General features: G+C 44.5%; 55 protein-coding genes and 2 tRNA genes (1 of these 57 only partly in view). 23 read left to right on the top strand and 34 right to left on the bottom strand.

Annotated features, from left to right (window positions below; translation table 11 throughout):
- Together QT998_RS12880 and QT998_RS12875 are read left to right on the top strand one after the other, a co-directional pair.
- Positions 1–372, top strand: the 3' end of a protein-coding gene (locus tag QT998_RS12880; RefSeq protein WP_333115407.1) for a hypothetical protein. The gene continues 687 nt to the left of window position 1, outside the view; 372 of the gene's 1,059 nt are visible here — the last part of the coding sequence; the start codon falls outside the window, past its left edge; it ends in the stop codon at positions 370–372.
- 57 nt (positions 373–429) lie between these two features.
- Complete coding sequence (locus tag QT998_RS12875; RefSeq protein WP_333115409.1) at positions 430–564, top strand: hypothetical protein; 135 nt, start codon at positions 430–432, stop codon at positions 562–564.
- 134 nt (positions 565–698) lie between these two features.
- Here QT998_RS12875 and QT998_RS12870 read toward each other — a convergent pair whose 3' ends face one another.
- Together QT998_RS12870 and QT998_RS12865 are read right to left on the bottom strand one after the other, a co-directional pair.
- The gene (locus tag QT998_RS12870; RefSeq protein ID WP_333115411.1) at positions 699–2,177 is read right to left on the bottom strand and encodes a DUF5009 domain-containing protein; all 1,479 of its coding nucleotides are present in this window, start codon (positions 2,175–2,177) and stop codon (positions 699–701) included.
- 43 nt (positions 2,178–2,220) lie between these two features.
- On the bottom strand, positions 2,221–3,147 hold the full coding sequence (locus tag QT998_RS12865; protein WP_333115413.1) for a polysaccharide deacetylase family protein: 927 nt from the start codon (positions 3,145–3,147) through the stop codon (positions 2,221–2,223).
- A gap of 968 nt (positions 3,148–4,115) precedes the next feature.
- Between QT998_RS12865 and QT998_RS12860 the strand changes: the two genes are divergently transcribed.
- The 4 genes from QT998_RS12860 to QT998_RS12845 all read left to right on the top strand — a co-directional run bounded on the left by QT998_RS12860 (position 4,116) and on the right by QT998_RS12845 (position 9,021).
- Complete coding sequence (locus QT998_RS12860) at positions 4,116–4,784, top strand: DUF3318 domain-containing protein (protein WP_333087327.1); 669 nt, start codon at positions 4,116–4,118, stop codon at positions 4,782–4,784.
- Positions 4,785–5,302: 518 nt separating this feature from the next.
- Entirely contained in the window at positions 5,303–6,304 is a 1,002-nt protein-coding gene (locus QT998_RS12855) for an anti-sigma factor antagonist (RefSeq protein WP_333087328.1), read from the top strand.
- An 848-nt stretch (positions 6,305–7,152) separates the two neighbouring features.
- The gene (locus QT998_RS12850; protein ID WP_194065949.1) at positions 7,153–7,590 is read left to right on the top strand and encodes an ATP-binding protein; all 438 of its coding nucleotides are present in this window, start codon (positions 7,153–7,155) and stop codon (positions 7,588–7,590) included.
- A gap of 162 nt (positions 7,591–7,752) precedes the next feature.
- Positions 7,753–9,021 (top strand): WcaI family glycosyltransferase, encoded by a 1,269-nt coding sequence (locus QT998_RS12845; RefSeq protein ID WP_333087329.1) that lies wholly within the window; start codon positions 7,753–7,755, stop codon positions 9,019–9,021.
- Between the two features lie 138 nt (positions 9,022–9,159).
- On the opposite strand, the gene QT998_RS12840 is transcribed toward QT998_RS12845, so the two are convergent.
- Genes QT998_RS12840 through QT998_RS12825 form a run of 4 tightly spaced genes read right to left on the bottom strand, consistent with a single transcriptional unit; the run spans position 9,160 to position 11,928 of the window.
- A complete protein-coding gene (locus QT998_RS12840; protein WP_333087330.1) occupies positions 9,160–10,083 on the bottom strand; it encodes a DMT family transporter in 924 nt (307 codons plus the stop codon).
- A gap of 3 nt (positions 10,084–10,086) precedes the next feature.
- Complete coding sequence (locus QT998_RS12835) at positions 10,087–11,415, bottom strand: Na+/H+ antiporter NhaC family protein (RefSeq protein ID WP_333087331.1); 1,329 nt, start codon at positions 11,413–11,415, stop codon at positions 10,087–10,089.
- The gene (locus tag QT998_RS12830; protein WP_333087333.1) at positions 11,415–11,633 is read right to left on the bottom strand and encodes a BrnA antitoxin family protein; all 219 of its coding nucleotides are present in this window, start codon (positions 11,631–11,633) and stop codon (positions 11,415–11,417) included. Before QT998_RS12830 ends, QT998_RS12835 begins: the two co-directional genes overlap by 1 nt.
- A 19-nt stretch (positions 11,634–11,652) precedes the next feature.
- A complete protein-coding gene (locus QT998_RS12825) occupies positions 11,653–11,928 on the bottom strand; it encodes a BrnT family toxin (protein ID WP_265239648.1) in 276 nt (91 codons plus the stop codon).
- Positions 11,929–12,119: 191 nt separating this feature from the next.
- Here QT998_RS12825 and yqeK point away from each other — a divergent pair, with 191 nt between their 5' ends.
- From yqeK to QT998_RS12795, 6 genes are all read left to right on the top strand, one after another.
- Positions 12,120–12,755 (top strand): bis(5'-nucleosyl)-tetraphosphatase (symmetrical) YqeK, encoded by a 636-nt coding sequence (gene yqeK, locus QT998_RS12820; protein WP_333087334.1) that lies wholly within the window; start codon positions 12,120–12,122, stop codon positions 12,753–12,755.
- A gap of 120 nt (positions 12,756–12,875) precedes the next feature.
- The gene (gene rsfS, locus QT998_RS12815; protein WP_194009379.1) at positions 12,876–13,301 is read left to right on the top strand and encodes a ribosome silencing factor; all 426 of its coding nucleotides are present in this window, start codon (positions 12,876–12,878) and stop codon (positions 13,299–13,301) included.
- A gap of 1 nt (position 13,302) precedes the next feature.
- Positions 13,303–13,803 carry a CGLD27 family protein gene (locus QT998_RS12810; protein WP_333087336.1) on the top strand — a complete coding sequence of 167 codons (501 nt, stop codon included), beginning with the start codon at positions 13,303–13,305 and terminating at the stop codon, positions 13,801–13,803.
- 114 nt (positions 13,804–13,917) lie between these two features.
- The gene (locus tag QT998_RS12805; protein ID WP_194009381.1) at positions 13,918–14,871 is read left to right on the top strand and encodes an asparaginase; all 954 of its coding nucleotides are present in this window, start codon (positions 13,918–13,920) and stop codon (positions 14,869–14,871) included.
- A gap of 192 nt (positions 14,872–15,063) precedes the next feature.
- A tRNA-Met gene (locus QT998_RS12800) sits at positions 15,064–15,140 on the top strand.
- Positions 15,141–15,211: 71 nt separating this feature from the next.
- Positions 15,212–15,288, top strand: a tRNA-Met gene (locus tag QT998_RS12795).
- A 238-nt stretch (positions 15,289–15,526) separates the two neighbouring features.
- Here the strand turns inward: QT998_RS12795 and QT998_RS12790 are convergent.
- Both QT998_RS12790 and QT998_RS12785 read right to left on the bottom strand, forming a co-directional pair.
- The gene (locus tag QT998_RS12790; RefSeq protein WP_194011192.1) at positions 15,527–15,715 is read right to left on the bottom strand and encodes a DUF2949 domain-containing protein; all 189 of its coding nucleotides are present in this window, start codon (positions 15,713–15,715) and stop codon (positions 15,527–15,529) included.
- A gap of 231 nt (positions 15,716–15,946) precedes the next feature.
- Complete coding sequence (locus QT998_RS12785; protein WP_333218028.1) at positions 15,947–16,330, bottom strand: hypothetical protein; 384 nt, start codon at positions 16,328–16,330, stop codon at positions 15,947–15,949.
- A gap of 355 nt (positions 16,331–16,685) precedes the next feature.
- Between QT998_RS12785 and QT998_RS12780 the strand changes: the two genes are divergently transcribed.
- On the top strand, positions 16,686–16,871 hold the full coding sequence (locus QT998_RS12780; protein ID WP_333115422.1) for a hypothetical protein: 186 nt from the start codon (positions 16,686–16,688) through the stop codon (positions 16,869–16,871).
- Positions 16,872–17,028: 157 nt separating this feature from the next.
- Positions 17,029–19,917, top strand: coding sequence for a PAS domain S-box protein (locus QT998_RS12775; RefSeq protein ID WP_333115424.1), 2,889 nt, complete (start codon positions 17,029–17,031; stop codon positions 19,915–19,917).
- 271 nt (positions 19,918–20,188) lie between these two features.
- Here the strand turns inward: QT998_RS12775 and QT998_RS12770 are convergent, their stop codons facing one another.
- Positions 20,189–20,779 carry a rhomboid family intramembrane serine protease gene (locus QT998_RS12770; RefSeq protein WP_333115426.1) on the bottom strand — a complete coding sequence of 197 codons (591 nt, stop codon included), beginning with the start codon at positions 20,777–20,779 and terminating at the stop codon, positions 20,189–20,191.
- Between the two features lie 469 nt (positions 20,780–21,248).
- Here QT998_RS12770 and QT998_RS12765 point away from each other — a divergent pair, with 469 nt between their 5' ends.
- Both QT998_RS12765 and QT998_RS12760 read left to right on the top strand, forming a co-directional pair.
- Positions 21,249–21,626 carry a Mo-dependent nitrogenase C-terminal domain-containing protein gene (locus tag QT998_RS12765; RefSeq protein WP_333087342.1) on the top strand — a complete coding sequence of 126 codons (378 nt, stop codon included), beginning with the start codon at positions 21,249–21,251 and terminating at the stop codon, positions 21,624–21,626.
- A 407-nt stretch (positions 21,627–22,033) separates the two neighbouring features.
- A complete protein-coding gene (locus QT998_RS12760; protein WP_333115557.1) occupies positions 22,034–23,347 on the top strand; it encodes an RNA-guided endonuclease InsQ/TnpB family protein in 1,314 nt (437 codons plus the stop codon).
- Between the two features lie 201 nt (positions 23,348–23,548).
- Here QT998_RS12760 and QT998_RS12755 read toward each other — a convergent pair whose 3' ends face one another.
- The 18 genes from QT998_RS12755 to QT998_RS12670 form a co-directional block, all read right to left on the bottom strand.
- The gene (locus QT998_RS12755) at positions 23,549–24,055 is read right to left on the bottom strand and encodes a hypothetical protein (protein ID WP_333115429.1); all 507 of its coding nucleotides are present in this window, start codon (positions 24,053–24,055) and stop codon (positions 23,549–23,551) included.
- Between the two features lie 3 nt (positions 24,056–24,058).
- A complete protein-coding gene (locus QT998_RS12750; RefSeq protein WP_333115431.1) occupies positions 24,059–25,129 on the bottom strand; it encodes an HAD-IC family P-type ATPase in 1,071 nt (356 codons plus the stop codon).
- Between the two features lie 30 nt (positions 25,130–25,159).
- A complete protein-coding gene (locus QT998_RS12745; protein WP_333115434.1) occupies positions 25,160–25,792 on the bottom strand; it encodes a ZIP family metal transporter in 633 nt (210 codons plus the stop codon).
- A 26-nt stretch (positions 25,793–25,818) separates the two neighbouring features.
- Entirely contained in the window at positions 25,819–28,926 is a 3,108-nt protein-coding gene (locus QT998_RS12740; protein WP_333115437.1) for a type ISP restriction/modification enzyme, read from the bottom strand.
- A gap of 207 nt (positions 28,927–29,133) precedes the next feature.
- Positions 29,134–29,928 (bottom strand): SDR family NAD(P)-dependent oxidoreductase, encoded by a 795-nt coding sequence (locus QT998_RS12735; RefSeq protein ID WP_333087349.1) that lies wholly within the window; start codon positions 29,926–29,928, stop codon positions 29,134–29,136.
- A gap of 304 nt (positions 29,929–30,232) precedes the next feature.
- Positions 30,233–31,336 (bottom strand): NADP-dependent oxidoreductase, encoded by a 1,104-nt coding sequence (locus tag QT998_RS12730; protein WP_333218026.1) that lies wholly within the window; start codon positions 31,334–31,336, stop codon positions 30,233–30,235.
- A gap of 148 nt (positions 31,337–31,484) precedes the next feature.
- The gene (locus tag QT998_RS12725) at positions 31,485–32,117 is read right to left on the bottom strand and encodes a glutathione S-transferase family protein (RefSeq protein WP_333115441.1); all 633 of its coding nucleotides are present in this window, start codon (positions 32,115–32,117) and stop codon (positions 31,485–31,487) included.
- A gap of 61 nt (positions 32,118–32,178) precedes the next feature.
- Positions 32,179–33,162 carry an aldo/keto reductase gene (locus tag QT998_RS12720; protein ID WP_333115443.1) on the bottom strand — a complete coding sequence of 328 codons (984 nt, stop codon included), beginning with the start codon at positions 33,160–33,162 and terminating at the stop codon, positions 32,179–32,181.
- Positions 33,163–33,176: 14 nt separating this feature from the next.
- Positions 33,177–33,914 carry an SDR family oxidoreductase gene (locus QT998_RS12715; RefSeq protein WP_333115445.1) on the bottom strand — a complete coding sequence of 246 codons (738 nt, stop codon included), beginning with the start codon at positions 33,912–33,914 and terminating at the stop codon, positions 33,177–33,179.
- A gap of 80 nt (positions 33,915–33,994) precedes the next feature.
- Entirely contained in the window at positions 33,995–34,348 is a 354-nt protein-coding gene (locus tag QT998_RS12710) for a DUF5335 family protein (protein ID WP_333218024.1), read from the bottom strand.
- A gap of 1,261 nt (positions 34,349–35,609) precedes the next feature.
- Positions 35,610–35,990, bottom strand: coding sequence for a hypothetical protein (locus QT998_RS12705; RefSeq protein WP_333115448.1), 381 nt, complete (start codon positions 35,988–35,990; stop codon positions 35,610–35,612).
- A 78-nt stretch (positions 35,991–36,068) separates the two neighbouring features.
- A complete protein-coding gene (locus QT998_RS12700) occupies positions 36,069–36,380 on the bottom strand; it encodes a chaperone modulator CbpM (protein WP_333115450.1) in 312 nt (103 codons plus the stop codon).
- A complete protein-coding gene (locus tag QT998_RS12695) occupies positions 36,377–37,348 on the bottom strand; it encodes a DnaJ C-terminal domain-containing protein (RefSeq protein ID WP_333115452.1) in 972 nt (323 codons plus the stop codon). The genes QT998_RS12700 and QT998_RS12695 overlap by 4 nt, the downstream gene beginning before the upstream one ends.
- A gap of 217 nt (positions 37,349–37,565) precedes the next feature.
- Positions 37,566–37,931: an HPF/RaiA family ribosome-associated protein gene (locus QT998_RS12690; protein WP_333115454.1), complete on the bottom strand. Its 366-nt coding sequence runs from the start codon at positions 37,929–37,931 to the stop codon at positions 37,566–37,568.
- 46 nt (positions 37,932–37,977) lie between these two features.
- The gene (locus QT998_RS12685; RefSeq protein ID WP_333115456.1) at positions 37,978–38,214 is read right to left on the bottom strand and encodes a hypothetical protein; all 237 of its coding nucleotides are present in this window, start codon (positions 38,212–38,214) and stop codon (positions 37,978–37,980) included.
- Positions 38,215–38,216: 2 nt separating this feature from the next.
- Positions 38,217–38,477: a hypothetical protein gene (locus QT998_RS12680; protein ID WP_333115459.1), complete on the bottom strand. Its 261-nt coding sequence runs from the start codon at positions 38,475–38,477 to the stop codon at positions 38,217–38,219.
- A 13-nt stretch (positions 38,478–38,490) separates the two neighbouring features.
- A complete protein-coding gene (locus tag QT998_RS12675; RefSeq protein ID WP_333115462.1) occupies positions 38,491–38,991 on the bottom strand; it encodes a universal stress protein in 501 nt (166 codons plus the stop codon).
- Positions 38,992–39,752: 761 nt separating this feature from the next.
- Complete coding sequence (locus QT998_RS12670; protein ID WP_333115464.1) at positions 39,753–40,667, bottom strand: polyphosphate kinase 2 family protein; 915 nt, start codon at positions 40,665–40,667, stop codon at positions 39,753–39,755.
- Between the two features lie 651 nt (positions 40,668–41,318).
- Between QT998_RS12670 and QT998_RS12665 the strand changes: the two genes are divergently transcribed.
- From QT998_RS12665 to QT998_RS12655, 3 genes are all read left to right on the top strand, one after another.
- Positions 41,319–41,936 (top strand): Uma2 family endonuclease, encoded by a 618-nt coding sequence (locus tag QT998_RS12665; protein ID WP_333115466.1) that lies wholly within the window; start codon positions 41,319–41,321, stop codon positions 41,934–41,936.
- Between the two features lie 67 nt (positions 41,937–42,003).
- Positions 42,004–42,300 carry a hypothetical protein gene (locus QT998_RS12660; protein WP_333115469.1) on the top strand — a complete coding sequence of 99 codons (297 nt, stop codon included), beginning with the start codon at positions 42,004–42,006 and terminating at the stop codon, positions 42,298–42,300.
- Positions 42,245–42,736: a PIN domain-containing protein gene (locus QT998_RS12655; RefSeq protein WP_333218041.1), complete on the top strand. Its 492-nt coding sequence runs from the start codon at positions 42,245–42,247 to the stop codon at positions 42,734–42,736. The genes QT998_RS12660 and QT998_RS12655 overlap by 56 nt, the downstream gene beginning before the upstream one ends.
- 70 nt (positions 42,737–42,806) lie before the next feature.
- Here QT998_RS12655 and QT998_RS12650 read toward each other — a convergent pair whose 3' ends face one another.
- The 3 genes from QT998_RS12650 to bchB all read right to left on the bottom strand — a co-directional run bounded on the left by QT998_RS12650 (position 42,807) and on the right by bchB (position 45,119).
- On the bottom strand, positions 42,807–43,133 hold the full coding sequence (locus tag QT998_RS12650) for a helix-turn-helix domain-containing protein (protein WP_333115471.1): 327 nt from the start codon (positions 43,131–43,133) through the stop codon (positions 42,807–42,809).
- Complete coding sequence (locus QT998_RS12645) at positions 43,130–43,504, bottom strand: type II toxin-antitoxin system RelE/ParE family toxin (RefSeq protein ID WP_333115473.1); 375 nt, start codon at positions 43,502–43,504, stop codon at positions 43,130–43,132. The genes QT998_RS12650 and QT998_RS12645 overlap by 4 nt, the downstream gene beginning before the upstream one ends.
- Before the next feature lie 88 nt (positions 43,505–43,592).
- Entirely contained in the window at positions 43,593–45,119 is a 1,527-nt protein-coding gene (bchB, locus tag QT998_RS12640) for a ferredoxin:protochlorophyllide reductase (ATP-dependent) subunit B (protein ID WP_333115475.1), read from the bottom strand.
- A gap of 813 nt (positions 45,120–45,932) precedes the next feature.
- Between bchB and QT998_RS12635 the strand changes: the two genes are divergently transcribed.
- Together QT998_RS12635 and QT998_RS12630 are read left to right on the top strand one after the other, a co-directional pair.
- Positions 45,933–46,379: a KTSC domain-containing protein gene (locus tag QT998_RS12635; protein ID WP_333087370.1), complete on the top strand. Its 447-nt coding sequence runs from the start codon at positions 45,933–45,935 to the stop codon at positions 46,377–46,379.
- Positions 46,380–46,921: 542 nt separating this feature from the next.
- Positions 46,922–52,435, top strand: coding sequence for a trifunctional serine/threonine-protein kinase/ATP-binding protein/sensor histidine kinase (locus tag QT998_RS12630; RefSeq protein WP_333087371.1), 5,514 nt, complete (start codon positions 46,922–46,924; stop codon positions 52,433–52,435).
- 72 nt (positions 52,436–52,507) lie between these two features.
- On the opposite strand, the gene QT998_RS12625 is transcribed toward QT998_RS12630, so the two are convergent.
- Complete coding sequence (locus tag QT998_RS12625) at positions 52,508–53,071, bottom strand: Uma2 family endonuclease (protein WP_333115478.1); 564 nt, start codon at positions 53,069–53,071, stop codon at positions 52,508–52,510.
- 156 nt (positions 53,072–53,227) lie between these two features.
- Here QT998_RS12625 and QT998_RS12620 point away from each other — a divergent pair, with 156 nt between their 5' ends.
- Entirely contained in the window at positions 53,228–53,482 is a 255-nt protein-coding gene (locus tag QT998_RS12620) for a type II toxin-antitoxin system RelN family antitoxin (protein WP_333115480.1), read from the top strand.
- Positions 53,472–53,834, top strand: a complete 363-nt coding sequence (locus tag QT998_RS12615) for a type II toxin-antitoxin system RelE/ParE family toxin (RefSeq protein WP_333115483.1) — start codon at positions 53,472–53,474, stop codon at positions 53,832–53,834. Before QT998_RS12620 ends, QT998_RS12615 begins: the two co-directional genes overlap by 11 nt.
- Before the next feature lie 40 nt (positions 53,835–53,874).
- Here the strand turns inward: QT998_RS12615 and rph are convergent, their stop codons facing one another.
- The 3 genes from rph to QT998_RS12600 form a co-directional block, all read right to left on the bottom strand.
- Positions 53,875–54,588 (bottom strand): ribonuclease PH, encoded by a 714-nt coding sequence (gene rph / locus QT998_RS12610; RefSeq protein ID WP_194068900.1) that lies wholly within the window; start codon positions 54,586–54,588, stop codon positions 53,875–53,877.
- A gap of 156 nt (positions 54,589–54,744) precedes the next feature.
- Positions 54,745–55,299 carry an adenylate kinase family protein gene (locus tag QT998_RS12605; protein WP_194068898.1) on the bottom strand — a complete coding sequence of 185 codons (555 nt, stop codon included), beginning with the start codon at positions 55,297–55,299 and terminating at the stop codon, positions 54,745–54,747.
- Between the two features lie 510 nt (positions 55,300–55,809).
- On the bottom strand, positions 55,810–57,309 hold the full coding sequence (locus QT998_RS12600) for a GUN4 domain-containing protein (RefSeq protein ID WP_333115485.1): 1,500 nt from the start codon (positions 57,307–57,309) through the stop codon (positions 55,810–55,812).
- Positions 57,310–57,671 lie beyond the last annotated feature (362 nt).

Genomic DNA, 57,671 nt, shown 5'->3' with positions numbered 1-57,671 from the left:
TTAAAAGTATTAGTTGGCGGCAGCGGCTACTTAATTGCCAAACCCTTAATATTAGGAATTGCTGCAAAAATTGGCAGCAAAGTTACCGCAAAAGTTGCCAGCAAAGCCGCAGCCAAAGTAGCTACAAAAACAGGCGGTACAGTTGCAAGTCAGTTGGGAGTAGGTTTAATCGACCCGATTGTCGGCATCGGCATTATCATCTGGGATTTGTGGGATTACAATCACACAGTCACAGTAGAAAGACCGATTTTGCGGGAACACATTGTAGAATACTTGAAAGATGTCAAAAAATCCCTGCTCACAAATCCTGAAACTGGAATTATGGCAGCAATTTATCAGTTGGAAAGCGGCATTTTAAAGTCAGTTTCATAGACTGTAACTCCCTAGGATTTTCCAAGCAAATCTCTCTAGCCAATCACAGCATCATCTATGAACAAAACCCCTGCAAAAGCAGATATCATATTATGTCCGTTCGATTTACCGCAATCAGATTCGTTCGTAGTGCGGACTGAAGTCCGCAAAATGAAAGCCTATGCAAGTCCGTACTACGAACCTTTTTTGTGACGATCGCAAACCGGAAATGATATCATGCTTTTAGGGCGAGAAGTTGTGCTTGATAAGTTTAATATTGAATTTAGGCAAGCCAATGAGGAAATTATAATTACCAAACGTGAAGATGTTCTCGCCTTTTAATTATCTCACGTTCTCAAAAATAGTTTCAACCTGGTAAACCCCATCACAATTAACGCCAAAATCGCCGTATATCCAAAACCCCTCAAAAACCCCATAAACGGATTGCTTGAAGTCATCTCAACAATCACCGGTTCCCATTTAGTTAAAACCAGAATCGGCCAGATAATGTTAGCAAATCCTGCGTAGCCAATCATCGGGTTTAACCCGTTATCAATAAACAACTGCAAAAACCATCTTTTCTGAAACACGTCGATAATTACCGTCAACCCAATTAACAGAAAAATCGCCATTCCCGCCGTTACAAAAAAGTAACTCATCGTCGCCGAATCTTTCTTGATTCCCCCTTGATAAGGCTCAAACAGCAAACCCAAAGCCAGCCAATAAAAACCCCATTTGTAAAGGTGATTCAATAAATTTTCCGTGACATTTCCAGGTTTTTTCAACAAAACCCAACCGCACAAACACAGCATCAGCGTCACTAACGAAGTCTGCCACACCCATCTAGCTTGCAGTCCAATTAACAAGGTTAAATCAATCGCCAACATCAAAACCAGAATGCTAAAATAACGCCAATTCTTCCACTTCGCATAACTCGACTCTGCCGGCGAATAATACTCTATCCACCGATTCAGTAAATCCCCGACAACAGTACCCGGAATCACCACAAACAAATACTTCAAATAATCAAATTGAAACAGCCAAGTTGCAGGAGATGACGACCAAACTAACTTGACCCAACCGTCAGCAGGAGAAGACAGTCGCGCCGCTAACAACAAGCCCAAAATTCCTACTCGCAGCCACACATTTGAACGAGTAAACAGCCAAATTAGCGACCCGAAAACGGCCATATTTGCAAGTACCATCAAGATGATGTCGCTGCGGTCAACTGAAAATCCTACACCGCTGGGATATTTGATGTGAGATACGAAGACTATTCCCGCACTCCAAGCAGCCAGAGTTAACCCCCTACGCAGCCATTCAGACCACTTTTGAGGCCAGCGAACGTACATAAAAAATAATAGGAAAAATCCGCACAATCCCAGCCACCACTTTAGTCTGCTTGCTTCCTCCGGGCTAATTACAGTCGGGCGAATGTGCTGGAGAAATATTGCAAAAAATGCCAATAAACAGCCTCTTTGCAAAATAAATAAAACTACTTTTTTTGTATCCCATCCCTTGGCGATGCGGCGGGACAAAGCTAGGGGTATTGCGGCACCCATTGCAAACAGAAAGAAGGGGAAAACTAAATCAACCCAGGTTAATCCTGCTAGTTTGTTATTAAAAACGTGGTCTGGTGGAGGGAGTTGGGCGTGATACATCCACGCCGGCAATGTTTTGCGGGCTATGGTACCTGATAAAACCATTGCTAAAACTGCTATTCCCCGCAGCGCATCCAGCGCGTCGGCGCGTTGGGAAACCGCAGCAACTGCAAAAAGCTTTTCGTTTTTTACCGTGTGTTGTGAATCTGATGTTGTGTATTCCAATGCACTTACCGATTTGTTTTGAATGCTGTATAGTTGCCAAATTTTACTTGCCAATTAATTGGTGCAGCCAGCTTCCTGAAGCTAAGCTGCTGAGTCTTTTTGTCGAATGTTTTTTATTCACTGTTAATCTCGATATTCGGTATTTATTGGGTGGAAAAAAGCGCAGTTTTAATTTTGAACTGTCGTACAAATATCCTGATGAAAAATATTGGGCAACGTATTTTTCAACTTGTTTGTTGACAGCGCCAAACGGGTAGGCTATGTGCGAGGCGACTGTGCGATTTTGGTCTAAATCTTGGGTGCATTTCCTCAGTCTAATTTGGTCTTGAGATAATTCTCTGTCTAATGCTTTTAGAGAAATTTTTGTGAGTTTTTCGTGATTCAGCCCGTGGGATTGAATATCATAATAACCTTGCTGCATTCCGTGTCTCAAGTCTTGACAAGTTACTTTTTTTATGAGTGAGTTTTGACGGCCCAAGAAGCCGGAGTTGATAAATACAACTACTTTAGTTTTTTTGCCGTATTTATTTTCGAGTCTTTCTAAAATCGGCAGTACGTGGGTATAAATGCTTTCGTTTCCATCGTCAAAACTAATCATAACTTTTTTGCGTCCGCGATATTCACTCGGTATCGGCTTTTTGGGATTGGCGATGAAATATTCGTAAAGTTCTTGGGTTGACAAAAACCAATAGTTATGAATGACTAAATTTTCTAAAAAAGGTTCTAAGTTTTGCTGGCTGTAGTCGCCGGGAGAATCTCGCCGCTGCGGCGGTATTTCCTGGGGATTCTGAAGGTTTACAATATCGTGAAAGCCAAAAATCGGAATTTCTACTGTGACGATTTCTAAGATGGTTTGATATGTGATGAAAGTTAGGAAAAAGGCTAGTAAAAAGCTAATAATTCGTTTTTTTTTGGACGTAATACCAGGCTGAAAATACTCGGGCCATTTGTTAATTAAATAATTTACCATTGACAATTACAAGCTTTTGAGGTAAAGGGTTATGGCGGCAGTATGAGGGTTTTTCGGGGCCTGGTGCTGGGAGCATTGAGATTGTCGATCGCCCGTGTCGTCCTTAAATATCGGCTAAGGCAAGTCTAGCATGATACAATTTATACCGATCGCACTTTTGATGCAACTAGCGCCCAAAGTTGACCGTGCTTATTTCTTACCCGAAGTTTTACCTGTAATTTTTGGCTTGTGATTTACCGCCCTAGGTGGTAGTATCTTTGAGCGATCGCCCGATAGAACAACAATCACGAAAATCGCAGTAATTAAGCCTGTTTACAACAAAGCAAACTGCATAGAGCAAACCTGTGACAAAATTTTAGAAATTTCTCAAAAAAATCACGGTTAGAATTTTATCATTGTTAACGACGGCTCGACCGGCAATACCCTAAAAATCATCTAAAATAAACTGAAAGCTTTCCCCACACATCACATTCAACTAATTTCTTACAGGCAGCGTCAAGGCAAAGAATATGCGTTGAAAAAATGATGTAAATATTTAGACACAGACTGCATTTTTTCATGAATGGCGACTTAGCATACTCCCTCGAACACCTCGAACCCTGAGTATAAAAATTAGAAAAATTTGATCTTGTCAACTATCAACAGTTGAAAGGATTCTCCTTCGATGCAAAAGTGCTATTTTTAGCAAAAAAAAGGATAACTTCTCAGCCTGATATTTTGGCGGCTTGGTCGAAATTGCGACAAGAAATTCAACCTTTGATCGAGTAGTCGAAAGTTAAGGATGTAGCAGGCAGTTGCGATCGCCCCGCCAAGCAGAGTAAAATCTAGTAAAATTGCCAAAAGGTCGTTAAGCGTAGCTATCCCGAGCGTGAATCACCCCCGCTGCCCGACAAAATTTTGATTCAAGGTTTGCTATACTCACAGAAATAGACACATATTAACCTTTGGAAAATCAATAGGCCGGAGCTATGACATCCTATGCAACCTCTACAGCAAGAGCCGAGATGAGTGAGATCCGGCGCTTGAAAAATATACTGCCCCCAGAACTCCAAAGTTGGGTAACAGTAGAAAAAACAATAGAAGTTAATCCAACCCTGATCCGCAGCGAAGAAATAGGCAAAGACCAGGTAGAAATTCAAATAGACCTGATCCGCTGGGAACAGCTAGCAATGGATCAGCGCAATCTTTTATTTTGGCACGAAGTCGCCAGAATCCAAAACGACACCATCCCCAGAGACGGTTGGGAAATGGCAGCCCTCGCCATTGGTTTAGGCGGCGCAGTCGGCGAACTTTGGGTACAAGACGGCTTGTTACTGCTGTTGGCCATATCTTTGTGCGGCGTCTCCGGCTGGAGGCTTTACCAAAAAAACAACGGAGAGAAAAGTCTAAAAGAAGCAGTAGATGCAGACGAAAAAGCCCTCGCCCTCGCCACCCGCTTCGGTTACACTCTCCCAAACGCCTACAAAAGCCTCGGTAGCGCCTTAAAAACCTTAATTGAGCAAACCTCCAAAAAACAGCAGCGGGCTAAATACGAAGCTCGTCTCCAGGCCCTCAAACGCAACGCAGCCAAAGCCAAAGCCAAAGTCAAACCCATCACCCGCGAAACCTCCCAGTCAGAAAACGTCTACAATTCTTAACCTCATTTCCCGACGTTTGCAGGGATTTTTTAGTTAACGATTAACTCTTGACTTTCCAGTTAACTGTTAAGCGTTAACTGCGCTTGCTATCCCGCTACAAGACACACATCGGAATTTTTAAAGACAAAATTAATCTGCCAGAAGTGATAAAAATCTTGATTCATATCATGTCCGGTGGATTAGTAGAACAAAAACGGATCGCCCGTGTCCAATGCAAGTCCTCCGGCTGAGGGCGGACGGTCGTCCGCACTACATATTGCGGTCAATGGAACGTATCTGATATCAAAGGTGAAAGTTGGGCGGCGGCTGCGTTCAAAATTATTTTTCCGCCCAAACAGGGACTGGTAGACTAGAGTTTACCTCGGCCTTCGATATCGGGACGATCGGCAACAAGCTTTTCTGGCATTTTTGTAAAGTTGCGATAAAGCTAGCCCGGTAAAAACAATATTTGGTAAAGGTGGAGCGGGTAAGACAGAATAGGTTAAAGATATCAGTTTGAAATTTGAAACTAGGACTTCATGGTCAGCACAACCCCAGAGGCAGAAGATTTTCGGGTTACGTACTTCGACGAGATTCCCTCGGTTCACATACCCGTGCGCTTGAGCGTACTTGAAGCCGTAAACTTCAAAAAAACCTGCCAGGAACTTTTCTCTGAAAGCACCGCTCCCAGCAAAATTGTCCTAGACTTCACTCACACGACGTTTATTGACAGTAGCGGAATTGGTGCTTTAGTCAGCAATCTCAAATTTGCCAAACAGCGCGGCAGCGACTTGGTGCTTCGCAGCCTGAAGCCGCAGGTGATGGCAGTATTCGCTCTCACCAGTTTAGATCAAGTGCTCACGATCGAGCAGACCCCTGCCACCTCAACTCCGGCAGAAACCAACTCCCCGGACAACCACCTACCGATGACGCACCCCTCAGTGCAATCGTTGGTGAAACGGCTGATAGACATTCTTGGGGCCATAGTCGGCTTGGTGATTACAGCAATTTTGTTCGTACCCATAGCCGCAGCCATCACCATCAACGATCCAGGCCCGATATTTTTTGCACAAACCCGCTGCGGCTGGATGGGGAGAAAATTTCAGATTTGGAAATTTCGATCGATGTGTACCAACGCCGAAGCTATGAAAGACCAAATTACAAACCAAGCTTCTGGCGCATTTTTCAAAAATGACAACGACCCCCGGATTACCAAAGTCGGGCGAATCTTACGCAAAACCAGTCTCGACGAACTGCCGCAGTTTTGGAACGTGCTCAAAGGCGAAATGAGTCTAGTCGGCACCAGACCGCCTACTCCAGACGAAGTAGATCGCTACGAAGTCCCTCAGTGGCAGCGTTTGGATGTCAAGCCCGGGATGACTGGCGAATGGCAAGTCAACGGTCGCTCTCAAGTCCGCGATTTTGAAGATGTCATCCGTTTAGATTTAAAATATCAAGAAAACTGGAGCCTGATCTATGACTTGAAACTAATTGTTAAAACTATAACAGTCCTGTTTAACAAAAATAGCGGTGCTGTGTAGGAGTCCTCAACAACTCATTGCTGAACTCTCGGGTGCTGTTGCCGAGGGGCTGCTGGAACTAGAACTCGATATTTAGTTAAGCAGACTCGGTAGCGATCGCTAAGTTACTATTAAGTGTTAAAATTCACACCGAAAAAATGGGCAGCTAGTTGCTAAATAGGCGATCGAACTACGAATTAGCAATTTGGCAGTTCTGGTCAGGCTCGAATTACGCCACCAGGGTTTTCAATGACGACAAAAACTAACCTATGTTTAGCTAGCGGGCGCGGGAATCCCCACGACCTAATCTTTGATAGGTGGGTGGGATGAAAGCCCGGTTTATGTGTGGGATGGAAGGTTGACCGATGCCGTTGGCGCAGCCCGCCGAAGCCGTAGGACGGGAAAACCTTCACAGCCTGAACAAACAATCTTTGATATACTGCAAAAACAGTGGGGCCCGACGTGTTCCTCACTATAAAACGCCGAGCGAGAGAAACATTTTGGAGTATCTCGAAGGAAGATCTCGATATCCTTAACAGGACTCAGATGCCTATACTGTAATCTTTGATTCAGAGTAGGATCGTCACAAAAGTACCGACTGCTAACACGGTGGAAACTCAAACCACTCGTCGCAAGCTGAATCGGGAATTTTCCTAATTTAAACGCCCTATTGAGGCGGGTTACAGTATCGGAAGTCTCTCATTTTCTGTGCGAGTAAATGGTGCGAAAGGAATGCTCACCTTGAGGCAAAACGAGCTTCTTCAACTCAAGCTTGACTTAACTAATATGTTGCCAAGACAGAGCCCTCATTTTCCTCTCTTTCCGGTGCTGAGTATAGTGCTGGTGGGGACCGACAAAGGGGAAAAAAAATGAAAAACGAGCAACCAAAGGCCGAGTCGCACCTTCAAGTTGAAACAGACTTGGAGGCTTTAACATCCATTTTGGAATGGTTGGAGAATATAGTTTTGCCGCTGCTGCCGGCGGATTTCTGGTGGCAGTGCAGGCTGATCGTCAACGAAGGCTTTACAAATGCTGTCCGCCACGCTCACCAGAACTTGCCCTCCGCGACGCCGATCGACATTGAGGTAAAAGTGTTTGCCGATTACTTAGAAATTAGGATTTGGGACAGGGGTCAACCATTCAACCTGGAAGCAAAGCTGCACTCGATCATGCAAGAGCAGCGCGATCCCTTAGACAGAGAAGGAGAAAGGGGACTTGTGTTCATGTACAAGCTCACAGACGATCTTCGGTATATCCGTACCGACGATCGCCGCAACTGCTTGGTAATGCGAAAAAACCTTACCTGAAAGCGCTTGCGGCCCGCCCGATCCAGAGCGGCTTCTTTTGCAAAAAGTGGAAGGTTCCAGCACCGCCCCCTGTTGTGCTACCCGGAACCCAACCACATCCTCTGCAACTCACCGGGTGTAGACTCGCGTCGCGGCAGGACAATTTGCTGCCAAATAAATATTATGCGTATTCTAATTTATTCCTATAACTACTATCCAGAGCCGATCGGCATTGCCCCCCTGATGACAGAACTAGCGCAAGGCTTAGTCAAGCGCGGCCACCAAGTGCGAGTCATCACGGGAATGCCCAACTATCCCCAGCGCCGGATTTATCCGCAATATCAGGGCAAATTTTACCTCACCGAAGAACACAAAGGCGTCACAATTCAGCGCAGCTACCTGCGCGTCAACGGCCCCCATCCCAGCCTCCTAGACAGACTTTTACTAGACGGCAGTTTTGTCCTCTCCAGCGCCGTCCAAGCCTTCAGCGGCTGGCGTCCCGACGTAATTTTCTCGACAATGCCCCCTTTACCGATTTGCGTCCCTGTTGCCCTCTACGGCTGGAGTCGCGCTTGCCCGATCGTCCTCAACGTACAGGATATAGTCTCAGAAGCAGCCGTGCGCGTCGGCTTGGTGAAAAAAAACGGACTGCTAATTAAGATTGCTGACGCCTTAGAAAAATTTGCCTACAGCACAGCCAGCCAAGTCAGCGTCATCGACAGCGGTTTTATCAAAAAATTGCACTCTCAGGGAGTACCCCCAGAAAAAATAGTTTGCCTTCCCAATTGGGTTGATGTCAATTTCATTCGCCCCTTACCCAAAGAAAATAACCCCTTTCGAGAAACCCACAAACTCAAGGGCAAATTTGTCGTTCTGTATGCTGGAAATATTGCCCTGACTCAGGGATTGCAAACAGTGGTCAAAGCAGCAGCCCGTTTGAAACACATAGTTGAAATTGCTTTTGTAATTGTCGGAGAATCAACAGCACTAGCGCGCTTGCAAAAAGATTGCGAAACTTATAAAGCTACGAATGTAATGTTGCTACCCTTTGAACCGCGAGAAAAATTGCCGGAACTGTTAGCTGCTGCTGATGTGAGTTTAGTCGTACAAAAGCTGCGCGTTACTAACTTTAATATGCCTTCAAAAATTCAAGTAATTCTCGCTAGCGGTAGGGCAATTTTGGCGTCGGTTCCCGAAACTGGTACGGCGCACAAAGCAGTCCAGCAAAGCGGTGGCGGGGTTGTAATAGCGCCGGAAGATGCGGAGGCTTTGGCTGATGCTGTGGAGGATTTGTTCTTAAATCCCGATCGGGTGAATGCGTTGGGGGAACAAGGTAGAAATTATGCTGTTGAGAATTACGGATTTGAGGAAGCTTTGAATCATTATGAGGCTTTATTTGCGGCGGTGGCGGCGAGTCATGCTGAGAAAGTCTTGGCACCGCTGCCAAAGTAATCAGATAATTGGATTAGTGCAATAGGTAGCGCTCTTTTGTAGTAACGACTTTAGTCGCGATCGACTAAAAGGCTGAGGAAAAAACAGAAGTCCTCACTACGAAGTTGATGATAGTCATGTTATCTGATATAATATAATTCAATTTTTCGGTATGTTCCTGATTCCGACAAGGCTTGATTTAGTGCGATTAGTAATAATAATGCCACAGACGATCGCCAATGCACTAAAAATATGCACCAACGAAATCGCTTCACCGAGAAACAGCCACGCAGCAATACCGCTAAACACTGGAATCAGGTAATAGATTAAGGCTGTGCGGTTCGGGCCAATCAGGGCGATCGCCTGATTCCACGCCAGAAACGCCACCACGGACGACAGAACCCCCACATAAAGTAACGCCAGGGCGATCGAAGGATTGAACGCCACAGGGTGATAAATCCAACATTCCAGTGCATAGAAGGGCGATAAAAACAACAGCCCCAAGCTAAAAGTGCATAAAGTGAAAGTTGTCATCCGCAGGTTTGGTGGCTTGCGCTTCACCAGCATAGTGTAGCCAGCAAAGATGATAGATGCCAATAGCATATACAAATCGCCGATCCCAAAGGAAATACTCAGCAGCCTCTCTAACGAGCCTCCCGCGATTAACAATACAACACCGCTGACGGCGATCGCAATGCCGGCAGCGCGCGTTAACGAGATAGTTTCTCCATAAAAAAGACGAGACATAAGTACAATAAAAACCGGGGAACAACTGGCAATTAACGCCATATTCACCGCCAGGGTTGTGTGACCGGCCACATAGATCAAAGTGTTAAAAGTAGTCACGCCTAACAGGGCCGATACAGTCAAGTAAGGGAGAGATTTTTGAATCAATTTCCAATCTGCAACTGCTGCCCGCACGGTGAATGGTGCTAATGTAGCCACAGCAATAGTCCATCGCCAGAAAGCTAGACCAATCGGCAAAACATCCTGATTCAAAGCTCTAGCAACGATAAAGTTACCGGCCCAAATAGCAGTTGCTCCTACTGCCAAAACATAACCGATTGATACTCTATTATTCATTTATTAGTAGGGCGAATTTTTATGAGGTTTAGCCAATTTAATTTGAATTAAGTTAAACAACGGAATGAGATACAAATAAAAGGCATAAGGGATAAAATCTGCATTGACGCTCAAGATAGTTGCAGGCACTAATCCGGCAATATTCCAAGGAATTAAGGGAGAAATCACAACAGCGGTGTTTTCTAAGTCTACAGCAAGTTGATAATTATCTAATCCTTCTTTTCGGTATTTTTCCTCAACTAACTGATGAGTCAGAAGGATGGCGATTGTTTGGGTGCAGCCAAATGCAGCCGATAAAATTCCTATGATTGTCGTTCCACAAAATAAATCGCCTCTCGTTCGAGCTTTGTTTAGATACAATTCAATAAATTCTAGCGTTTTTGTTCCTGCAAAAAGACCGGCAAATGCTGTCGATACAATTACAATTATTGAAACTTTGAGCATCGACAAAATCCCTCCTCCCGCCACAATATCTTTTAAACTTGAAGTTGATTCTAACTTGAATCCGGCGATCGCGAATTGCAGAATGTCCAGCGGCGAATAATCTTGCACGAAAATGGCGATCGCACTTCCGGCAATTAGACTAACAGTCATGGCAATTTTGACCTCAACTCGCAAAACACAAAGAATTAAAATTGTCAAGGCTGGCAACCAAGTTATCCAGTTGAGATTGAAGGCTTTGCCAAGTTCAAAAGCCAGGTTATTGCCAGCAACTTCTACGGGATTTGCTAAGGATAAGATTAAATACAAGATGCTGGAAACTATCAGCGGATAAAAAGCTGTTACCGCCATATTTTTGAGGTTCTTATAAATGTCTGTGCGGGTAATGGCGGCAATCAAATTAGCGCTAGAAGACATGGGAGAACACCGATCGCCAAAATAAGCTCCGGCAATTATTGCCCCCGCGATCGTATTGGGATTTACACCGCTGCCCTTGGCTGCGATCGTTAAAGCAATGCCGATCGTGCTCGCAGTACCAAAGGAAGTCCCCAGCAGCACAGAAACCGTGCTAGTTAAGATAAACGCCCAAAAAATAAAATATTGAGGGCTAATTAATTTAATTCCCCAATATACGAGAACCGGAACCGTCCCCGCAGCCATCCATACGGCCATGACTGCCCCGATTAACAGTAAAATACCGATTACTGAAAAAGACTTTTGACTGCCAGCCACAGCCATTTTGATTAAGCTGTTTATCTGAAATCCCCTTCTCAACAAAATGGCAATAAAAATTGCCATAGAAGCTAGCAACGGATAAAGTACAAAATAACCTTTGATGGCACTAACTAAAAGTAAAACAAATGAAATAATTAGAAATAATATCAAGTCCATTATTGATGGGCTTTCATGTATTCTCTCAGTAAGCTGTTGATCTGGGTTTGATAACCACGACCTTGAGATTTAAACCACTCCAAAACATCACTGTCAATGCGTAAGGTAACTTGAGCTTTAGTCTTAGGGTTGGGCAAGCCTCGCTGAACTATGGCTTTAGCAAACATTTCAGGCGTAATTTCAGGGCAATCAGAGAAATCAATATCTTCATCAGTCATGGCATCTAGGCGTTGCCAGTCAGTTTGAGATTTGCTCGAAGTAAATTCGTTGTTCATATTTAGTTGCTTTTCTAGCAGAAATAATGCGGGTACATTCCTCTCGTTCTGTATGGACGATAGCGACTACTCGCCCTTGCAACAAACCAAAAGTCACAAACCTTTGCTCTCCATAACTGAATCGTTCATCCTCAACTGTTACGATTTCTCCATCAAAAACTAATGGAACGTCGATAAAGTCAATTCCATGTTTGCTAAGGTTGGTAAGACGTTTAGTCTCATCCCACTCAAATTCCATACCTTGATTGTCACTAGATATTGTAACTACAATTTGTCGTTACAGCCACTTACTTTAACACATCTTTGGATCGCCCACTTCGCCCCCTTCGCCCAATCACCCCAAATATCCCAACACCGCTGCTACCCGACGCCGCAGTCCATTAAAACAAAACGCTAAAATAGTAGATCCTACAATTTGGGAGTTAATATTTGACACTTGCACCTACGCGCGAAAACGTCCTAGCTTGGCTCTCGCAGCGCGTTCCTGCTGCCCGCATCACACATATCCTCGGAGTCGAACAGACAGCAGGTGACTTGGCCAGACATTACGGCCTCGACGAAGCAAAAGCTCGATCGGCCGGTTTGTTGCACGACGCAGCAAAATACTTCAAACCCCAACTGCTGCTGCAAATGGCTCAGAAGGAAGGTTTAGAGTTAGACTCAGTGTTGGAAGCACACCCGCATTTGCTGCACGCAGACGCCAGCGCGATCGTCGCTAGAGACGAATTCGGAGTGGTCGATCGAGAAATTTTGGACGCAATTGCCAATCACACCCTCGGCAGACCAAGCATGAGCCAGCTCAGTTGTGCCGTATTTGTAGCAGACTCTATAGAGCCGAGCCGCGGCAACACCCCCCAACTAGCAGCACTGCGCGAGGCAAGCTGGCAAAATCTTTATGCAGGCGTGTGGCAAACTAGCGATTATTCTCTGAAATATTTGCTAGAAACTCGCTGCTACATTCACCCGCGCACCGTACTTACGCGCAATTGGGCGCTGCAAATGGCTCGCCAATCGCCGGAAACAGGAAATTCCACAGGGAAGTCGATCGAACAAATCACCAGTTAAAAGTAAAATTTACCAGCAATCCTTTACTTACTTCTGACTTCCACCTAACTCCTATTTCCAATCTCAAACCGCCAACAACCGATTTTCCTTTACTGTCTCAATTAGGAACTTAAACACTTAATGTCAGATCTAACCCAACTCGAATATTCCAGAACTCAGTCTACAGAAACAGACAGCGCCACCTCAGACGAAACGCGCGGCCTGATCGTGACCGCTGCCCAAGCTGCCGATGACCGCAAAGCCGTTGATATTGTATTGCTCAAAGTGTCAGAAGTATGCTATCTGGCAGACTACTTTGCGATCGTCACCGGATTTTCCAACGTCCAAGTACGAGCCATCTCCCAAGCCATCGCCGACCAAGTAGAAGAAGAATGGGGACGGTTGCCACTACGTACACAAGGGCTATCAGACGCAAGTTGGGTAGTCATGGACTACGGCGACGCGATTATCCACATCTTGAAACCCCAAGAGCGCGAGTTTTACAATTTAGAAGCGTTTTGGGGACACGCCGAACGGATTGATTTTTCCACCGCAGAGGAATGCTAATGTGAAAAACGCTTCTGTTTCTATTTGTCCTGTTCCGCAAGAACAGCGCCCGGTTAATGAATACCAAGAACTTACAGAATCTGGTTTTTTTAGCTGGGTAACTCTCGATTGGCCTGAGTATTTGGCAAAACTAGCTTGGGTTTGGGGTTGGAGTTGCTTGGTATCCGGGCCGATAGCTGCTTCTAGCTTTGCTCCCTTCAAGTATCCAGTTCAGTTTGCCCTGTGCGCGGCAGCCGGTGCCAGTTTTATTCTAGGATTGGCTTTGCTGCGACTTTACTTGGGTTGGTTCTACGTGCGATCGCGCCTTGTAAATCCCACCGTCGTCTACGAAGAGTCAGGCTGGTACGATTGTCAATCTTGGCCTAAAACACCGGAGATTTTAGCTCAAGACCAGTTGATAGTCAACTACGAACTAGAACCAATTCTCAGGCGTTTGCGGCAGACATTTTATGGTTTGACTGTATTGCTGGTTGCCGGGGGAATAATTTGGAATTGTTTGTAATCGGGAATCGTGACAGGGAAGTTTTGAGTTGTCCGGGCGGTGTGCTTTTGTCGCCGCCCGCTTACAACTTCCTCCACCAAATCTAAAATCTAAAATCTAAAATCTAAAATTGATATGACAAGGGGAAAACGAACCCAAGCTCCCGAACTGGAAGTCACACTGCTGCGCGAAGGTATTGTGGAATCTAGGCATCGCGCCCAAGCCGCTGTCTGTGACAAACGCGGGCGCGTTCTGTCCGTTGCGGGTAACTCGGAAACGGCGACATTTGTCCGTTCTTCTCTCAAACCGTTTCAAGCTTTGGCTGTGACGGCGAGCGGGACTTTGGAACGCTACGAATTGACCGATCGAGATTTAGCGATTATTTGCAGTTCTCATCAAGGTACGATCGAGCAATCGCGACAGGTGTTTAACGTCCTGTGGCGCTGCGACATAGACCCATCTAAACTTCAATGCCCCATTCCTGAAGGCAAAAAAAGCCCCCTCCAATACAACTGTTCCGGTAAACACGCCGGAATGCTGGCTGTCTGTCAGCAAATGCACTGGCCGCTGAATACTTACTTGAGCCGCAAACATCCCGTCCAGCAACTTATTTTGGGCAAGGTGGCTGACTTGCTGGCCATGCCTGCCGAAGAGTTTATCAGCGCTCGCGACGACTGCGGCGCTCCTACCTATTTGTTGCAGTTGGGACAAATGGCATCTTTGTACGCTAAGTTAGCCTCCGGCGACAATGTGGACATGGAGCGGATTGTCCGCGCTATGACTCACCACCCGATGATGGTTGCCGGTGAGGGAAGATTTGACACGGAACTGATGCGCTTGACTCAAGGAGAATTGGTCAGCAAGTCCGGCGCAGAAGGGGTGCAGTGCATTGGCCGCGTTGGTGAAGGTATGGGCTTGGCCATTAAAATCGCCGATGGTGGCAAGCGCGCTAAATTTGCTGTGGCAATTCACTTGCTCAAGCAGTTGGGGTGGATTACTCCGACTCAGGCCGAAACTCTTTCGGACACTTACCTGACTCTCAGCGATTTTAAGCGCTTGGAGGTAGTCGGGGAAGTTTCGATGCTCTAAGTTGTTCTGCATTCAAATTGTAGATCTAAATAACCGACCAAAAATCCTCCCCCTCTCTCCCCCTCTCCCCCTCTCCCTCTTCGATACTCTGAGCCGATTTTAGCAACCCCTCCCACAATCTCAATTTTTTTTTTGATTTAGGGGTTGCAATTTTTCGGAAGGTATGTTTATATTAGAGAGTAGACAAAGCGACGCGGGATAGAGCAGCCTGGTAGCTCGTCGGGCTCATAACCCGAAGGTCAGTGGTTCAAATCCACTTCCCGCCACCAACTTGAAACAAACCCTGTAATTGTTGAAGTTTCAGGGTTTGATTTTTGAGAATAGAGAGTAGACAAAGCGACGCGGGATAGAGCAGTCTGGTAGCTCGTCGGGCTCATAACCCGAAGGTCAGTGGTTCAAATCCACTTCCCGCCACCAAATTTAATCAGATAAGCCCCGGCAACCAAAAAGTTGCTGGGGTTTGTTTTATCTGAAAATTCAGAAAATAGGGACGCAGCATTGCTGTGTCCCTACCGCATATTTGTGTTCCAAAGGAAAAAATCAACTAGACCCTCAACACTTAACCCCATACTTTTCTACGCCCGTTTGTGCAAGCTTTATTTCTCAAAAATCAGCAATTCAATATCCCTGTTTTTAAACTTTGCATTTTAAATTGCTAAGCCGATTGAGCTTGCAGCCAATCAAAGATCAAATCTAACTGTTTCAGCGTCACTAACCCGTACTGCCACAAAACCATCGGCAGTTGGCTGGCATCTTCTTCGCCGTGTCTGAGAGCAACGGCGATCGCAGAATTCGATAGCGCCAATTCTCCCCGCAAATAATCGATCAGTTGAGCCTTTCCCATCACCTTCACCGCCTGTTTTATGCGATTTTGTAAAGATATGTATCCGATTTGACTGAATTTGAAGTTTAATAGTCCTAATTTTCTGTTGATAAGGGGTGATGTGGTGTGATGGAAAGCGCACGGAACTTGTGATAAAACTCATAAAAAAAGGCGATCGCAGTCACAAGATATCCCAGCCTAAAAAAATAGGATCGGGCGATCGATCGCTTGACATCAATTCACTTAAAATGGCTACAGTCCTAGCTGAAGCTGAACTCCCGCTTCTGTGCCGCTGTCGCTCGGTTTAATAGGTAAGGGATTTCCTTGGCGTCGGGCGTCGGAAGGAGTAGTAATAAATTCCAATTCCGGGCCAACTTTGAGGCGAAATGTATCAGCCAAGCTGCGCTCCCTCCTAGCAGAATTAGCCCCCGTTTGTGATTCACCAATCAAGTTTTGGTAGTCCGAGTCCACTGTTCTGTCCTCCACAGTCCTCAGGGAATCCCCCGATAAAGTCGTTTCCGAATTTTGGGGCTCTGATTGCATTCTTTGTTGGGCGAAAACTGCCGGGGTGAAACCGATCAAAATTGAGCTCAGCCCGAGAACAGTACCAAAATTAGCCATAACTGCGTTCATCATCCATGCCTCCGCTAGCTGCATCCTACTATCCTAATTGTACCCAACCGGAGTTTAGTTGCGCTATATCAAAAGTAACTGGTTGTGAAAATAAGCTGGCACTAAGTGGAATTGTCTGTGATTGTTGACGGAGAGAGGGAGAGAAGAAGATCAGGAGGAGAGGATTTTACTGTTGGAGGAATACAAATCGATAAATATACAGAAACCGTTCCATGAAACCGCGTTTACGAACATACTTGGTTGCAGCAACGCTCAAACACTTAGGACTTACGCACGGAGGACTAAACAAGAAACACGCTTCGGTGCTGGACGTATTAATAGTGCAGAAATCTGGTTTCGATGGGGATTAAAGGTCTAGATGGAGTATAGTCGATGGTCAAACCCGGTTTTTCGCCAAGGAGCTAACAAAAGTCTGTCTCAATCTTCAATCGTCAGGGCGATCGCGCGCCGATGTCTCAAATCTCAAATGTCCCAGAGTACGATCGTCCCAGAATGTGTCGAAGACTCATCTCGATCGCCCTCCCAAAGCTCGCGATCGCGTTAAGATGGCGGTGGCAGCCGTTAAAAATTCAATAACCAGCGGCAGATTCCGAGTTCTTAACAGCACTTTGCCTGCTCAAACAATCTCAACGTTCAAAATCTGCGCTCATCAGGTTGTACCTTACTTAAATGTTGTGGATTCATAATATTTCTGCTCGATCATGCCAATCAGATCTCTGACAGACCGGATTTTCAAAATGTCGGGTAAAGTGCCAATTCGCATCGTCCTTGTCGTGCCTTTTGCCCTCCAGACTTTCGCTGCGGTAGGGCTGACGGGGTGGCTGTCGTTACGCAACGGGCGCAGGGCCGTCAACGATGTTGCCGCCCAACTGCGGGCGGAAGTCACATCGCGCATCGAGCAACACATTCATAGTTATATCGAAACGCCGCACCAAATCAATCAACTCAATCTCAATGCCATCAGTCTAGGCATTTTGAACGTGCAGGATTCCGCTAGTTTACGCAATTACTTCTCCAAGCAAATCAAAATCTTTGATAAAATTAGCTACATTCAATTCGGCTCCGAACAAAAAACTTTTACGGGAGTTGAACGCCTCGACAACGGCAAGTTGCAAGTTCGGATTTCTAATCAATCTACTGGCTATAACTTTTACAGCTACGCGCCGTCGGAGTTCGGGGAAGCAACCGAGGTATTAAAGACTATTCCTAACTACGACCCCCGCCTCCGACCTTGGTACACGGCTCCGGTGCGGACTGGTCAACCAACCTGGAGTAAAATTTATAGTTATTTTGATACTCCAAAACTGGCGATTACGGCTGCACAACCAGTTTACGGCAACCGAGGAGAATTGATTGGAGTTGTGGGTGCGGATTTGCTACTTTCCCAAATCAATCAATTCTTGGAAACTCTAAAAATTGGTAAGTCTGGCAAAACTTTTATTATAGAAAGGTCTGGACAATTGGTGGCAAATTCTACTCCAGAACCGCCATTTATTGTGAGCAATGGCGTTGCGAAACGGATTGCTGCAACGAGCAGCCAAAATGTTCTAATTCGATCGACAGCCCGCTATTTGACACAGCGCTTCGGGGATTTGAGCAAGATTGACGGCACTTACCAGCTAGATTTTGCGATCGGCGGAAAACGCCACTTTCTACAGGTGACACCCTTCTCAGACAGCAGGGGCCTCGACTGGTTGATTGTGCTGGCGGTTCCCGAAGCCGATTTTATGGAAGAAATTAACGCCAACACTCGCTACACAGTGTGGCTGTGTTTCGGTGCTTTGGTGGTGGCGACGGTTCTAGGGTTTCTGACTTCGAGGTGGATTGTGATCCCGATTCAGCGTCTGAGCAAGGCTGCGGAGGCTCTGTCGCGAGGAGAATGGGACTCGATGGCGGTAGATCCCCGCTTGATGGTGTCTGTAGAGCGGGAGGATGAGGTGGGTGTCCTGGCTCGCTCTTTTAATACGATGGCCGGTCAATTGGAAGAGTCGTTTGCTACTCTCGAAGAACGGGTGGAAGCTGCGATCGCAGATAAAATTAAATTAATTGGCTCTCTGAAACAATCTCAGCAAAAACTCGCTCTCCATCTTTATCAAACTCCTTTGGGGGCGATCGAATGGAATCTCAATTTTGAAGTAGCCGACTGGAATCTGTCAGCGGAAAGAATTTTTGGATACAATCGCTTGGAAGCAATGGGACGCCACGGAGTCGATCTCATAGTTCCTGAAAATGCTAAGGAGTATGTCAGGCAACTATCTATTACTTTGCTCACTAATCAAGGAGGAGTTAGTAGCATTAACCAGAATATTAGAAAGGACGGCCAAATTATTCTTTGTGAATGGTACAATACTACTTTGGTTGATGCTGACGGCTGTATCATCGGAGTGGCATCGCTAGTTCAAGATGTTACGGAGTTTCACACTGCGATGGAGCAGTTGCGGGCTAGTGAGGAGCGGTTTCGCCAGTTGGCAGAAAATATTCATGAGGTATTTTGGATTAGAGAACCAATTCAACAGCAAATAATTTATGTGAGTCCAGCTTGCCAGAAAATATGGCATTTGAGCTATCAGAGTTTGCTGTCAGAACCGGAGGCTTTTTGGAATGCTATTCACCCGGAGGATCGCGATCGCGTCAAGGCTGCTTTTGAGAAACACCTGCGGGGCGATTATGATGAGGAGTATCGGGTAGTGCGATCTGACGGTTCAGTTTGCTGGGTGCGCGATCGGGCTTTTCCAGTCCGCAACGAAACCGGAGAAATTTACCGCATCGTCGGCATTGCAGAAGACATTACCCAGCGCAAATTAGCAGAAGAATTCCAAAAAGTCGCTCAAACCGCTCAAGCTGCAAGCCAAGCCAAAAGCGCTTTTTTAGCCAATATGAGCCACGAATTGCGTACTCCCCTCAACGCAATTATCGGTTACAGCGATATGCTCAAAGAAGATGCTGAAGATTTAGGCCACGAAGATATTATCCCAGACTTGCAAAAAATTCAAACTGCCGGCAAACACTTGCTGTCTTTAATTAGCGATATTTTAGATATTTCTAAGATTGAAGCAGGGCGCATGGAACTTTACCTAGAAACTTTCAACCCAGTTACTTTAATTGAGGAGGTAGTTTCTACAGTCGAACCATTGGTAGATAAAAATAATAATCAGTTTAAAGTTAATTGTGCTAGCGAGTTGGGAATGATGTATGCTGACCTTACCAAAACTCGTCAAATATTGCTCAACCTGCTGAGCAATGCAGCCAAATTTACGGAAGGTGGCACTATTACCCTATCCGTTGAAAGAGTTAAACATGACAGCTTAACAACTCAAGAAATAGCAGAACCTTCCGACTTAATAATTTTTCGCGTTGCTGATACCGGCATTGGGATTCCGGCCGAACAAATGCAGCATTTATTTCAAGCTTTTATGCAGGGCGACGCTTCAACTACGCGCAAGTACGGCGGCACAGGTTTGGGATTGACTATTAGCCGTCATTTTTGCTTGATGATGGGCGGCGATATGCAAGTTCAAAGCCAGTTAAATTGCGGATCTATTTTCACCGTATGCTTGCCGGCCAAAGTTGAATTATTGGTCAGCAGTTAGTCTTGCTATCCGGGACGCACTTGTTATACCAATTAAAAAAAGTTTGGCTACAATTATCAAATAGTATACCAATTATTAAAAGTCGCTGCTCTTGGAGCCCGAGACTGCAATGGCGTGTCTCTACAGATGCTCACGTACAATCTATATTTAGCCCTATTTTTCATAAGTTGTATTACCAAATAAATCGGGTTTCTTGCCAAAAAACCTGCGCTTTCCGATAATTTATGAGCAAGAAACCAAGGTGATGATACGATGCACCCTCAGTCTTATTCTAGTTAATTTGCCGTTTCTGCCGCCCCAAAAGTTGAGCGGCTAATATCCCGCCGACAAAGCCAAAGAAATGTGCTTGCCAGGAAACTCCCGGCTGCGAAGGTAAAACTCCCCAAATTAAACCGCCGTAGAAGAAACCGACTATTAAAGATATCGCAATAGAGGTAAAGCTGCGTTCAAAATATCCGCGCAGCAGTAGAAAGCCGAAGTAACCAAAGATTAATCCGCTGGCACCTATGTGGACGGAATTGGGCGCGCCTGTCAGCCAAACGCCGAATCCGCTGACTAGGATAGTGATGGCACTCACGATGAAAAAGTCCCTAGTTTCTCGCAGCATGATTAACCAACCAAATGTCACAAACGGGAGGGTATTAGCTGCTAAGTGAGCAAAACTGCCGTGCAAAAAAGGCATGAATATGATGCCTTCAAGTCCTTGGATGCTGCGGGGGCGGACTCCGTAGGCATTCAGCGCGCCTCGGAATAGGAATACATCGACAATTTCGATAATCCAGAGGAGGGAGACGAAGCCGCCGAGAATGGCGGCGTGGCTTTGCAATACGCGGGTGATGCTTTTGCTTTCTGGGTGGCTCATGGGTTGTGAGGGCGGTGAAACCGATTATTTATAATTGTAGGAGTTTTTTGCCGATCGCGCGAAGCGACACTTGGCACTAGCTTTCAGGTTTTTTGCAGTCGAGCTTATTTGAAACTATTATAACTTTGATTTGAAATTCCGCATTTTCACCTATAGAATAATTCACCTTAATGCGTCACAATGATCGAAGAACTGCACTAGGAGAGTTAACCAAAGGTTGAAGTTAGAACGTATCAGGCAGAGTTTTTACCCCATAGGTAAATGCTTGAGCTGGCAGTGAGGACATTTTGGCGATCGCACACTGTCTCTAAAAACTCAGGAACTACTTGTCTCGGTTCTAGTCATTAATTCAAGAACTTTCATCCGGTAAAGCAAAACGAGCTGCTGTAGGTACTTATTGTAGACAAAATCCAGTACAAGCTCTACAAAGAGTTCTTGGCACCTCGTTCTAAAAGAGGAGAAGAGCAATATGAACGTATTTGAGCAAAAATTACCCCAGAGAATTCTGCCAATTTGGGTATGGCATCGCAAAGAAGAAATTACTGTTACTTTCGCTACAATTTCTCAGCCTTATAGTAAAAAGCCGCGCTTTGATTTGTTACATCCGCTGAAAGAGTGGATCGAGAACACGGAAATTAAGAGTCAAAAATTTGCTCGATTTTTGTGTAAATATATTCCGTCGCAGTGTCCGTTTGAGCGGGAAGTCAAGTTTGGCGATCGCACTTTATTTTCCATTCCCCCAATGTGTAAGTTAAATCCGCTTTACGAGCAAGTTGTTGGGATTCGCTTTCGGGCTTTGTGTTATTTGGCTGACGAGTGCGGCGTGGATGTAACTCCTTATTGTTAATTTTCCAAAAACTTTAATTTCTAACTCTTTTTTTTGCCCTCCCTTCTCTTTGTTGGGGAGGGTTTTTTATTTTCAGATTATTCGGCGGTTGAAACCGCTACTGCACAAGCACAAGTTCGGCGGTTGAAACAGCTACTAAATAAACAAAGTCTGCCTTCGCAGACTAAGAGAGCGCGATCGCATTTAAAGACTAGAGAGAGCGAATTACTCGTTGTTGGAGAAAGAGTTGGCCGTTTTTATCAGAAAGAATGGGTCTAAAACCCCGTCCTTACAGGACGAATTTGCAAACGGAAGTATAAAGCTTGACCCATCTTTTTTAAGAAATATAAAAAGAAAAAACACGCAAATATTTTGCTATATACTAATAGCAACTCAAAAAAAAGGAGTTAGACTTGCTGGCAAACTATGTGTACAAGTTGCGTCCGAATCAAACGCAAGAATCAAAAATGTCTAATTGGGTAGATATGTTGCGAAGCCATTACAATTGGTGTCTTAACGACAGAATTACTCAATACAGCCAGCAATTTGTTCAAGGCAACTATTGCGATATCAGAACGCAGGGTGAAGCTTGTCCGTTGACCACCTGTGTTAGTAGCAAAAATGGTGCAACTGGCGAACCTTGGAAAACAGGCAAAGTAGATAAAGATGGAAAATCCAAAAACCCTCGACGCAATCCAGGTGACATTCAAATCACCGCGCTGCCGGAATTGAAGGCGGCCAGACCCTGGTTCAGTGGGGTAGACTCAACTGTTTTACAACAGAACGTCAAACGGCTAGATACGGCCTATAAGAATTTTTTTGACGGGCGTGGCTTTCCTAAATTCAAGAACCGCAGCAACTTCACTTCCTTTACTTTTGTGATGGGAGTAAAAACACAATGTAGTAAAATATACTTGCCGAAGTTAGGTTGGATGCGTTTTTACAACTCGCGCCCAATCCCCGATGGCTTTACGATTAAAGCTTGTGCGGTAAGAAAGCGACAGAATGGTTGGTATGTATCGATCCGTATTCAGGACAAGTCTGTCCCTAGCTATACGACAAAACCTCTCAAAGATGTCGTCAAGGTAATTGGCTGCGATATGGGGATTACAAAATTAATTCATCTATCCGATGGAACTCAAATTGAAAACCCCAAGTTTTCGACTACTAAAAAAGCTAAGCGCACTCTGAAAATCAGGCAGAGACGAGTTAGTCGAAAAGCGAAAGGCAGTAAGAACCGCAAAAAAGCCGCTAAAAAGCTAGGGCTTTTTCACCAAAAGATTAGCAATAAGCGCCAAGCTTACCAATGGAAAATTGCCAATATAATAGTTTCCCGTAGGGTTGACGCGATTGCTCTAGAGAATCTAAATATCTCCGGCATGATGCGCCGATGTCGAGTAAAAACCGACGAGAAAACAGGTAGATTTCTCAAAAATGGGCAGTCAAGAAAGAAGGGCTTGAACCGCTCTATTTCCGATGCAAGCTGGGGTGAATTAATTTTAAAGATCGAGTATCTCGCTGCAAAGCAAGGAAAGGTCGTAATTAAAGTTAATCCCAAATACTCCAGCCAAGAATGCCGGAATTGCGGTAACACGGACAAGTCTAATCGAGATGGCGAAAAGTTCATTTGTACGGAATGCGGACACCACGAACACGCTGATATTGGTGCTGCAAAAACTATTCGCTTTCGGGCTTTGAATTTGGTACGCGGGGACTCCGCGAAACCGGGCGTTCGCGCCTAAACGCTCAGAATATATCCTCACGCTCGATTGAGCAATCGTGAGGAGTCTGGGAACCCTGGAAACAGGGGAATTGAAGTAGAAATTCTTCAAGAATCCTCGTGCCTTCAGGCCGATGGAGTGTCAAAAACACTGAGGCTGGCTCCTGTAATAATGTAATCCTAGGTGTCTTTTTTGGCCACATAACCAGTCCCCTCTTCAGTTTCATGGTTTGTTCTTCTTTGATGGCGATCGTTTAGAGATGTCATCCGGGGTTGCGTGGGAAAAAGGCTGATGAAAAAACCATTGATTCAACCGTTTTAAACCCCGTGTTACATAGACAGGTCGATCGTGATTAAACACGCCATAGGCACGTTGTTTTACCCAGTCTGCAATCAAAAACCAGATCAACGCATAAATCCAGACAAAGCCAGCCAAACCCCATCCGAGAGGAGTCATAAAGATGCCATACACAGCAATTAGGGTGGCGATTATTTGAGTTCCCAAGACGGCTGCTAACAAAATTTTCGCTGGTTTGATCGACCAAAAGAGCCCCTTAGTGCGGGTGACGAAGATGGTGAGATGTCCGGCGATCGAAAGTTTTAGATAAATCAAAGTTTGCAGAATGCTGCGATCGAGGTGAAAATACCGTTCTCCCAAATACAACATCCCAAAAGAACTAACTAATCCAGTTACCCCTAAAACAGTTGCCAGTCCCAAGACGATCGGCATATTCTAGGTTTCGGGGCGATTGGCGGGACGGGTGTTATCGTAGGCAATGGAAATAATCGCACCATCATTCAACAATGCCAGCAGCACAATCATCATGGCAGTGACGGGATAGAAGTTGTAAACCAGAATAGAAAGGGTCATAAACAACAAAACCCGGATGGTTTCAGTAATCCGGTAAATCGCGTAGTTGTTCATCCGCTGAAAGATGCGGCGGCTTTCTTGAATCGCCTCTACGATTACAGAAAGTCCAGGTGTAAGCAAAACAATATCGGCAGCCGCACGGGCAGCATCGGTGGCTCCAGAAACCGCAATTCCGGCATCAGCTTTTTTGAGGGCGGGGGCATCATTAACGCCCTCGCCAGCCATGCCCACGAGATGCCCGCGTTGCTGCAAGACATCGACGATATGGTATTTGGGTTCCGGGAAGACTTGAGCAAATCCGGCGGCGGCTTCGATCGCATCGCTAACTTGTCCAGTTTCGTGAGGTGCGGCTGCTTCTAGCAAACTAGCATCGAGGATATCTCCCTTTAATCCTAGTTGATGAGCAGTTTCACGGGCGATCGCCTGTTGATCTCCCGTTAACATTTTTAGGTCAATTCCCAGCTTTTTCACTGCCTGAATCATCAGTTGCGAGTCGCTTCGGGGTGGATCGAATAGCGGTATTACGCCCAAAAATTGCCAGTTATCACCATCGTCAGTCCGGGCAACCCCCAGGGAACGAAATCCGCGTTTAGCAAAACCTGCGATCGCATTCCCTGCTTGAAATTCTTCCCAAAAACCCACTACTCCGTTGCCGATTAGGAGTACCAAAATGATCCCAAAATTTACCCAGTCTCCAACTATTGCCGAAAGAATCACCGCCGCCTCAATCATCCAGGCGATCGGCCCCCAAAAGTGCGATAGGAATTGCATTATTGGGCTGACGGTTGTTTCGGGTAACTCGTTATAGCCACCTTTTGATTGTCGTTGCAGTGCCTCTTTTTTGCTCAATCCCTGATTGGAAGTAGTCAGTTGCTTTTGTAGGTCTTCTAACGATAGATGCGAAAGCGTTTCTCGATCGGTAGGTACAGTCATGATCTGGCTCCTCTACTTGTAAATTACAAGCTATTCAAGATAAGATGAGAACAATATTGAAAGCGCAAAACTTCCGATAAACGTCAAGATAGACCAATTTGTATCTTGAGTTTGATGCGCTTCAGGAATAATTTCTTCAGCGATCGCCACCATCAAAGTGCCTGTTGTAAATGCAAGCACAACTAGCTTGGGAAGCTCGGCTTGTCCGCGCAATCCCCAATAGCCCAACGTCGCGCCTAGCCAAACAGGAATAATAAATGCCGCAAGCAACAAAAATCGCAATGTTCGCTGCATATTTTGACTCTTAAACGCTGCATTAGTGACAAATCCTTCTGGAATGTGAGCTACAACTCTCCCCGATGCCAGCACTACTCCTAAATGAGGTGAGATCGTCAGACTGGTGCCAATCATTAATCCATCGCCAAATAAGTCGATCGCAATACTCAGAAAAATTGCCAAACTCACAGTATTGAGATCGATGCCACGCAGTCGATTTTTGCTTAAGTTGAGAAGTTGATTAACCCATACAAAAAAAGCTCCACCTAAAAACAATGCTAGAACCGTTGCCCAAACAGGTTTAGCGATAACGACTTTAGGTATCAGTTCGGTAGATGCGATCGCTTGTGGAGGAGAAGAAGAATAAGTTAATAAAATGGAATTCACCTTACCGATCCTCTAGTTCAATAATTCTAATCCTTTGGTAGTCCTAAATCTGGCAAGCTTTTTACAATTATAACGGTTTCTAAGCTGACGGTGATTACTTGTTTGATTAAGCGCACGATGTATTCTTCATCATCGAGTCGGTTGGGATCGTTGGTGATCCCGCTTCGTTTATCGGTGCTGATTTGGTATTGATCGACGATCCAATCTAGGGCGGAACGGTTGCCGAGGCGATATTCTAATACTTCTGGGGGAATGCCTGTCAGCGTCAGGAAGTCGTTATATTTGATTTGGGTTTTGTCTTTGCTGAGGCGCATTTTTTCGACTCGCCAATCTATCGGGAGGTCTTTGTTTTCAATATGTTTGAGGCGATATTCGGGTTGTTGTTCGTAGTTGATATGGATTTCGGCGAGGCGTTTTCCTGCTGTGGCAAAAGGATTAAATTCTGGCGCGAAGGGGATGCGCGGTAGTTCGCGTTTGAGGTTAGCGGCGTAACGTTGGCGATAGTGGGGATGATGGAGTAGGGCGTAGGTGTAATGGAAGATGTCCCATTTGGTAATCTTGGGATCTTGATAATGGGTGTGAAATTGTTCTAACGCCCAATCTGTAATGTTTTCTTGACGATTATTTCCATCTTTATCATAAATATAGAATGGGAAACATTGAGTAGGACGACCACCTACGTCCATACAAGGAATAGTATTTAAGATTTGAACAAGGAAAGGGACTTGCGAATGATTTGTTATAGCAATTACTTTGTTTTCTATTTCTACGTTCAGAGTGGGGAAGAACCGAGCATTACTACCTGCTTCATCAATAATCACATCATCAAAATATAGAAATCTTTTAGTGAAAGGTCTATATAGACTTAATCTTGCTTTAGATGAGTTAAAATTTAGTTTTTTATAATTCTTCAGCGACCGCTTTAAATTGCGGCTCCATTTTACATTTTCATAGTCAAGAAAACTGTCAATATCAATAGGTTTTATTGAATCATGATAACTAATGAGTTGAGTATTGTAATCACTACAAAAAACCTCTACTCTTTTAAGTAATTCGTCAAGAGTGAAATCATAGACTACTGAATCTCGATTAGTAGAAACTCCTAAAGAATAAAGTTTAAAAACTGCTTCATCTTTATTCTGACTACTTCCTGATTTAACTTCTTTACTTCCTAAAGCAATAAAATTAAGAAAATTATGGCTCATATTTTGAGTTAACCAATTATTTTGACTGTCAGGAATAAGTTCTTGCCATTCCAAGTTATATAAACTTTGAGCATTTTCCAAGATCGTGAATTTATCTTTTCGTTTTGCTCTCCAGTCAACCTCTGAATACAGTAATTTATGCTCATCTATATTTCGCTTCTTTACGAAAAATGTTACGGCAACTCCTACCATTGCAGACAAGCCAAATACAGTATGTTTTTCACCAAGAGGAATTCCATCCCTCATTGAATCCTGTCTAATATCTCCCTTTAAATCCAAAACATAAATAGTGTTGAAATCTTTGGACAGATGATTTCTCATCGAATCAAAAGCTTTCTTATCTAAAAAACTGTTGTTAGTAACAAAAGCGACTATACCTTCATCCCCAATTCGATCGGATGCCCAACGTATAGCTTTAACATAAGGATCGCTGAGCTTGCTGAGTAGACTAGCTCTTGAATCTTTAGCATAGGTATCTGAGACTCTATCATCTACACCTTTTCTATCGGTTCTTTTATATTTACGATTTTTGTTATTGTCATTTTCATCAACTTGGTTGGTATTGTATGGTGGATTACCAAGAATCACAAAAATTGGAGATTCTTGCTGTCTTTTGACTCTTTGTGTATTTTCTGGGACAAACAACGATAGCTGTTGCTCATCAATCATTTCAAAAGTATCAACTAAACAAATCCCCTCAAACGCCTCATACTTTCCAGTCTGCTCAAAATACTCATGCTCAATATTCATTGCAGCAATGTAATAGGGCAGCAACATCACCTCATTGCAATGCAACTCATGCTCATATTTATGAGGCAAAGCCGACTTCTGGATTTCCGCAATCTCACGCATCACCCGCATGATGAAATTTCCCGTTCCTACAAACGGATCGAGAATATGCACACCCTGATCTATTAGAGACTTGCCAAACTCCCGTTGCAAAATCTCCTCCACACTCTTCACCATAAAATTCACAATCGGCTGTGGTGTATACACAATCCCATGCGTATCCGCCACCTTCGTCGAAAAGCCCTGAAAGAACTTTTCATAAACTGTATTCAGAAAATCTTGCTTTTGCGAAAAATCATCAATCGTTGCAGCCGTCTCCTCGATCGCCCCATAAAACCGATCCAAACTACTCAAAAAATGAGCGCGGCTGAAATGCTTAGAAGTCAAGGCATTGATCACTTTCTCAATCTCAACCGCAATAATATTCCGTTGAGCAAAATCTGGATTATTGAACACACTCCGAAAAATCCGTTCCGTCAATAAATGTTGAATCAACATCTCCTCAACCGCAGACTCCGATAGATTCGGATTAATCGACTGACGGCAAAGCTGCATAAATGTCGCAAACGCATCGATGAATTTTTTGTTAGTCTTCTCCTGTGTACGGATTAACTCAAGTAGCGCCGTTGCATGATCCTTTACGCGATCGCCAAATTCCTCAGCAGCTTTTTCCCATTGCGCGATCGCAGGCGCACGATATTCAAAAAACTGGCGCACCACATCCACCAATTCCTGATCCTTGGTAATGTCTACATCCATCACCAACTTGCCATCTTGATAAAGAATGGCGCGATCGGGCTGCTGAAAAATAATATTGTCTTTGGGATAGCCCACCGCAAATTTTTTCTGAACTTCCTTCTTCAGATCATCCTTACTATCCTTCGCTTCCCAGTAAGCACGCGGTAAATGATAAATATCTACCAACGCCCCATCGATGCGAATTGGCTGCTTGTTCGATCGCTTAATTGCAAATTGCTGTTCCAAAGTCCATTCAAACTGTCGCCCACAGGACTCCAGCAATTGCTGAAAAGCCGATAACACCGCCCCTTCATGGACTATACCTAACTTGGCGTAGCGATCCAACGCTTCATAGTAATTTTTGATTGGCTTGTGCGATGGCTTGAGGCTAAGACTAGGCATATTCAGTCTGTATGAGATAGGGGATAAGACTACTATAAACTAACTGCGAAAATCTGGCGATCGCCGATTTTTGATTTTGTTTAACTTAAGATGGATGAGTAATCATTTTATTCCTGGGTTGAATAGACATCTCCAGAAATCAGAGATCGACTCAAGCATAGCCAGGGCTTGAAATTCATTTTTGGAGATGTCTAATAGGCGAATTCATTAAACAATCGATCGCACCAATCCACCCTCGACTCGCAAGGCAGCACCATTAATTGCAGAGGCTAAAGGACTAGCAACAAATGCAACTAATGCAGCAACTTCAGACGTTGAAGCAAATCGCTGAATCAGGGAAGATGGACGAGTTTTGGTGAAAAATTCTTTCTCAACTTGTTCGGCTGAAATATTTTGCTCTTTGGCAAGTCCCTCGATAAAAGTTTCCACTCCTTCGGAACGAGTTGGCCCTGGCAATACTGTATTCACGGTGACACGACTGCCTGCGGTTGTTTCAGCTAAACCACGAGCCAAGGCTATTTGTGCAGTCTTGGTAACGCCATAGTGAATCATTTCAGCGGGAATATTCAAGCCAGATTCACTAGAGATGAAAATAATGCGTCCCCAATCTTTTTTTAGCATCAAAGGTAAGTAATGACGCGAGAGCCTGACACCGCTCATCACGTTTACTTCCATAAAGTTCATCCACTCTTCATCGGAAATATCTTCAAATGCTTTAGCGCCATAAATTCCCAAGTTGTTGACCAAAATGTTGACTTCTGGCACTTGTTGAAACAACAATTCAGCTCCTGCGGTTGTTGCCAAATCGGCAGTAATTCCCTGAAGTTTGGCATTGGGGACGCTTTGCTGAATGCTTTTGAGGGCATGGTTTACCCGCTCTTCCGTTCTGCCATTGATAATGACAGTTGCTCCTTCCTGGGCAAGTGTCGTGGCGATCGCTAATCCAATGCCGGCGGTTGAACCGCTGACCAATGCAATCCGATCTGATAGTTGGAGATCCATACTTTCTTAAACCAAATAATGTATAAGCGATCTAGGGTTTCAACTTGCTACAATTAATGAAGCAAGTACCCACTCAATTAGTGGCTACCCATTAGTGTCAACTTAAGCCTGAAAGCTTTGGTATTTCTCGCTTTTACCTAAGTCTAGATCCCCCTAAATCCCCCTTAAGAAGGGGAGTAGGGGTTGACTTTGAAAAGACTCCTATCCCCCCCGACCTAATGGGGGCTAGGGGGGATCTAGATTTAATAGTCAAACAACAGTCTTTGACTGGGTTTGACGTTAAGTTGACACTAATGGCGGCTACCTAGTCCAGTTTCACCACCATTTTACCCACATTTTTGCCTTCAAAAAGACCGATAAACGCATCCACCGACCGATCGATTCCTGCCACCTCGGTTTCCTTATTCTTCAATTTTCCAGCTTGAAAATAGCCGCCCACTTCTTGTTCAAATTCACTCTGGCGATCGAGCCAATCGCGAACAATTAGCCCTTTCATGGTCAAGCGTTTGCCAATCATATTAAATAGATTGGAAGGGCCAGGCTGGGGCTTTTCATCGTTATAACCGGAGATGCTGCCACAAGCGATAATCCGGCCGTGTACCCGTAATGCCGAGAGCGCCGCTTGCAGCGTTTCGCCTCCTACATTATCGAAATAGACATCAATTCCGTCCGGTGCTGCCTGATTCAGTTGTTCGAGAATAGGGCCGGCCTTGTAATCGAAGGCGCTATCAAATCCGCATTCTTCCTGCAGAAACTTGATTTTTTCCATTGAACCGGCTGAGCCGATGACATGGCATCCGCGCAATTTCGCTAGTTGTCCGGCGACATTTCCCACCGCGCCTGCGGCTCCCGAAATAAAAATAACATCGCCGGCTTTGACTTCTACCAAATTCAACCCAACCCAAGCAGTCATACCTGTCATGCCGAGGGCACCGAGGTAAACTGAGAGCGGTTGAATGTCGCGGCTAACCTGATGCAAATCTTTTGGTGCAGCGATGAAGTATTCCCGCCAGCCATAGTTGGAAGTCACAACATCACCCGGCTTGAATTCCTGGGCACGAGACTCGATTACCTCGCCGACTGCGCCGCCTTCGAGTGCTTTTCCTAACGCGAAGGATGGAACATAGGATTTCCCCTCGTTCATGCGACCGCGCATATATGGATCGACTGACATATAGAGATTGCGAACGAGGACTTGCCCATCTTGAAGTGGCTTTAGTTCTGTTTGCGCGATCGCAAAGTTATCTGCGGTAGGAATCCCCTTGGGGCGAGAGACTAGCCGAATCTCGCGCCTCACGATATCTGTCATAATTTTCTCCTTGTTGGGTAGATTTTCCGAACTCGATCGACTTAAGTTTGAGCGGTTGTTTTTAATATTTGCTAAAGGCATTGATGCCCAAAATTGCATTTATTTGATTTAACTTTATCTGGTTTTCTTAATAAAAAAGAAAACGAAAAAGATTGAGATTACTGCGGGTAGGACGTGTTTTATCTACCCGGAGATATAGCTTAAAACAGGGGGAAGAGCATTTAAAGTTCCCCCAATTTGACTGCTATTAAGCACACACTTTTTTGACGCTGGGCAACTGGCTAACCTTATCCCACCACGTCCGTAGTTTCGGCGTTTGAGCGGCAATCACCTCAAACTCTGGAGTTTGGGACAAGTAGATAAAGATCGGAATTAGATAGAAATCAGCAATGCTCGCTTCGCTGCCGAGCAGATAGGGGCTACCCGCAGCTAGCGACTCGATCGCCTCTAGAGCAGTTTTTGCAGGCGCGATCGCATTTTTGACTTTAGCCTCATCTGTCTTACCACCCTGGCTAGGCACAATCAATCGCTGAAGCACAATAGTGCCAATGGCAGGAGCATAGAAATAGCTATCAATAATTGCCATGATTTGACGCATCCGAGCTTGAAGCATGGGATCGGAAAAGCTAAACTTGCGATCGCCTAAAGTAGCATCAAGGTATTCAGTAATAGCAGCCGTTTCATAGAGCAGTTCCCCATTTATTTCCAAGGTGGGGACTTTACCAAAAGGATTCTTAGCCCGGTACTCTGCGGACTGGCTTTCACCATTGAAAATATCAACGCTTTGGAGGGTATAGTCTGCGCCTATTTCCTCAAGTAGCAGCCGGACTGTACGGACATAGGTACTGATGGGTGTTCCCCAAACAATAAGTTTTGACATGATTTATCGCTCCTGAATCAAAAATTTAGCCGTAGTTAAAAATACTGTCTCGCGCCAAATCCTAACGATTAACCGTACTCATATCGGGGTAGCGATCGCCCACCGCAATTCCTAATGGCAGCACTTTGGCGATTTGCTCTAGTTCTGCTGGAGTCAGCGTCACAGCAGCGGCCGCAATGTTTTCTTCTAAATAGGTGCGGCGTTTAGTGCCTGGAATTGGCACGATGTCTTCGCCCTGCGCCAAAACCCACGCCAGCGCCAACTGTCCGGCTTTGATGCCCTTAGCGGCTGCCATCTGCTCGATTTGCTCGACGAGTTCCAGATTTTGCTGGAGATTCTCGGCTTGAAAGCGAGGATATCGTTCAGCCCGATAGTCTCCTTCAGATAATGTGTCGAGACTCTTGATTTTGCCTGTGAGAAACCCGCGCCCCAGAGGGCTATAAGGCACAAATCCAATCCCTAGCTCTCGACAGGTGGGCAAAATCTCGGTTTCTGGCTCCCGGCTCCACAGCGAATATTCTGTCTGAAGTGCGGAAATAGGATGCACTGCTTGGGCGCGGCGGATCGTGGCGCTGGCGGCTTCGGAAAGGCCGAGGTAGCGGACTTTTCCGGCTTGAACTAACTCTGCCATTGCACCTACGGTTTCTTCGATCGCAGTGTTGGGATCGACTCGGTGCTGGTAGTAAAGATCGATCGCATCTACGCCCAGACGCTTGAGACTGGCATCACAGGCTGAGCGGACATATTCGGGTTTGCCGTTGACACCCTTAAAGCTGCCGTCGCTACCGCGCACATTGCCAAATTTCGTGGCGATGATGACTCGATCGCGATGCCCTTTAATCGCTTTGCCGACTAACTCCTCATTGTTACCGACACCATACATATCAGCCGTATCCAGCAAAGTCACGCCTAACTCTAAGGCGCGATGAATAGTGGCGATCGATTCTGACTCATCAGTTGTCCCGTAGAATTCGGACATCCCCATGCAGCCGAGTCCTAGTTCCGAAACCACTAATCCTTGATTCCCCAGTTTTCGCTCTTTCATGATGTTCTGTGACTCTAAAGTTCTTGCTTTGTCGGACGGATAATCATTTCATTCACATCAACATCAGCGGGCTGCTCGATCGCATAGGCGATCGCCCTAGCAATAGCATCTGCATCAATAGCTATTTCATAAAGTCCATTCATGTTAGCTGCTGTATCTTCATCGCTAATAGTTGTGAGCAACTCAGTCGTAATGGCTCCTGGTGAGATATTAGTCGATCGAATTTCACCGTTTGACTCTAATCGCAGCCCTTCCGAGATCGCTCGCACTGCGAACTTAGTAGCACAATAAACCGCCGATCCGGGAAACACTTTATGTCCGGCGACAGATGATAGGTTAATGATGTGACCGGACTTTTGCTGGCGCATAGTTGGCAACACGGCCGCAATCCCATAGAGAACGCCCTTGATGTTGACATCAATCATTTGATCCCACTCTTCCACCTTGATTTGGTCGAGGGGAGAGAGCGGCATCAACCCCGCATTATTGATTAGCACGTCGATTCGGCCGTAGGTACTCAAAGTTTCCTTGGCTAAGGTTTCCACCTGTGCGCGATCGGTGACATCCGTTACTAAGTAGGTTGCAGTTCCTCCCGATCGGGCGATCGTGTCAACCAGTTCTTTGAGCCGATCTTCGCGGCGGGCAGCTAACATTAGTTTGGCTCCACTAGCAGCAAGTCGCTTCGCTGCCGCCTCACCTAATCCACTGCTGGCTCCGGTGATGATTACCACTTTGTTTTGAATCTCAGACATCTTGAATCCTGCCGGTTATTGAGTATGGAGCGTGAAACATTGGGTGCTGTTTAAGTTGAACTCAGGATTATTCTACCAGCTCAACTAGCTTGTAGCTGAATCAATGTTTGTGTCCCAGCAGCGTCACTAATCCGAATCGCCACAATCACACCGTTTGAGTTCTGTCCCGTTAAAACTTCTGTTGGTGAATCGATCGTGTGAGCATAAGTCACCTCATCTTTACCCACTTCAATTACCAAATCATCTCCTTTGCCAGGGCGATCGTAAACCATCGCATGAAGAGGTGCATTCTTAATCAGTTCTGCATCACCGAGTTCTGAACCGATGATTTCGATCGAAATATGCCGTCCGCGATTGCCATCAGTAAACTGATCGAAAAATTCACCCCAGCGCTCGATCGGCACAGATTTGTTGATGTCAATTTTATTTGTCATTTCCATTTTATTCACCATGATGATTGTTTGTGAGAAAAAAGTAGTAAAAACAAATTGGGTTGGGATCATCCCATTTTTGCTTTCAGATCGTGGACGGTTGCATCAGAATCATATATTTGGATGATATAGCGTGCGAGCGTCTCGGTCGCGGCATAGCGTGCGAGCGTCTCGGTCGCACTCCTAAAAAACGCTTGTCACCACATTGGGATGCTCCCATTGTTTTTTTTGCAGTCAATTGAATGTTTGCACAATTTGCCCCATCTGATCTCTACCTTTCGATTGAATGTTTGCACAATTTGCCCCATCTAATCTCTACCTTTCGATTGAATGTTTGCACAATTTGCCCCATCTAATCTCTAACATTTGAATGTTTTAACGAAAAGTTAGACTCAACCAAAATAAGGTATAGCCTTTCTGTGCTCTGGTATGAGGTACTATCCGGGATTGGCCCGCGCAGGGCATTGGGCGAGCGCGAAGCGGAGGGATTGGGCATAGGGCATAGGGAATAGGGCATAGGGCATATCTCACTTTTGTGAGAACCGCTATACTATGCCAAATTAATTTCGCATTTTTAAATTCTGTATCTTTGATTTAATTTGGCACAGAAGCAAATGAGCTGTGACAATATTTTTGCTTGCGCTAATTGGTTTAAGTAAATACACTTCACCCTTTAACTTCAATTATTATTAGGCGAAGCTTGTTAAAAAAAAAACAATTTGAAGTGACTCATTTGGCGATCGTTCTGCCACTGCAATGTAGTTTATTATCAGGCTATTTTTTATGATTGGCGAGGGTATCGTTCTTCAGGAAGAGTTTTTATAAAAGCAGAGTTATATTTAATTTGTGATTCTTAGCAAGTTATTAGTTTAAACCTCTTCGTGCTAATGTTTGAACCTCTGTTCGCAGTGCGTACATTTCTGCTTGTAGAGCTTGATATCAAATCCGGTAGCATCGGAATTATTCATATCTCTATTCTCTCTCTCTGTGTCCTCTGTGTTCTAGCGCCGGTTAAATCATTCCGATGCAACCGGAAACGATATGATAGGTTCGCTATACCTCATAACGCATTTGATGCTTGTGTAAAGCATCAACTATTTAAAAGTAACTTTCGAGCAGATCGTACTAACCGCCGATCGTGGTGCGATCGCCAATGATGTTGAAGCGATTTCCAAACAACCAGAGAGATTGTGTCATGAGATTGCTCCGATTGAGTCAATAGCTTGGGAAGATTCGGACCCGATCGCTTTTGCATCAACTCTTTTCATCCATTTGGTGTACAAGTTTGACTCATAATGGAGCGATCGTTCTTGAACACCTCTAAAGTCCCCTTCCCTTGATGATCTGCTTTACCACCAAGCACTTGATATTTATAGTTGCCATTCTTAAACTTATAAACTTGAGCCGATCCTGTATCTTCTCTAGTTCCCTTACCCAAACTCAAATTACCTTGAGGACTTGTAGAACGGTAGAGAAGTTCGCCCGAATCATACCTTTTCCAAACATTAACATTGTATCCACCTTGGCACTTCAAACTGAGTACCAAGTCAGCAGTAGAGTCAGCCGAAGCTGGTAAGACGAGATAAGTTGAAACACCAGTCATCAAACCAAGCAGTAATGCAAATCGCTTCAGTAGTGTTTTCATAGTTTGCTGTTGTAGTTTTGATTGTTTGCTTTTCTACCATCATCTTGACTTTGAGCATTCATTAGCGCGACAAATACCTCATAAGGTACTTGATGGATGGGACTTATACGCCCTAAGTTGTGCTCGTAATTGGGCAATTTCAGTCGCCATATCTAACACCATTGCGGCTCCGACTAAGTTCAGTCCCAAGTCTTGACGCAACCGCTGAATCTGAGCAATTCTAGCAATCTCGCGGGAATGCAGCAGGTCGCCAATTGGTTCGATTACACCTAATTCAACATAAATTTTCACAAGCGTAATTGAAGTTTCAGTTACCAATGCAGCATATTCAAAGGTGTAGAGTTGTTCACCTTCGGGTGAAACCACAATTTTTGAAAGGCTAAAGCTCATAACTTAATTTCCTCTAACTGAGTACGCGGGTTAAAACTCGTATTTGCCTGGATTTTTTCGTAGCATTCTTGCTCGATCGCACTTAAGTCTTTCGGCGTGACAATTAGAAGTTTGGCGAGTAAGTCACCGCGTCCCCCTTTTTGCAATGTCCAGCCTTTGCCGCGCAGTCTTAACGATTGTCCCGATCGCACTCCTTTAGGCACTTTCATTGTAACGCTACCATCGGGAGTTGGAACACTGATTTCTGCCCCTAAAACGGCTTCATCGGGGCGAATTGGAAGGTCACAAACGAGGTCATCACCCTCGAATCGAAAGAAGGAATGGGGCAAAATCTCGATCGTTAAATACAAATCGCCGCGCTGTTGAGAGAATGGACTAGGACGACCTTTACCTTTGAGTCGAATTCGACTACCGGGTTTTGCGCCTGCGGGAATGCGGACGTTGATTGTTTCATCGTCGAGTTGTAGCCGTTTCTGGACACCGTGAAATGCTTCGGAAAATGTGAGCGCGATCGCAGCTTCGGTATCCGGGGCTGGCGCTTGAGAACGAAATCCGTCACCAAAATCATTAAAGCCATTGGTCGCAGTTTGATAGTTCTGGGTTCTACGTTTCGATCCACCTTTCATTCCCCCCAGCAAATCGTTGATAAATGAATCAAAGTCCTCGTAGCGATCGAAGTCTTCCGCCGAAACATTAGTTCCTCTAGGAGTTGGCGCTTCAGTGTATCCCGGCTGATTCCAATGTTGACCAAAGCGATCGTACTTTTGCCGGTTCTCTGGATCGGAAAGTACCTCATTTGCTTCGTTCAAGTCTTTGAACTTTGCCTCTGCATCTTTATCCCCAGGATTGAGGTCAGGATGGTACTTGCGGGCCAGTTTGCGGTAAGCCCGTTTGATTTCTTCAGGAGTTGCAGTTTTGCTCACTCCCAGGATGGTGTAATAGTCTTTAAAATCCGTTGCCGTTGGCATCACTGACCTCTCAATATGTAATGCTGTTATCTGAAATACTATCTGAAATGCTAAAAATGATGATTCATCTAAACTTAATTTGAATTCAAAAAAATGACTGATAAACTAGGTGGGAGTTGTCACTGCTCCAGAATTTCTGGAGCGTGAAGTGTTGATTATTTTATCCTAGTTTTTCCATAGTCCCTTACTTGTTTTCATCTCTGACTCCTGGGAAAATTTATTGACTATTAACTGAGCTAGATAGAGGTGGGTCAGTTCTCTGATTTTCTTGGTCGTGCAGCCGTCCGAGAGTGCTATCGATCGATCTGGTCAATTTATCGGCAGCCCCGTCCACAGCTTGGTCTAAGGTCGCTGCCTGATGTGTTGCCGCGAGGGGTTGGTGTCCTTTGAGGCGGGCTTCGATCGTGCAGCGCATATCGTCATCGCCGCCCTTCTTGTCGCTGTTCTCATCGCTCAGGTGAACATCAACGTGAGTGATGCGATCGCCCAATCGGCTTAGACTCTCTGCAACTACACCACTAACCTGAGTGGCTAGTGCTTTGTCACCTTCGATGTTATGTCCGGTATGAATTTGGATTTGCACGATGTTCTCCTGTTGTATCCTGTGGTAATTGTGATTGGCTTAATATTTAGATGGAATGACTAGGATCTGGCTGTCTGTCTTTCCAACCCTTGACATTCCGTGCTGCGCCCCACTTCCAGTTGCGGATTTCCGGCAAGTCTTCGCCGTGCTTGTCGATGTAATACTTGTGCTCGATCAACTTGTCCTGCATCATCTGCTTGAGATAGTCTCCCTTACTACCCAAATGCAGCAGACGATCGACTACATCTTGCACCAGATGAAAGCGATCCAGGTCATTTTGCACCCTCATGTCAAGTGTACATAGATGAAGTTCTGTCCAGGTGTTGTACCCCAATTTCCAACCACTAATGGTTTGACGTGGGAGAGTTGCAGAGGCTGCTTCAGCAATGGATTGTCGTAGAGATAAATTTGCCCAACTGACAGATAGTTGGCGGCACGCCAGTAGGCATCTATTTTGTGGAGTAGTTCTGGGGAAAGAGTGTTTGTTTTTATGGTTAATTGCCCAATTTCTAAGCCCGATAAACCAGTCCGATCAATTGTATTCACGGTTTTTATCTCTTTATTTATCTTTATCGGGATTTGTATCTTTTATGACTAAAACAGAACAATTCGCGCGATCGACCACATGATTGCTGACACTACCTACGAAAAATTCTGCGATCGCAGAGTGGTCATGCCGACCCAGTACGATCAGATCGGCATTCCACTCTTGAGCAACACTAGAAATCGTTGCCCCTGGCTCACCAAAATTGTGTTGGTATTCAGCAGGAATATTTCGGGCAGTTGCGCGATCGCAGTATTCTTGCAACCAAGTTTTTGCCTGCTCAATCTGTAGCTGAAGCGTTTCGTCCTGGAGTAATTGAGAAAACCCAGTGTTGATTGGATAGATTCCAAATGTCCCACCTGACTGTAATCCTGGATCGATCGCAGTCAAGTCTGCGAGGCAATGAAGGATCATCAATTTAGCTTGCTCTTGCTGCGCTAAATTGAGTGCGCGATCGAACACGATGGATGTTAAAGGAGAATGATTAATGGCAACTAGAATGCGTTTGAAGTTCATTATTTTGAGCCTTCAGGTTAATTTCAGTGTTGACTAAATCTGCTATTTGTAAAAGTTGAATTATTTCCTTGCGGCTAGGATGTAAAGCTAGTTCCGGGGCTGAAATTTTTGCCCAAGATGAACGTAGCGCAAGAGCCAGTAAATGCTTAAGCCTAAATCCGCAATTCCCTCAATCACGGATAGTAAATCTATCCCTGACTTGAGATTGAGGTTGAGATTTTGTTAAAGAATCGCGAGTCCTAAAATCAGTGCAGAAATAATGGTTAAAGTAAAATGTATCTAAAATTCACTCTAGCCCAATGTTGGCAGTAAACTAGCAGTTTTGTGTCTCTCTAAAGGATGATATTTTGATTGTAGGTAGCTAGATATAAGGCATTGCTTTCTAAATCTTTGCTTTGACAAATAGTAGGTGTGTCAAACAGTGTCCATTAAAGATAGCCGTGCGAGGCAAGCAGTAATATTAGTAGCATCATCCCTCCATTACCCATCATTCCTCTCGGTAAGGACACACCAGTGGCAGTAATATTCGTGCCGCGATCGCTGCTAGCTGTTCAATAGATGCGATCGCCATTGGAGTTAAAGAATACCCTCGCATCTTTGACATTAAAACCTTGCTATGGTATGATATACATGAATAGAGCAAGATAGTGATTAGAATAGTGATCAATAACCAAACTAAGATAATTTACTGGGTTTGAGCGATCGCCCGAAAATCACGACTCACAGGAATGGCGATCGCTAATCTCAACCAATTTTCATCCTTATTTCTGGCTTTCCAGAATTTTCTTCGCAGTTAAAAGTTCTTGATGTTGCTCTTTGCTGAGCGTAGGATACTTGAGATTCAGTTCCTTTAACTGCGTGTAAATGATGCCCGCCACAACTAGGCGAGTAAACCATTTGCGATCGGCGGGGATAATGTACCAAGGAGCATATTCTGTACTGGTATGATTAAACATATCCTCATAGACAGGCATATAGTCATCCCAAAAGGCACGCTCTTTCGCATCATTCACAGAAAATTTCCAATTCTTTTCAGGGCGATTAATCCGTTCTAGAAAACGTTCTTTCTGCTCCTCTTTGGATACATTGAGGAAAAACTTGAGGACGATCGTCCCATTATTGACCAGATGCTTCTCAAAGTTGTTGATTTCCTCAAAGCGGCGCTTCCAAATATCATTATCAATTATGCTAACAGGGAGCGGTCGCTGCTCTAGGATTTCTGGATGCACTCTTGTTACTAAAATTTCTTCGTAATAAGAGCGATTAAAAATTCCAATTTTTCCTCTTTCGGGTAAAGCCTTAGAACATCGCCACAAATAGTCATGATTTAACTCTTCCGTAGATGGAGCTTTAAAGCTATGCACCTGACATCCTTGAGGATTAATCCCAGACATAACGTGCTTGATGGTACTATCTTTTCCCGCAGCATCCATCGCCTGAAAGATGATTAGCACAGCGTGGGTATTTTGGGCATAGAGAATATCCTGATATTCAGCTAACGCCTCAATACCTTCCTTTAATTGACCTTTAGCTTTCGACTTTTTGAGGCGATCGGCTTTGTAGCCTGGGTCATAGTCTTTAGTAAGGGAAATCTTCTGTTCTGGTGGAACAATAAAAGGACGAATCAAATCGTCAAGATTTTCGATGGGAAATGGGTTTAAGGATGAATCTGTCATACTTTTAATTCTACCCTATTAAGGTAATGTCTTGAGATAAGCGATCGCGTCAGCTTGTCATGAAGGTTTTGTATAGAACCCATTTGGGATCTTAGATATTGAAGTAAGATGAATTCGCAAGTGATTATTGAAGTTTTATCGAACTCTACAAAAACTTACGATCGCAGCGGTAAATTTAAATTTTATCAAACAATTCCGACATTGCAAGAGTATATTAGACCTGTTGCAAAAGTCAAATTTACCCCCCTTAGTCCCCCCTTATTAAGGGGAGAAACAAGAATAATCTTGCTCCCTCCCCTTAATAAGGGGAGGGTTGGGGTGGGGTGCTTTGGATTTTTGCAAAAGTATATTCTGATTGACCAGTCTCAGGTTTATGTAAACAGTATTGTAAATTGGCAAACAAGCGGTGTCGTAACGTCAATATGACGAGGAAGAAGCGGCGCTAGTCTTTAATTCCTTTCAAGTAGAAGTGCTGCTTGTAGATGTCAATAGAAAAGTATATTTTGCGACAAAAAATGAGCTAAAAAATGAGATTGAGAAGAACAAAGAGGAATAAGGGCGATCGCTTGGTTGGGAATGTGCGTTATCATTTAATTGAGCGATCGCATTCAAAAAAGTATTTGTTCAACATCCTTGTGGGAGAATATCTTCATGACAACCACTTTGCCAACAACCGAGCAACGTTACTTCACAGAAGAGCAATATTTAGCACTGGAAGAAACAGCCGAAGATAAAAACGAATATCTCAACGGGGAAATTATTCCTATGACAGGCGGATCTACAAATCACAATCGGCTCGCAGGAAACGTTTACATTGCTTTAAATTTGGCTCTTCCAGAACAAGAGTATGATGTCTTCATCGGTGACGTGCGTCTGTGGGTTCCAAAAGTGCGACTTTACACTTATCCCGATGTAATGGTAATTTTTGGGGAACCTGAGTACCACAACAATCGCACAGACATGATTACTAATCCTCAAGTGATTGTGGAAGTTTTATCAAAGTCTACTAAAAATTACGATCGAGGTGACAAGTTTAAATTGTACAAAACTATTCCTAGTTTTCGAGAATACATTCTGATTGACCAAACACAAATTAATGTTGAGCAGTATTCTAAAACCGAGAATAAAAGATGGTTGTATTCCGAGTATGATGAGGAAGATACCGCATTAGTGTTTAATTCCTTCGAGGTTGAAGTTCCTCTATCGGCTATTTATAAGAAAGTCAATTTTGAGGAAGTTGAAAAAGAGAATAATCAGAATGAGGTGTGAGGGCGATCTCAGTTGCCTCGTGTTAAACTGAATCTAGCGGTCGTGTTAAGCAAGGAAAAAAATAGCCGTGATACCTCTCAAAGAAAAACTTGTTGAAAAACTGAAAAATTTCTCTGAAATGGAACTGCAAGAAATCCTCAACTTTGCTGATTTCCTGTTATGGCAGCGGAGAAAGCAGGAAGTAGCTTCGCCGCCCGATGAAACTGGCAACACCGAACCAGCAAATATGGATCAAGAGTCCGAGGTTCATTATGTTCGTGGAGTCTTAGTCGTCAAAGCATCATCTATAAAAAATCAAGAACTGATTAATTGGGATACAATTATTCCCGATATGCGCGAAGAAAGAATCGGGAAGTTTATCTAAAATTAACGTTTTATTTGATACATCCGTTCTGATAGCAGCGTTGATAGAAGATCATCCTAGTCACTCTCAAAGCTTATCTGGGTTGGAGCGAGTTCTAGCGCGGGAGATTGACGGATTTGTCTCAACTCATACTATAGCTGAACTTTACTCCGTACTCACTCGCATTCCTCGTCAACCTCGGATTAATCCTGGGTTAGCACAGCAGTTAATTGTAGAGAATTTGAGTAGTTTTAATAAAGTTGTTCTGACTGCTGAGGATTACCAAGCCACAGTAAGCAAAATGGTCAGTTTAAACCTACCAGGGGGAGGGATTTACGATGGGTTAATTGCTCAAGCTGCACTGAAAGTCGGTGTGGATGTGTTGTTGACTCTTAACCCTAATGATTTTACTCGACTGGGAGATGATGTCAGGCGGTTAGTGCAAGTACCTCTTTAAGCCGATCGCACTTTGTTGGAAAAAGGCGATCGCAATAGGCGATGAAACTTGCATAATGAAGCCTTAACAGCTATAGCACGATCGCAGTTTCAGCAGATCGATCGCCTGAATGAAGAGGGCGAAGATGCAAAGTAATTTCCATATCGAGTCGCTTGAGAAAAATCAGTAGTTTACCCTCACTGAACCGTTGAAACTCTCCGTTCATTAAATTAGATACTTCTGGCTGTGGAATGCCAAGAATTTGACTAATTTCGTGCTGTTTTAAGTTGCGTTGTTTCAGGAGACGGATTACTTGAATTCCTATTTTGCCCCGCGTAAAAAGTTCATCTGCATCCTCCAGTCCGAGGTCAGAAAATACATTGCCGCTGCTTTCTTCAAAAAAGGGTTCTTGGGTCATTTTTGTTCTTCCCTTGCCACTGCATTCTTATAGCGTTGTTTAATCAGGTCAACATCAGCTTGTGGGGTTTTAATCCCCTGCTTTGATTTTTTCTGAAAAGCGTGCAGGACATAGACTTTTTCCCCAATCTTTACAGCGTAAACTGCCCTGTAAGTATCATTATCGTAGCGTTTTACGATTTCATATACACCGCTACCCACCACTTTAAAAGGCTTGGCTTGTAAAGGTGTTTCCCCTGCTTGCACCAGTTGCAGCGCATAACCTACTGCTTTTTGTACCTCTTGAGGAAACTCGCGGATATTTCTGCGAGAGTCTCCCATCCAAACAAGAGGTCGTAAAGCAATCTCTATAATGTCCTCACTATCACTCATTTTATATGGAAATTTCTCTAAAAACAAGTCAGACAATAATTTGATAAATAAGCAAGGGCATCTTTTGTAGATGCCCTTACCCAACTAACTACGCGCCGACAGCTTCCTTGGCCGCGTACAACACCTCAGCATTGATCTTCTCAATCCCTCGTTCGCGCGCAAACTTCTCAGTATTCCGCTTCACCTTACCCCGCACAAAGCCAGGGATTTTATTCAATTCTGCCTGTCCATCCTTCGTCCAATTCATATCAGAATCTGCCGAAATACCCTTGGTAATCACTTCCTTGGTATCGTGGCCGCCGAAGATTTCCAGCAAGTGGTCTTCCATTCCCAAAGTGAAGGAATTGTAGACCAAATCTACGCATTGATTTGTACCTTCATAACCCAAAAATGGCTTGTAGCCGATCGGGAAATTTTGGACGTGAATCGGTGCAGCAATTACACCGCACGGAATATCCAACCGCTTACCGACGTGGCGTTCCATTTGCGTGCCGAAAATTGCCGAAGGTTCCGCTTTGGCGATCGCATCTCCAATTTGCCCGTGATCGTCCGTCACCAGCACTTCATCACAATACTCGCTAACCTGTTCGCGGAACCAGTCAGCATCGTGTTTGCAGTACGTTCCAGCCCACACAACGTGGATTCCCATCTCACGAGCCAAAATCTTCGTCATCGCCGCAGCGTGCGTATTATCGCCAAATACGACCGCTTTTTTGCCGGTTAAGTTTTGGCAGTCGATCGACCTTGAGAACCAAGCAGCCTGCGACACAAACCGCGTTTGTTGGTCAATGAAATCTTCATAATCAACATCCGCACCTTGAGCGTTCAAAACTTGCTGAATCTTGCGAATACAACGGGCAGTTTCTACCACACCCATCGGCGTAATATCCACCATCGGCGTGCCGAATTCTTTTTGCAAATACTCCCCACTCATCATCCCCAATTCCCGATAAGGAACCAAGTTAAACCAAGCGCGCGGCAGTCTTTTTAAGTTGTGAACCGAAGCACCTTCGGGAATAACTTCGTTGACTTCAATTCCCAAATCTGCCATCAAACGCTTCAACTCAGTGCAGTCGTGCTGGTTGTGAAAACCCAGCGTAGACATCCCGATAATATTCACCGATGGTTTTTCGCTTTTGGCTTCTACTAAATCGCCTTTTTTGCGGGCTTTGTTAATGTAAAATTGGACGATTTGATCCAAAGTGCGATCTGCAGCTTGCAGTTCGTTTACCCGATAATGGTTGACATCCGCCAGCAATACATCGCCTTTGGCATCCAATTGAGCTCGCTCCACGAAGTTTTCCAAGTCTTCTTGCAGAATGCTGGAGGTGCAAGTCGGAGTCAACACGATTAAATCTGGGTGTTCTTCTCTGTCTTTGCGGGTGATATTGTCCACCACCCGTTCCTGCGAACCCCGCGCCAGTACGTGTCTGTCAACCACGCTGGTAGTTACTGGGGTGAAATCCCGTTCCCTCTCCAGCATGGAACGCATGACGTTGAAATAGTCGTCTCCTATGGGTGCGTGCATGATCGCATGGACGTTTTTGAAGGAAGTGGCCACGCGCAAAGTGCCGATGTGGGCTGGGCCTGCGTACATCCAATAAGCCAATTTCATAAACAATACTCGGTAAGTGGGAAGCTCAGAGTCTTTAGACCTGAGAGGAAACGACTTGGCGGTTTTAACCGCCTTGAATCCCCTCCGGCGAGGGGTGGAGGGGTATGGTTGCCCCTCCGGTGAGGTATGGTTGCCTCGATCGATCTCCCTTGCGGGGTAATGTTAGCTTGTCGGTCAATGTTATAAGAGCTTTTTAGACCTGCAACACTGCCTCAGTGACTTTAAGACTGTTTAATTGCAGATGACAGGGCTCTTGACTAGCTTCGCATCCACAGGGTGTCATGACTCAAATAACGTAGACCTCTAAGGTATACGGCCCGTCAGCACAGCTTGCTCGATCGCTCTAACAAGCTCAGTCCCTTTAGGGCTGAGTTACTGACAGGTATTTTTCCTGATGTTGGTTGAGATTTGCCCGATCGGGCGATTACTGCTAAATTTTAAGGTTGTTTCCGATTTTCTCACCGGATGAATCCTTTAGAAATAATAACTTTCTGAAGATTTACAGATGAGAAAAATCCTCACACGCTTTTGCTGGCTAAGTTTTCACTCGCCCTTCCCACAATTTTACCTTGGTTTTATGGCAATAATTCTTAATGTATTGTCAAGTTTCGTTAAGAACCGGACACATCTTATTAACCTAGGATACCCCAGCCGCACCTGACCCCTAAATTGATAAAATAATTTTCGCCCAACTGTGCTATTGACTTTTTAGGCAACATCAAATACACTATTAATTAATCCACTATTTCCTCTGTCGCGAAACTTGCTTAATTAGGGGAAATATTGACCTAAAACAAATTCTTGACAAATCCCATGAAACTATCCAAAATTGACTTGAGCAGCGTCTTAGCTGTCGGTCACTCTAACGGCCAGTTAGGACTGTTGATCGATCGCGGCGCAGAAATCGAATTTATCGAAATTGCCGCACCCGAAGCTGCAAAGCACGGCCTGCAAATGGTTGATTTCATCGCCAATACAGATTCCACGGAACTCAATGGCGCTATTGAATTACCAGAAATTGCTCCCTGCGGCGAACCAATTGCTATGATGTCCGTAGATTCCCAAATGGCGAGAGCGATCGGATACAACGAAGAAGAGCAAGTTTTACAAATAGAATTTAGCAGCGGCTCAGTCTATCAATACAGCGACGTAGAACCGGAAATTTGGGAATCTCTGCAAGATGCCGATTCTACAGGCAGATTTTTTAACTCCGAGATTAAAGGTTATTATTCGAGCCAGCGCGTAGATGAACCAGCGTAGTTAGAAGTTGTACCTAAAAGCGGTTTGAGCGATGTGTAATAACTTGCCTATTTTCACTACAAACAAGCTAAATTCAAACAATCTCCTAAAAGCTGAGATTGTTTTTTTAGGATCGTCTCCTTTTGGCAAAAAGCGTTTTTTTGCAGTGCCAGCTTGAGATATCGCGAGTCTCGCAAGCGATCGCACTATAAAAGCAAAGGTGAGATTGTTTTTTTGTCAACCGTGCGATCGATCCTGACACCAAATCCTTGCACAAATTCTCTATTTGTGCTTTTGTTTACCTAACTGCTGAGGTGACGAAAGCCCCAGGGCGCTTTAGAAAGCAGCAGCTCTTTCCTGTCAAGGCGGATCTTCCCACACACCCCAAAAGATAGCTCTTAAGCGATAATGAAGAATAACATAGGATTTACGAAAAAACCCTGGTTTATAGGAAAAAATCTGGGGTTTGTCAACGACTAGCAACGAAACAATCGGGTTTCTAGCCCGCCGCGCGTAAGTCCTGTAATATTGACCAAGCACACCTAATTTGAGAGAACCCAACTATGATGGCAATTCCCGGCGTTGCAGTTCTCGCTCTCATTTATGAAAGCAGCACTTCCCTGGTTTACCGCGGCCGCAACGAGCAAGACAACCAACCCGTTATTATCAAACTGATCAAAGAAGACTATCCGACTCCTGAAGAACTCAATAGATACAAGCGTGAATATGAGATTACCGCCAATTTAAACCTCCTGGAAGGAGTTGTTAAAGTATACAAATTGCAGCAGGTTAGAAATAGTCTGGCAATGATTTTAGAAGATTTTGGCGGCGAATCTTTGAGGATTTTCATGGCTTCCCAAAAATTTACAATCTTAGGATTTTTGACTGCAGCCATCAAAGTTGCTGAAACCTTGGGAGAAATTCACGCTCGCAATGTAATTCATAAAGATATTAACCCCTCTAATATAGTTTTTAATCCAGCTACCGGACAAGTTAAACTCATAGATTTTAGTATCTCAACTGCATCCGATCTAGAAGACTTTCCCAATAAAGATCCTAATTTTTTAGAAGGCACTTTAGCTTATATGTCGCCGGAACAAACTGGCAGAATGAACCGGGTAATTGATTACCGTACAGACTTTTATTCCCTCGGCGTTACCTTCTATGAAATCCTATCAGGACAGCTCCCTTTTCCCACAACCGATCCGATGGAGTTAGTTCACTGTCACATCGCCAAACAGCCAGTACCCATCGCTGAAATTGCACTAGAAATTCCTAAAGCTATTTCAGATATTCTCATGAAATTGTTAGCGAAAACCGCTGAGGATCGATATCAAAGTGCTTGGGGGCTCAAAGCAGATTTGGAAGCTTGTTTGTTTCAGTTGCAAACATCTGGAATTATTACCGAGTTTGCTCTCGGACACCAAGATATTTCAGACAAATTTAAAATTCCTCAAAAACTTTACGGTAGACAGCGAGAAGTTGAAACTCTTTTAGCAGCATTTGAACGGGTAGCCGCCACAAATAATCGAGCCTACCGCCTCGAACAATCACAAATTTCTCTCATCAAGAAAGAACTCAAATCGAAAAAAGAAAGCGCCCTGTCAGTGCTGGCGAGAGGACAGCATAAATCCCGCAGCGAGATGATGCTGATTGCTGGTTATTCCGGCATTGGCAAATCTGCAATGGTGAAGATTTTAGACAAATCCATTACCCACAGGCGCGGTTATTTTATTTGGGGAAAATTTGACCAGTACAAACGGACTATTCCTTACTCTGCAGTTGTCAGCGCTTTTTCGGAGTTAGTGCGACAACTATTAACTGAAAGCGAAGCTCAATTGGCAGTTTGGCGCGAAAAACTCCGCACTTCTTTCGGTCAAAACGGGCAAATTATTATTGATATACTTCCCGAAATTGAACTAATTGTCGGAGCTCAATCTCCTGTCGCTGAATTGGGGTCTACAGAATCTCTTAACCGCTTTAATTTAGTATTTCAAAATTTCATTCGCGTATTTTGTCAGCCCGAACATCCGCTGGTGATTTTTCTCGACGATTTGCAGTGGGCAGATTCTGCGACTCTCAAGCTGATCGAATTAATGATGACAGATGAAGCTACACAATATCTGTTTTTAATCGGCGCTTATCGGGATAATGAAGTCAGTCCCACTCATCCTTTAATGATGACTGTGGAGACGCTGCGAAATCAGGAAGCCATCATTAATGAGATTGCTTTGTCGCCGCTGGGGGTCGAAAATATCACTGATTTGATTGCCGAAACTTTGCACAGCGATCGCGAATCTGTCAAACCTTTAGCTGAACTGGTTGTCAACAAAACAGACGGTAATCCTTTTTTTGTTAATCAATTTCTGCAAACATTGTATCAAGAAAACCTGCTAGTTTTTCATCCGCCTCAGTCGGGGAGCAAGGGCGGCTGGCATTGGAATATGACTCAAATTGAGCAGTGCGCTATCACTGACAATGTTGTAGATTTGATGGTGCAGAAGTTGAGAAAACTGCCGTTGCAAACGCAGCAAGTTTTGCGTTTAGTGGCTTGTTTGGGCAACGAATTTGATTTGAATACTCTTTCTTTAATTAATGAAAAAGAAGCGTCGGAAACTTTTTCGCACTTACTGCCGGCGATTAAGTCGGGACTGATTTTGCCAACTTCGGAATTGGAAAGCAAGTCCTTAGATTATGTGATGTTTCCGCTGTTGATTCTGAATTATAAGTTTTTGCACGATCGCGTACAACAAGCAGCTTACGCTCTGATCGACGACTCGGAAAAAAAGGCAGTTCACCTGAAAATAGGCAGGCAAATCCTCGAAAACACTCCGGCTGAGTATCGCGCTGACAGAATTTTTGAATTAGTCGATCACTTGAATGTAGCTCGATCGCTAATTAGAGACGAGCGAGAATTAATTGAACTAGCAACCCTGAATTTAGACGCCGCCCGCCGAGCTAAAGATGCCACGGCTTATGTTGCAGCTTTGGAGTATTTGACTGCTGGTATGGACGGTTTGACGGCCGATATTTGGGATTTTTACTACGACTTAGCCTTTGCTCTGCACATGGAGCGGGCAAATGTTGAGTATCTAAACGGCTATTTCGAGCATTCCGAAGAATTTATTAACATAACTTTGCAAAAAGCGCGATCGCCCTTAGAAAAAGTAGAAATTTACAACCTGCTGATCGTGCAGTACACCCTCCGCGCCAAGTACGAAGAAGCCGTTAAAGCCGGAATCCAAGCTTTGAACTTGCTGGGAATTGACTTACCGCTAGACGGGCTGCAAAAAGTCATCTCCGAAGAATCAGCAACAGCCAAAAAACTTTTAGCAGGTAAAGACATCTCTTCCTTAATTGACGCACCAGAAATGACGGTACCAGACAAAAAAGTTGCCGTTAAATTAATCACAAACTTATTAACATCAGCTTACCTAAAAAATCCCGACTTGTGGAAAGTCAGCGTCTTAAAAGGAGTCAATCTCTCTCTCACCTACGGTTTAGTTCCCGAAGCATCTCTCTGCTACGCGGGCTACGGTATGTTCTTAAACGCTGTTTATGGAGATTACAAAGCAGCTTATCAATTTGCCATGTTGTCCCTAAATTTGAGCGAAAAATCTGGGAATATCGGCTTGAAATGCAGAGCTTGTTCCTCCTTAGTCAGTATTTTTTATTACTGGTTCAACCATATCAAAGATTGCCACGCCATCAGCAATGAAGGATATCAAGCTGCCTTAGAATCAGGAGATTTAGAATATGCGGGTTATATTCTCTCCAACCGCATAGCCAACTACTTTTTCCAAGGGAAAGAAATATCCCTCATGCTGGCAGACACCAGCAGGTATTTGCTATTTAGCCAAAAAACCAAAAATCAACTTGTTACCGATATATTATTAGGAGCAGAGTTAATTCTCCGCAACTTGAGCCAACTCACTTCTGACAAGTTTGTATTTGAGAGCGAAGATATCAGCGAAGCTGAATACGTACAAAACTGTCTAGCTCATCAAAATTTGTACTCGCTGTGCCTTTATCAGATTCGCAAATGCCAGGTAATGTACTGGTATGGCAACTACAACGAAGCGCTGCAACTAGCTTTGGAAGTAGAAAAGCAGCTATCTTTTATTACCGCAGCAATACCCGCTACCGAATGGAACTTTTTCTTTTCTCTAGTTTTAGCTGCAGTTTTTCCCACTGTTTCAAAAGACAAGCAAAAACAATACCTGAAAAAGTTAGAAGCCAATCAAAAAGAGATGAAAATTTGGGCGGACAACTGTCGCGAAAACTTTCTGCACAAATACCTTTTAGTACAAGCAGAAATAGCTAGAATTACCAAAAAAGACTCAGAAGCTGTAGAGCTTTACGATTTCGCGATAAATTTAGCTCAAGACAACGAATTTATCCAAAATGAAGCCCTCGCTAACGAACTAGCCGCCAAATTTTGGTTGAGTAAAGGTAAATATCAATATGCCAAAATCCACTTGCGCGAAGCTCACTCGTGCTACTTGCGCTGGGGCGCTGTCCGCAAAGTTGAAGATTTAGAACTAAAGTATCCGCAGTTGCGAGAAATGACTCCGCTGCACGGAAGTTTTAACAACAATCCAACTACAACAACTATTCATACTTCTACTGGCAGCGATGCGAGAGTGCTAGATTTAGCAAGTGTGATGAAAGCATCTCTGGCGATTTCCAGCGAAATTGTTTTAGACAAATTGCTGGCTTCTTTGATGAGAATATCGCTGGAAAATGCGGGTGCCCAATCTGGTTCCTTGATTTTGGTGAGAGATGAAAAATTGTTAATTTCAGCTCAAGCGTCAGTAATTGCTGAAGATGTAGCGGTGCTGCAATTTACGCCTGTTGAAGAATGTCAGGATTTACCTGTGACGGTGATTAATTTTGTGGAAAGAACTCGCTCGGACGTAGTGTTGAGCAATGCGACGGCTGAGGGGCGATTTACGGCAGATCCTTATGTGGTAAAACACCAGCTCAAATCTCTTTTGTGTACGCCGATAGTCAATCAACGCAAATTAATCGGCATTCTTTATTTAGAAAATAATTTAACAATCGGAGCATTTAATGCCCACAGATTAGAAGTTTTAAGGCTGCTTTCTTCCCAAGTTGCAATTTCTTTAGACAATGCTCTGCTTTACAATTCGGTCGAGCAGAAAGTGCAAGAAAGGACGCAGGAGTTAAATGAAAAAAACGAGCGTTTAGAACAAACTTTGCGCGAGCTAAAACTCACTCAAGCTCAATTAATCCAAACTGAAAAGATGTCTAGTTTGGGGCAAATGGTAGCTGGTGTTGCCCACGAAATTAATAATCCTGTAAGTTTCATTTACGGCAATCTCAATCCGGCTAGCGAATATGTAAAAGATTTGCTGAAATTGATCGAGCTTTATCAGCAAAACTATCCCGAACCTGTTGATGAAATTCTAGAGGAAATAGAAACAATTGAACTGGAATTTTTGAGCGAAGATTTGCAAAAACTGCTGGATTCGATGAAAGTTGGAGCGGAAAGAATCCGAGATATTGTGCTGAGCTTGCGGAATTTTTCGCGCCTCGACGAAGCGCAAATGAAGTCGGTTGATATCCACGAAGGTATTGACAGTACGGTGATGCTGCTGCAACCGCGCTTGAGGAAAGAGGGCGGGCGCTTGGGAATTGAGGTGATTAAAAATTATAGCAAACTGCCGTTAATTACTTGTTATGCGTCGCAGTTGAATCAGGTATTTATGAATATTTTGACCAATGCGATTGATGCGCTGCTTTTGGCAAGAGATTGCCCGGAAAGCTCTCAAAAACAGCCGGCTATTACAATTTCTACGGAGCTGACAGACAGGAATTCGGCGATAATTAGAATTGCTGATAGCGGGCCGGGGATGAGTGCTGAGGTGCTACACAAGATATTCGATCCGTTTTTTACAACTAAACCGGTGGGTTCTGGGACTGGTTTGGGGTTGTCGATTTCTCACTCGATTGTTGTTAGTTCGCACGGGGGCAATTTGACTTGCGTTTCTGCACCGGGAGAGGGTACGGAGTTTGTGATTGAGATTCCGATCGCCCCGCGGCAAGTTTTGTAAGAAATAGCGAATATTGGGCGAATACCCGGCGGTTGAAACCGCGTCTACACAAACAATGTCCGCCTCTGCGGACTAAGAAAACTGCACTTGGCGGTATAAATCGGCGATCGCAATTTCCACACCCACCGATTCTAGTAGCAAAGAATCACCCAAACTATATTCTGACAGCACCCACTGACTCTGTTGATTGCGTCGAAACAGTTCTACTCCGGGCTGTTGAACTTGCACTAAAACATACTCTTGTAGGGTTGAAAATTGGCGATATTTAGCAAATTTGCTGCCGCGATCCGCTGCTTCTGTGGAAGGTGATAAAACTTCGACAATCAAGGAAGGAAATTGCACCAATTGCGGATCGTTATCGCGATCGTCGCAAGTTACGACAACATCAGGATAAAAATACTTTCGCCCTGGTTCCACTTGGACTTTGACATCGGCGATGTAAGGTTCGCAAGGGCGATCGACAAGGGCATCATCTAGTATCCTGAAGAAATTTCCTGAAATCCGATTGTGATCGCGGGTGCCGCCGGTCATGGCGACTACTTCGCCATCCCAATACTCGTAGCGTTCTTCTTGGGTGGGTTCCCAAGCCAGGTATTCTTCTGCGCTCATCAATGGGCGATCGGGTAAAGCAACCATAAGTGCGATCGGGTAATGAAGTCTGTTTCTAGGATAACAGGAAGATTGGCTTCCCTGCGCGAGGATTGATGAAGGGCGATCGCTCTCCAATATCAAGCTTGTTTCACTCTCATAAAATATGATAAAATTGATTAAAAAGACCTTCAGGAGAAACAGATGAAAGCTGTTGAAGTATTGGGAACTATAGATGAAAAAGGTCAATTATTGCTCGATCGCGCGCTCGAAGACTTCCCTCCCAGCCGCGTGCGAGTGATCGTACTTTTTGCCGAAGTAACAGAGGAAACAGAAATCGATCCTGATGATACTCCCATTGCCGAAGTGAAAGCAAGTCTCAGGAGAGCATTACAGGAAGCAAAAGCCGGACAACGCATCCCCCTTTCGGAAATGTGGGAGGGAATAGATGTCGAATGAAACGCCTATCGTACAGATTGATTTAACGCCTGAGTATAAACGGAATTTGCGTGAATTCTCAAAAAAATATCGCAATGTCAGGTTAGATACTCAGCCAATTATTGAACAATTCCAAGAGGGGAATTTTATTGGCGATCGCATCCCCGGAATGGGTGAAAATTATGTCATCTTGAAGGTAAGAGTCAGAAATAGCAATATTCAAAAAGGAAAAAGCGCTGGTTATCGACTGATCTATCAAGTTGAATCACCGACTAGCGTACTGCTATTAACCATTTATGCTAAATCAGATCGAGAAGATATTAGTCCTAATGAGATTCGTAACATCTTAGCTGAGTTAGACCGGGATGAATGAATGATTAATGTCGGTAATCACGAGGTTAAAATTAACCAAGTTAAAAAGCTTGCCGCTGAGCCTCCAACAATTCCTGAATCCCAGTTTCTGCCAAATCCAAAATTTGATTTAACTGACTGCGGCTGAAACTTCCCTCTTCCGCAGTTCCCTGAATTTCGATGATGTTCAAATCCCCATTCATCACTACATTACAATCAATTTCTGCCGCCACGTCTTCAAGATAATTCAAATCTAAAAATAGCTCATTTTCCAAAAGTCCCACAGACACGGCCGCCACTTGGCGAATTAAGGGCGATCGCACCAAATCACCTTTTTGCACCAACTTATTCAAAGCATCAGCCACAGCCACAAACCCGCCATTAATTGAAGTCGTGCGAGTCCCCGCATCAGCTTGCAAAACATCCGCATCCACAAGTATCGTGCGTTCGCCCAAAAGCTCCATATCCAAGCACGATCGCAAACTCCGGCCAATCAACCGCTGAATCTCTTGAGTGCGTCCCGATAACTTCATAAATTCCCGTTCTTGCCGCTGCGGCGTAGAACCGGGCAACATCCGGTACTCCGCCGTCAGCCAGCCTTTTCCGGTATTCTCCAGAAACCTAGGCACTCCCGGCTTGATTGTAACGCTGCACAGTACCTGAGTATCGCCGCTTTTTGCGAGCACCGAGGCGCTGGCAAATTTCGTAAATTCGCGATCGAAACTAATCGGACGAAGTTGATTTGGCTGTCTGCCATCTGCACGTTTTATTGACATAAGTTATTTGTTATTTGTTGTTTGTTGTTTGTTGTTTGTTACTCGTTACTTGTTATTGGTAATAATCAACAAATAACAGCTACTGCCAACTACCAACTGCCAACTGACTACTGACTACTGACTACTGCCAACTACCAACTACCAACTGCCAACTGACTACTGACTACTGACCATTTTGAGAATATCTTGCTGCACTTGTTCGGGGGATTGGTCGCCGTTGATAGTTAACAGTTTGTGGCGATACTCGTAATACTCTAAGATAGGAATAGTGCGTTCCTCGAACAAATCTAGCCGGCGGTGTAAAATTTCTGGCTCGTCGTCCGATCGATCGCGTTCGATCGATCGGCTCAACAAAACTTCATTGGGAACCTTCAGCCAAATTGCCCAATCTAGCTCCTGCGCCAAACCCTCTAATAAAAAATCCAATTCCTCAGCTTGAAAAGCCGTTCGCGGATATCCCTCCAACAGCCAGCCATTAAAGACATCCCACAGCAAAAGCCGGCGGCCGATAAACTTAATCAAAATTTCATCGGGCACTAAATCGCCCGATTCTACATAAGGCACCGCCAACTTGCCCAAGTTTGTTTTACCTGCGATTTCGGCCCGCAGAATGTCCCCTAATGCCAGCAAAGGGATGCTCAAATTGCTGCACAGTAGTTCAGCCTGAGTTCCCTTTCCCGCTCCTGGCCCTCCCAGAATTACCAATCTCACACTGCTTGCTCCTCGTGCCGCGACATTAAAATTCTACGCGATGTTTACCTTTTCTTGACAATCCCCGACTTCCCAAGATTCCTCTTGCCTTGCTCATTCATCCTGTAACTGTCTATTTTTGGCGATCCCCGCCATATTTGGGTAAAAAACCCCGTTTCTGCGCCGCCGCGCTCGTCTAGTTCAAAAAAAACCAAACGACTGTGACTGCGACTGCGACTAGCTTTTGACTAATTGTACATCTAGCGTTCTATCTGATGTGCGATCGGCCAAGTAAACTATATATTGTTCAACAGGCTCGATCGAACCCAAGATCGGAGCCGCCGTCAAAACTTAGTTACTATTAAACCATATTGCATAAGTCCTCCATTAATACATAAACCGCAGATGTTAGGCAGATACAACACAGATATACGCAGATAATTTCAGATAATTTGTGAATGAGTACAAGAGGTATATTATTTCTTAATTCCTGCCTTTAGCCCCTGCTTCCGACTTTCTTATTCCTTCTTCCTACAAATCTCGGCGCGACAGCAGAAACCAGATCCCGCCCAAACCCAAAACACCGCACAAAACCCCACCTTCCCACCCAAAAACAGTCCCTCCCGGCAAATGTCCAGGCATTGCCTTAGAAGTAAAATTCAATTCAGTATAATATACCCACTCACCGTTAACCCGCCACCCCACCCGATCGCCAAATTTCTCCCAAACAGTAGCATCATAAACACCAGGCTTTCCCCCCAACTTTACCCACAAATTTTTTTGCACAGAAAAGCCGAACCTGCGGTGACTGTACCTAACCCAAAGCTGGTCAATCGTCTCTAAATCCTTAACAGGAAACTTCCTAATATCTTCCTCGCTCAAATAACCAGTAGAAACTTGCTCCATCGCCTCCAGCATTTTCACAGAAGTTTCTTCATCAGCACCCCGCCAATTTTTAGCAGCAAGCAGCCTTTCCAAGTCAGAATAATCAATACCTTTTTCTGACTCTAAATTCACAGCAACTGGCGAAGTACCAGTCACGGGCTGAGTCGGTAATGAAGGACTGAGAACTGTTGCTTGCTGCAAATTTACCAGTCCTGGCACCACAACAATAGGAGGTTTGATAACTTCCAAAACTTCCGTAGCAGACTTATAGCGGTCTTTGACATATTCCTGAATCAACTTATCCAAAATCTGACTTAAATCCTGGCTAATTTTTGTTCCTTTCGGCAAAGCCTCCCTCCAAAGCCAGCGACCTTCGAGCGGATCGTAAAGGTCATCGTGAATGTCGCCGTAGATATCCAAATAAGGCATAACAGAAGTCAGCAAACGAATGCAAGTCACTCCTAAACTGTAAAGATCACTAGCAGGAACAGCCCTACCGTGACGCTGTTCTAGAGCCGCGTAACCTGGAGTTCCTAACTTGGTTCCTGCCTTGGTAGGAGCCTCAGCTACTACCTGTTTGGAAACCCCAAAATCTATCAGCACGAATTTGCGATCGCGATTTCGCCGGATCACGTTCTCAGGCTTAATATCCCGGTGAATGACATTACGCTCGTGAACAAAATTCAGCACAGGTAACAAATCTAACAGCAGTTCCCTTGTCTTAGTTTCGCTATAAGCACCATATTTTTCTAACTCATCCTTTAAATTATTGCCATCAATAAACTCTTGCACCAAATACAAGCGCCCATCTTCCTCAAAATAAGAAATTAACTGAGGAATTTGTGGGTGTTTCAGTTCGTAAAGCCGCCTTGCTTCTTGTTCAAACAGTCGGACATACTTTTTAAAATGAGCAGGTTTTCGCTGAAACTCTAGAGGGGGCGACAACTGTTTTATAACGCATAATTCCTCAAATTTTCCATGATTAACCGCTCTAAAAGTTCTACCAAATCCCCCATCGCGTAGCGGCTCAGTAGCTGCATAAAGGTCTTTTAGCAGCAGCTTTGAACCACAATTAAGACAATACTTTGTGCCTGGTGGGTTCTGACGCTTGTCTCTTGGGCAATCGAGATTAAGGCAGTATGTCATATATTAAAAAAAATGCGAAAAATTATACTCGGGGTGTCATTTTATTCAAGATTCCGATCGCGAGTTGGTGTTTGTGGAGGCGAGACTCGGTACCTTAGCATAGCTGCAGCCACCGTCGCGCTCGGGATCGCTCTCGCCAGACTGCCCCTAAGCAAGTATAACTCTCTTGATGGTTTGACCTCAAACTCGAAGTCCAAATCTAATCCTAAACTTCGATCGGCTCAATACATTTGATTTAGCGGTCAAATAGCCAGCAGATTTAACAAAAATAGTAATTTATTACCCAGCCAGTTAGTTTTGCAAGGCCGAAAACAAAACTTAGGATTCTGCCTGAGATATAATTTTATTGCCAGAGAGAAGCA

Source organism: Microcoleus sp. S1D4 (assembly GCF_036700765.1).
In the GTDB taxonomy this organism is placed as follows: Bacteria; Cyanobacteriota; Cyanobacteriia; order Cyanobacteriales; family Microcoleaceae; genus Microcoleus.
This window is presented reverse-complemented; position numbering and strand designations above follow the sequence as displayed.

What these genes read in the sequence shown, in the direction of transcription:
- QT998_RS12780 (WP_333115422.1), top strand. Translation starts at nt 16,686, where the DNA reads ATGGAGTATAGTCGATGGTCAAACCCGGTTTTTCGCCAAGGAGCTAAC.
- QT998_RS12750 (WP_333115431.1), bottom strand. Translation starts at nt 25,129, where the DNA reads ATGACTGTACCTACCGATCGAGAAACGCTTTCGCATCTATCGTTAGAA.
- QT998_RS12765 (WP_333087342.1), top strand. Translation starts at nt 21,249, where the DNA reads ATGAACGTATTTGAGCAAAAATTACCCCAGAGAATTCTGCCAATTTGG.
- QT998_RS12695 (WP_333115452.1), bottom strand. Translation starts at nt 37,348, where the DNA reads ATGCCAACGGCAACGGATTTTAAAGACTATTACACCATCCTGGGAGTG.
- QT998_RS12625 (WP_333115478.1), bottom strand. Translation starts at nt 53,071, where the DNA reads ATGGTTGCTTTACCCGATCGCCCATTGATGAGCGCAGAAGAATACCTG.
- QT998_RS12615 (WP_333115483.1), top strand. Translation starts at nt 53,472, where the DNA reads ATGTCGAATGAAACGCCTATCGTACAGATTGATTTAACGCCTGAGTAT.
- QT998_RS12825 (WP_265239648.1), bottom strand. Translation starts at nt 11,928, where the DNA reads ATGGAATTTGAGTGGGATGAGACTAAACGTCTTACCAACCTTAGCAAA.
- QT998_RS12875 (WP_333115409.1), top strand. Translation starts at nt 430, where the DNA reads ATGAACAAAACCCCTGCAAAAGCAGATATCATATTATGTCCGTTCGAT.
- bchB (WP_333115475.1), bottom strand. Translation starts at nt 45,119, where the DNA reads ATGAAATTGGCTTATTGGATGTACGCAGGCCCAGCCCACATCGGCACT.
- rsfS (WP_194009379.1), top strand. Translation starts at nt 12,876, where the DNA reads ATGTCAGATCTAACCCAACTCGAATATTCCAGAACTCAGTCTACAGAA.
- QT998_RS12805 (WP_194009381.1), top strand. Translation starts at nt 13,918, where the DNA reads ATGACAAGGGGAAAACGAACCCAAGCTCCCGAACTGGAAGTCACACTG.
- QT998_RS12630 (WP_333087371.1), top strand. Translation starts at nt 46,922, where the DNA reads ATGATGGCAATTCCCGGCGTTGCAGTTCTCGCTCTCATTTATGAAAGC.
- QT998_RS12665 (WP_333115466.1), top strand. Translation starts at nt 41,319, where the DNA reads ATGACAACCACTTTGCCAACAACCGAGCAACGTTACTTCACAGAAGAG.
- QT998_RS12670 (WP_333115464.1), bottom strand. Translation starts at nt 40,667, where the DNA reads ATGACAGATTCATCCTTAAACCCATTTCCCATCGAAAATCTTGACGAT.
- QT998_RS12720 (WP_333115443.1), bottom strand. Translation starts at nt 33,162, where the DNA reads ATGAAAGAGCGAAAACTGGGGAATCAAGGATTAGTGGTTTCGGAACTA.
- QT998_RS12725 (WP_333115441.1), bottom strand. Translation starts at nt 32,117, where the DNA reads ATGTCAAAACTTATTGTTTGGGGAACACCCATCAGTACCTATGTCCGT.
- QT998_RS12865 (WP_333115413.1), bottom strand. Translation starts at nt 3,147, where the DNA reads ATGGTAAATTATTTAATTAACAAATGGCCCGAGTATTTTCAGCCTGGT.
- QT998_RS12850 (WP_194065949.1), top strand. Translation starts at nt 7,153, where the DNA reads ATGAAAAACGAGCAACCAAAGGCCGAGTCGCACCTTCAAGTTGAAACA.
- QT998_RS12650 (WP_333115471.1), bottom strand. Translation starts at nt 43,133, where the DNA reads ATGACCCAAGAACCCTTTTTTGAAGAAAGCAGCGGCAATGTATTTTCT.
- QT998_RS12860 (WP_333087327.1), top strand. Translation starts at nt 4,116, where the DNA reads ATGACATCCTATGCAACCTCTACAGCAAGAGCCGAGATGAGTGAGATC.
- rph (WP_194068900.1), bottom strand. Translation starts at nt 54,588, where the DNA reads ATGTCAATAAAACGTGCAGATGGCAGACAGCCAAATCAACTTCGTCCG.
- QT998_RS12790 (WP_194011192.1), bottom strand. Translation starts at nt 15,715, where the DNA reads ATGGGAAAGGCTCAACTGATCGATTATTTGCGGGGAGAATTGGCGCTA.
- QT998_RS12735 (WP_333087349.1), bottom strand. Translation starts at nt 29,928, where the DNA reads ATGGATCTCCAACTATCAGATCGGATTGCATTGGTCAGCGGTTCAACC.
- QT998_RS12835 (WP_333087331.1), bottom strand. Translation starts at nt 11,415, where the DNA reads ATGGACTTGATATTATTTCTAATTATTTCATTTGTTTTACTTTTAGTT.
- QT998_RS12620 (WP_333115480.1), top strand. Translation starts at nt 53,228, where the DNA reads ATGAAAGCTGTTGAAGTATTGGGAACTATAGATGAAAAAGGTCAATTA.
- QT998_RS12675 (WP_333115462.1), bottom strand. Translation starts at nt 38,991, where the DNA reads ATGAACTTCAAACGCATTCTAGTTGCCATTAATCATTCTCCTTTAACA.
- QT998_RS12845 (WP_333087329.1), top strand. Translation starts at nt 7,753, where the DNA reads ATGCGTATTCTAATTTATTCCTATAACTACTATCCAGAGCCGATCGGC.
- QT998_RS12710 (WP_333218024.1), bottom strand. Translation starts at nt 34,348, where the DNA reads ATGACAAATAAAATTGACATCAACAAATCTGTGCCGATCGAGCGCTGG.
- QT998_RS12635 (WP_333087370.1), top strand. Translation starts at nt 45,933, where the DNA reads ATGAAACTATCCAAAATTGACTTGAGCAGCGTCTTAGCTGTCGGTCAC.
- QT998_RS12855 (WP_333087328.1), top strand. Translation starts at nt 5,303, where the DNA reads ATGGTCAGCACAACCCCAGAGGCAGAAGATTTTCGGGTTACGTACTTC.
- QT998_RS12600 (WP_333115485.1), bottom strand. Translation starts at nt 57,309, where the DNA reads ATGACATACTGCCTTAATCTCGATTGCCCAAGAGACAAGCGTCAGAAC.
- QT998_RS12830 (WP_333087333.1), bottom strand. Translation starts at nt 11,633, where the DNA reads ATGACTGATGAAGATATTGATTTCTCTGATTGCCCTGAAATTACGCCT.
- QT998_RS12755 (WP_333115429.1), bottom strand. Translation starts at nt 24,055, where the DNA reads ATGCCGATCGTCTTGGGACTGGCAACTGTTTTAGGGGTAACTGGATTA.
- QT998_RS12740 (WP_333115437.1), bottom strand. Translation starts at nt 28,926, where the DNA reads ATGCCTAGTCTTAGCCTCAAGCCATCGCACAAGCCAATCAAAAATTAC.
- QT998_RS12770 (WP_333115426.1), bottom strand. Translation starts at nt 20,779, where the DNA reads ATGAGCCACCCAGAAAGCAAAAGCATCACCCGCGTATTGCAAAGCCAC.
- QT998_RS12785 (WP_333218028.1), bottom strand. Translation starts at nt 16,330, where the DNA reads ATGATGAACGCAGTTATGGCTAATTTTGGTACTGTTCTCGGGCTGAGC.
- QT998_RS12645 (WP_333115473.1), bottom strand. Translation starts at nt 43,504, where the DNA reads ATGAGTGATAGTGAGGACATTATAGAGATTGCTTTACGACCTCTTGTT.
- QT998_RS12705 (WP_333115448.1), bottom strand. Translation starts at nt 35,990, where the DNA reads ATGAAAACACTACTGAAGCGATTTGCATTACTGCTTGGTTTGATGACT.
- QT998_RS12730 (WP_333218026.1), bottom strand. Translation starts at nt 31,336, where the DNA reads ATGCAATTTTGGGCATCAATGCCTTTAGCAAATATTAAAAACAACCGC.
- QT998_RS12700 (WP_333115450.1), bottom strand. Translation starts at nt 36,380, where the DNA reads ATGAGCTTTAGCCTTTCAAAAATTGTGGTTTCACCCGAAGGTGAACAA.
- QT998_RS12840 (WP_333087330.1), bottom strand. Translation starts at nt 10,083, where the DNA reads ATGAATAATAGAGTATCAATCGGTTATGTTTTGGCAGTAGGAGCAACT.
- QT998_RS12775 (WP_333115424.1), top strand. Translation starts at nt 17,029, where the DNA reads ATGCCAATCAGATCTCTGACAGACCGGATTTTCAAAATGTCGGGTAAA.
- QT998_RS12715 (WP_333115445.1), bottom strand. Translation starts at nt 33,914, where the DNA reads ATGTCTGAGATTCAAAACAAAGTGGTAATCATCACCGGAGCCAGCAGT.